General features: G+C 33.6%; 54 protein-coding genes and 1 tRNA gene (2 of these 55 running past the window's edge). 20 read left to right on the top strand and 35 right to left on the bottom strand.

Features of this window, described 5'->3' with window-relative positions; translation table 11 throughout:
* From CQ046_RS02985 to CQ046_RS02925, 13 genes are all read right to left on the bottom strand, one after another.
* Positions 1-188 carry the 5' portion of a DUF2490 domain-containing protein gene (locus tag CQ046_RS02985; protein WP_105700835.1) on the bottom strand. Its footprint begins 490 nt before the window's first position, so the window shows 188 of its 678 coding nt (coding positions 1-188); the start codon lies at positions 186-188; its stop codon lies beyond the left edge, outside the window.
* Between the two features lie 131 nt (positions 189-319).
* A complete protein-coding gene (locus CQ046_RS02980) occupies positions 320-712 on the bottom strand; it encodes a DUF1398 domain-containing protein (RefSeq protein WP_105700834.1) in 393 nt (130 codons plus the stop codon).
* Positions 713-877: 165 nt separating this feature from the next.
* Entirely contained in the window at positions 878-1,327 is a 450-nt protein-coding gene (locus CQ046_RS02975; RefSeq protein WP_105700833.1) for a VOC family protein, read from the bottom strand.
* Positions 1,328-1,363: 36 nt separating this feature from the next.
* Positions 1,364-1,909, bottom strand: coding sequence for an SRPBCC family protein (locus CQ046_RS02970; protein ID WP_105700932.1), 546 nt, complete (start codon positions 1,907-1,909; stop codon positions 1,364-1,366).
* A gap of 18 nt (positions 1,910-1,927) precedes the next feature.
* Positions 1,928-2,299 (bottom strand): VOC family protein, encoded by a 372-nt coding sequence (locus CQ046_RS02965; protein WP_105700832.1) that lies wholly within the window; start codon positions 2,297-2,299, stop codon positions 1,928-1,930.
* On the bottom strand, positions 2,296-2,700 hold the full coding sequence (locus CQ046_RS02960) for a hypothetical protein (protein WP_105700831.1): 405 nt from the start codon (positions 2,698-2,700) through the stop codon (positions 2,296-2,298). The genes CQ046_RS02965 and CQ046_RS02960 overlap by 4 nt, the downstream gene beginning before the upstream one ends.
* Positions 2,701-2,702: 2 nt before the next feature.
* Complete coding sequence (locus tag CQ046_RS02955; protein ID WP_105700830.1) at positions 2,703-3,173, bottom strand: hypothetical protein; 471 nt, start codon at positions 3,171-3,173, stop codon at positions 2,703-2,705.
* A gap of 12 nt (positions 3,174-3,185) precedes the next feature.
* Entirely contained in the window at positions 3,186-3,641 is a 456-nt protein-coding gene (locus tag CQ046_RS02950; protein WP_105680689.1) for a DUF1569 domain-containing protein, read from the bottom strand.
* 445 nt (positions 3,642-4,086) lie between these two features.
* A complete protein-coding gene (locus CQ046_RS02945) occupies positions 4,087-5,292 on the bottom strand; it encodes an ABC transporter permease (RefSeq protein WP_105700829.1) in 1,206 nt (401 codons plus the stop codon).
* A gap of 66 nt (positions 5,293-5,358) precedes the next feature.
* Entirely contained in the window at positions 5,359-6,315 is a 957-nt protein-coding gene (locus CQ046_RS02940) for an HlyD family secretion protein (RefSeq protein ID WP_105700828.1), read from the bottom strand.
* A gap of 11 nt (positions 6,316-6,326) precedes the next feature.
* Entirely contained in the window at positions 6,327-7,745 is a 1,419-nt protein-coding gene (locus tag CQ046_RS02935; RefSeq protein WP_105700827.1) for a TolC family protein, read from the bottom strand.
* A gap of 663 nt (positions 7,746-8,408) precedes the next feature.
* The gene (gene eco / locus CQ046_RS02930; RefSeq protein ID WP_105700826.1) at positions 8,409-8,897 is read right to left on the bottom strand and encodes a serine protease inhibitor ecotin; all 489 of its coding nucleotides are present in this window, start codon (positions 8,895-8,897) and stop codon (positions 8,409-8,411) included.
* Positions 8,898-9,053: 156 nt separating this feature from the next.
* The gene (locus CQ046_RS02925; RefSeq protein ID WP_105700825.1) at positions 9,054-14,966 is read right to left on the bottom strand and encodes an alpha-2-macroglobulin family protein; all 5,913 of its coding nucleotides are present in this window, start codon (positions 14,964-14,966) and stop codon (positions 9,054-9,056) included.
* 18 nt (positions 14,967-14,984) lie between these two features.
* On the opposite strand from CQ046_RS02925, the gene CQ046_RS02920 reads away from it, so the two are divergent.
* From CQ046_RS02920 to CQ046_RS23485, 6 genes are all read left to right on the top strand, one after another.
* Entirely contained in the window at positions 14,985-15,740 is a 756-nt protein-coding gene (locus CQ046_RS02920) for a hypothetical protein (RefSeq protein WP_105700824.1), read from the top strand.
* Between the two features lie 3 nt (positions 15,741-15,743).
* Positions 15,744-16,823, top strand: a complete 1,080-nt coding sequence (recF, locus tag CQ046_RS02915) for a DNA replication/repair protein RecF (protein WP_105700823.1) — start codon at positions 15,744-15,746, stop codon at positions 16,821-16,823.
* Between the two features lie 292 nt (positions 16,824-17,115).
* Entirely contained in the window at positions 17,116-18,597 is a 1,482-nt protein-coding gene (locus CQ046_RS02910; RefSeq protein ID WP_105700822.1) for a carboxylesterase/lipase family protein, read from the top strand.
* 144 nt (positions 18,598-18,741) lie between these two features.
* Positions 18,742-19,035 (top strand): hypothetical protein, encoded by a 294-nt coding sequence (locus tag CQ046_RS02905; RefSeq protein WP_105700931.1) that lies wholly within the window; start codon positions 18,742-18,744, stop codon positions 19,033-19,035.
* Positions 19,036-19,144: 109 nt separating this feature from the next.
* Complete coding sequence (locus CQ046_RS23490; protein ID WP_165790454.1) at positions 19,145-19,309, top strand: hypothetical protein; 165 nt, start codon at positions 19,145-19,147, stop codon at positions 19,307-19,309.
* A gap of 103 nt (positions 19,310-19,412) precedes the next feature.
* Positions 19,413-19,580, top strand: a complete 168-nt coding sequence (locus CQ046_RS23485) for a hypothetical protein (RefSeq protein ID WP_157885754.1) — start codon at positions 19,413-19,415, stop codon at positions 19,578-19,580.
* A gap of 55 nt (positions 19,581-19,635) precedes the next feature.
* Here the strand turns inward: CQ046_RS23485 and CQ046_RS02900 are convergent, their stop codons facing one another.
* Genes CQ046_RS02900 through CQ046_RS02890 form a run of 3 tightly spaced genes read right to left on the bottom strand, consistent with a single transcriptional unit; the run spans position 19,636 to position 23,414 of the window.
* Positions 19,636-21,666, bottom strand: a complete 2,031-nt coding sequence (locus CQ046_RS02900) for a recombinase (RefSeq protein ID WP_105700821.1) — start codon at positions 21,664-21,666, stop codon at positions 19,636-19,638.
* A 13-nt stretch (positions 21,667-21,679) separates the two neighbouring features.
* Complete coding sequence (gene mtgA / locus CQ046_RS02895; protein WP_105700820.1) at positions 21,680-22,324, bottom strand: monofunctional biosynthetic peptidoglycan transglycosylase; 645 nt, start codon at positions 22,322-22,324, stop codon at positions 21,680-21,682.
* Positions 22,325-22,367: 43 nt separating this feature from the next.
* Entirely contained in the window at positions 22,368-23,414 is a 1,047-nt protein-coding gene (locus CQ046_RS02890) for an ABC transporter substrate-binding protein (RefSeq protein WP_165790453.1), read from the bottom strand.
* A 60-nt stretch (positions 23,415-23,474) separates the two neighbouring features.
* Between CQ046_RS02890 and CQ046_RS02885 the strand changes: the two genes are divergently transcribed.
* Positions 23,475-23,548 (top strand) — tRNA-Arg (locus CQ046_RS02885).
* A 171-nt stretch (positions 23,549-23,719) separates the two neighbouring features.
* Here the strand turns inward: CQ046_RS02885 and CQ046_RS02880 are convergent.
* A complete protein-coding gene (locus CQ046_RS02880) occupies positions 23,720-24,250 on the bottom strand; it encodes an antirestriction protein ArdA (RefSeq protein WP_105700819.1) in 531 nt (176 codons plus the stop codon).
* Between the two features lie 796 nt (positions 24,251-25,046).
* Between CQ046_RS02880 and CQ046_RS02875 the strand changes: the two genes are divergently transcribed.
* The 8 genes from CQ046_RS02875 to CQ046_RS02840 all read left to right on the top strand — a co-directional run bounded on the left by CQ046_RS02875 (position 25,047) and on the right by CQ046_RS02840 (position 31,852).
* A complete protein-coding gene (locus tag CQ046_RS02875; RefSeq protein ID WP_105700818.1) occupies positions 25,047-25,448 on the top strand; it encodes a hypothetical protein in 402 nt (133 codons plus the stop codon).
* A 275-nt stretch (positions 25,449-25,723) separates the two neighbouring features.
* The gene (locus CQ046_RS02870; RefSeq protein ID WP_105700817.1) at positions 25,724-26,116 is read left to right on the top strand and encodes a hypothetical protein; all 393 of its coding nucleotides are present in this window, start codon (positions 25,724-25,726) and stop codon (positions 26,114-26,116) included.
* A 134-nt stretch (positions 26,117-26,250) separates the two neighbouring features.
* Positions 26,251-27,114: a hypothetical protein gene (locus CQ046_RS23790; RefSeq protein ID WP_185126136.1), complete on the top strand. Its 864-nt coding sequence runs from the start codon at positions 26,251-26,253 to the stop codon at positions 27,112-27,114.
* 16 nt (positions 27,115-27,130) lie between these two features.
* Entirely contained in the window at positions 27,131-27,583 is a 453-nt protein-coding gene (locus CQ046_RS02860; RefSeq protein ID WP_105700816.1) for a hypothetical protein, read from the top strand.
* Positions 27,584-27,969: 386 nt separating this feature from the next.
* Positions 27,970-28,110 (top strand): class IIb bacteriocin, lactobin A/cerein 7B family, encoded by a 141-nt coding sequence (locus CQ046_RS02855; protein ID WP_105700815.1) that lies wholly within the window; start codon positions 27,970-27,972, stop codon positions 28,108-28,110.
* A 226-nt stretch (positions 28,111-28,336) separates the two neighbouring features.
* Positions 28,337-28,621: a hypothetical protein gene (locus tag CQ046_RS02850; RefSeq protein WP_105700814.1), complete on the top strand. Its 285-nt coding sequence runs from the start codon at positions 28,337-28,339 to the stop codon at positions 28,619-28,621.
* Positions 28,614-29,696, top strand: a complete 1,083-nt coding sequence (locus tag CQ046_RS02845; protein WP_105700813.1) for an HlyD family secretion protein — start codon at positions 28,614-28,616, stop codon at positions 29,694-29,696. The genes CQ046_RS02850 and CQ046_RS02845 overlap by 8 nt, the downstream gene beginning before the upstream one ends.
* Positions 29,696-31,852 (top strand): peptidase domain-containing ABC transporter, encoded by a 2,157-nt coding sequence (locus CQ046_RS02840; protein WP_105700812.1) that lies wholly within the window; start codon positions 29,696-29,698, stop codon positions 31,850-31,852. The genes CQ046_RS02845 and CQ046_RS02840 overlap by 1 nt, the downstream gene beginning before the upstream one ends.
* 329 nt (positions 31,853-32,181) lie before the next feature.
* Here CQ046_RS02840 and CQ046_RS02835 read toward each other — a convergent pair whose 3' ends face one another.
* From CQ046_RS02835 to CQ046_RS02805, 7 genes are all read right to left on the bottom strand, one after another.
* Positions 32,182-33,684 carry a hypothetical protein gene (locus CQ046_RS02835; RefSeq protein ID WP_105700811.1) on the bottom strand — a complete coding sequence of 501 codons (1,503 nt, stop codon included), beginning with the start codon at positions 33,682-33,684 and terminating at the stop codon, positions 32,182-32,184.
* Positions 33,685-33,872: 188 nt separating this feature from the next.
* The gene (locus CQ046_RS02830) at positions 33,873-34,724 is read right to left on the bottom strand and encodes a ParB N-terminal domain-containing protein (RefSeq protein WP_165790452.1); all 852 of its coding nucleotides are present in this window, start codon (positions 34,722-34,724) and stop codon (positions 33,873-33,875) included.
* Positions 34,725-34,848: 124 nt separating this feature from the next.
* The gene (locus CQ046_RS02825) at positions 34,849-35,250 is read right to left on the bottom strand and encodes a helix-turn-helix domain-containing protein (protein ID WP_105700809.1); all 402 of its coding nucleotides are present in this window, start codon (positions 35,248-35,250) and stop codon (positions 34,849-34,851) included.
* Between the two features lie 3 nt (positions 35,251-35,253).
* Positions 35,254-36,744: a hypothetical protein gene (locus CQ046_RS02820; protein WP_105700808.1), complete on the bottom strand. Its 1,491-nt coding sequence runs from the start codon at positions 36,742-36,744 to the stop codon at positions 35,254-35,256.
* 18 nt (positions 36,745-36,762) lie between these two features.
* Positions 36,763-38,031: a phage integrase SAM-like domain-containing protein gene (locus CQ046_RS02815; RefSeq protein WP_105700807.1), complete on the bottom strand. Its 1,269-nt coding sequence runs from the start codon at positions 38,029-38,031 to the stop codon at positions 36,763-36,765.
* Between the two features lie 376 nt (positions 38,032-38,407).
* Entirely contained in the window at positions 38,408-38,572 is a 165-nt protein-coding gene (locus CQ046_RS02810) for a hypothetical protein (RefSeq protein ID WP_047388376.1), read from the bottom strand.
* A complete protein-coding gene (locus tag CQ046_RS02805) occupies positions 38,559-40,049 on the bottom strand; it encodes a recombinase family protein (protein WP_105700806.1) in 1,491 nt (496 codons plus the stop codon). Before CQ046_RS02805 ends, CQ046_RS02810 begins: the two co-directional genes overlap by 14 nt.
* Before the next feature lie 682 nt (positions 40,050-40,731).
* Here CQ046_RS02805 and CQ046_RS02800 point away from each other — a divergent pair.
* From CQ046_RS02800 to CQ046_RS02790, 3 genes are read left to right on the top strand one after another with little or no spacing between them, the layout of a single operon-like run.
* Positions 40,732-41,415 carry a hypothetical protein gene (locus tag CQ046_RS02800; RefSeq protein ID WP_105700805.1) on the top strand — a complete coding sequence of 228 codons (684 nt, stop codon included), beginning with the start codon at positions 40,732-40,734 and terminating at the stop codon, positions 41,413-41,415.
* Positions 41,412-43,730, top strand: a complete 2,319-nt coding sequence (locus CQ046_RS02795; RefSeq protein ID WP_105700804.1) for a DEAD/DEAH box helicase — start codon at positions 41,412-41,414, stop codon at positions 43,728-43,730. The genes CQ046_RS02800 and CQ046_RS02795 overlap by 4 nt, the downstream gene beginning before the upstream one ends.
* Before the next feature lie 15 nt (positions 43,731-43,745).
* Positions 43,746-44,279 (top strand): hypothetical protein, encoded by a 534-nt coding sequence (locus CQ046_RS02790; protein ID WP_105700803.1) that lies wholly within the window; start codon positions 43,746-43,748, stop codon positions 44,277-44,279.
* 789 nt (positions 44,280-45,068) lie between these two features.
* Here the strand turns inward: CQ046_RS02790 and CQ046_RS02780 are convergent.
* The 11 genes from CQ046_RS02780 to CQ046_RS02730 form a co-directional block, all read right to left on the bottom strand.
* Positions 45,069-46,796: a DUF2326 domain-containing protein gene (locus CQ046_RS02780; RefSeq protein WP_105700801.1), complete on the bottom strand. Its 1,728-nt coding sequence runs from the start codon at positions 46,794-46,796 to the stop codon at positions 45,069-45,071.
* On the bottom strand, positions 46,793-47,029 hold the full coding sequence (locus tag CQ046_RS02775) for a hypothetical protein (RefSeq protein WP_105680709.1): 237 nt from the start codon (positions 47,027-47,029) through the stop codon (positions 46,793-46,795). Before CQ046_RS02775 ends, CQ046_RS02780 begins: the two co-directional genes overlap by 4 nt.
* 6 nt (positions 47,030-47,035) lie before the next feature.
* Positions 47,036-47,959 (bottom strand): SMEK domain-containing protein, encoded by a 924-nt coding sequence (locus CQ046_RS02770; protein ID WP_105680710.1) that lies wholly within the window; start codon positions 47,957-47,959, stop codon positions 47,036-47,038.
* A gap of 282 nt (positions 47,960-48,241) precedes the next feature.
* Positions 48,242-49,267 carry a hypothetical protein gene (locus tag CQ046_RS02765; protein WP_123906564.1) on the bottom strand — a complete coding sequence of 342 codons (1,026 nt, stop codon included), beginning with the start codon at positions 49,265-49,267 and terminating at the stop codon, positions 48,242-48,244.
* A 459-nt stretch (positions 49,268-49,726) separates the two neighbouring features.
* Positions 49,727-50,284: a hypothetical protein gene (locus CQ046_RS02760; protein WP_123906563.1), complete on the bottom strand. Its 558-nt coding sequence runs from the start codon at positions 50,282-50,284 to the stop codon at positions 49,727-49,729.
* 145 nt (positions 50,285-50,429) lie between these two features.
* Positions 50,430-50,774: an Hsp20/alpha crystallin family protein gene (locus CQ046_RS02755; protein ID WP_228406866.1), complete on the bottom strand. Its 345-nt coding sequence runs from the start codon at positions 50,772-50,774 to the stop codon at positions 50,430-50,432.
* Positions 50,775-50,935: 161 nt separating this feature from the next.
* A complete protein-coding gene (locus CQ046_RS02750) occupies positions 50,936-51,340 on the bottom strand; it encodes a hypothetical protein (protein ID WP_105700798.1) in 405 nt (134 codons plus the stop codon).
* A gap of 31 nt (positions 51,341-51,371) precedes the next feature.
* The gene (locus CQ046_RS02745) at positions 51,372-52,424 is read right to left on the bottom strand and encodes a response regulator (RefSeq protein ID WP_105700797.1); all 1,053 of its coding nucleotides are present in this window, start codon (positions 52,422-52,424) and stop codon (positions 51,372-51,374) included.
* A gap of 5 nt (positions 52,425-52,429) precedes the next feature.
* Positions 52,430-53,638, bottom strand: a complete 1,209-nt coding sequence (locus tag CQ046_RS02740) for a PAS domain-containing sensor histidine kinase (protein WP_105700796.1) — start codon at positions 53,636-53,638, stop codon at positions 52,430-52,432.
* Positions 53,639-53,767: 129 nt separating this feature from the next.
* Positions 53,768-54,643, bottom strand: a complete 876-nt coding sequence (locus CQ046_RS02735; protein ID WP_105700795.1) for a universal stress protein — start codon at positions 54,641-54,643, stop codon at positions 53,768-53,770.
* Positions 54,644-54,650: 7 nt separating this feature from the next.
* The gene (locus tag CQ046_RS02730) at positions 54,651-56,021 is read right to left on the bottom strand and encodes a L,D-transpeptidase family protein (RefSeq protein WP_105700794.1); all 1,371 of its coding nucleotides are present in this window, start codon (positions 56,019-56,021) and stop codon (positions 54,651-54,653) included.
* Between the two features lie 356 nt (positions 56,022-56,377).
* Here CQ046_RS02730 and CQ046_RS02725 point away from each other — a divergent pair, with 356 nt between their 5' ends.
* Entirely contained in the window at positions 56,378-57,043 is a 666-nt protein-coding gene (locus CQ046_RS02725) for a BON domain-containing protein (protein ID WP_105700793.1), read from the top strand.
* Positions 57,044-57,159: 116 nt separating this feature from the next.
* Positions 57,160-57,671, top strand: the 5' portion of a protein-coding gene (locus CQ046_RS02720; RefSeq protein WP_105700792.1) for an SDR family NAD(P)-dependent oxidoreductase. 250 nt of this gene lie beyond the right edge of the window; 512 of the gene's 762 nt are visible here — the first part of the coding sequence; it begins with the start codon at positions 57,160-57,162; its stop codon lies off the right edge, out of view.

The following is a 57,671-nucleotide window of genomic DNA, read 5'->3' as shown; positions in this document are numbered from 1 at the left end:
AGTTGTTCCAGGTCTCCAACGGCATCGAAATTACGGTACTGAATTTCATTATGCCAGTTCAGTTTCTTGCTGATTTTATTATTTCCGAAATACATATACCATGCTCCCAGATCATTTTTCTGAGCAAATGTGAATATGGATCCCAAACTTAATACGGTGAATGCCAACTTCGTAAAAACCTTTCTCATGTTTATTAATTACTATTATCTATCGTTTTTAACAAAATTAATAATTTTAATCAATAATAGCAAGCAATATTTTATAACATGATTTAAAGAAAACCTGATGAATTATATTTCACCCGGTTTTTTCTAAAGTATTATCCTGGAACCTGTTCTGCAAGTACATCAGTTTCATTTTGATCAAAATAAGTACAGGTCATCACATGAAGATCCATTGTCCAGCCTTTGATTCCGTTTTCTGCACAGTCTTTACAGAAAGTCATATAATCTGTTCCTCCCTGCTGGTGGAGTTTCAATCTTGTTTTAAAATGGTCAAGGTTTAAAGTATCGGAAACGGTAAGGGTATCATATTTTCTTCCTGTTTGAACAGATTCGTTTTGGTTATTAAAATACTCGGTATTTCCGTCTGAAACATAGGCTTTGTAATGAGAAACTCCCAGCGCTTTTATAGCCTGAATATATTGAGGAAAATCGGCTCCGCTTTTTACTTTTTGATGTTCAGCTTTAATGTTCTCGATTGTAAATTTCATTTTTTATGTTTTTTTATGTTTAAAGAATACTATTTTTATTATTGATGAGCAGTTTCTTTTTCATCAAATTTAAAAATTTTCGGGATGCAAATATATACCAAATAAAAAACCGACAAGATCATTGTCGGTAAGTTTTAACTATATTTCGAATACAAAATATAAATCTTATGGGTGTTGCTGCATTTTAGCTGGATCGTCATAGTTTACCATCCAGTTGATTCCGAATTTATCAGAAAACATTCCGAAATAAGCTCCCCAGAAGGTATCTGCCATTGGCATTGTCACCTGTCCTCCTGTAGAAAGGCCTGCAAATAATTTATCAGCTTCTTCTTTAGATTCTGCATTTACAGAAATAGAGAAGTTATTTCCAGCCTTGAAGTTGGAAGACCACTCGCCTCCTGTATCGCTTCCCATCAAAATTGTTTCTTTAGAGATTGGAAGTGAAACGTGCATGATCTTGTTTTTGTCTTCTTCCGAAGTTTCTTTTCCTTCCATTGGAGGCATTTCTCCAAATGTTCCGATGTAAGGATATTCTCCTCCGAAAACAGATTTATAGAAGTCGAATGCTTCTTTGCAATTTCCGTTGAATGTCAGGTAAACGTTTACTGTTGCCATAATTGTTTTGTTTTTTTAAGTTTAGTTTTGTATTTTTTATTGAGGTTTTTCAGATAAAGCTTTTAATTTTGAAAGTCCTTTCTGATAGTCTTTTCCAATAGCATTGTCCATATTCATAAACAGCTTTATCAGTGTAAACGGATAAGGAATCTGTGATGTAAATCCCCATGTTGCCTTGCTTCCGTTTCCTTCGGGTACTATTGTTACATAAGCGTTTGCTTCACTTTCATATGGAGTAAGAAATTTGATTTCCGTTTCTATTCTTTTACCTGCTTCATCTACTTTTTTTACTTCCTGACATCCTTTTCCTGCATTTTCATTTTTACTGTCCCAGCAAACTTTTTCTCCGGGTTGTCCTGCTGTACCAGTCCAGTCCTTTTTCATATTGGGATCAAGCTCATTCCAAGGGCTCCATTGATCCATTGCTTTGAGGGAATTGGTATTTTGCCATACTTTCTCTACCGGAGCGTTGATAGAAATTGTTTTTTCATATTTGCAATCCCCTGAAATAAAAGCAGCCACAACTAACAAAATGATTAGTAATGCGGCTAAAAATAAAATAATTCTTTTAAATGTTTTCATCATGAATGTGTTTTAGTGTTATCTGTGTTGATCTATAAGAATCATATTTCCATCGGGATCTTTCAGATAAATATGTTCTGGTCCTGAAGTGGTTTCATCAGCTTCTTTTCCGATTTCTATTCCGCTTTCTTTTAATTTTCTCTGAATTTCGCGCACATCATCAAAAGATTCAAGATTCTGTGCATTTTCGTCCCATCCAGGATTGAAAGTAAGCATATTTCCGTCAAACATTGCCTGAAAGAGCCCTATCAACGTAGAACCGTTTTTCATGATCAGATAATTGCTTTCTGCAGTTCCTGCCATGGTTGTAAACCCAAGTTTCTCATAAAAGTCTCTGGATTTCTGAAGATCTTTTACACTTAAGCTGATTGAAAAAGCTCCTAATTTCATATTTTTTTTGTTTTTAAAGCGAGTTGATGTCCTACGAAAACCAGTCCCCAAACAAGGATTCCCAAAATCCAGAACCAGATTGGCGTAGGCAAAGACATCATCATGTAAATGGTGATCAGTAAAAAAATGATTCCACAGATTACGGCTGCAGTATATTTTCCGTTATTTGAAATTTTTGAAGCTGTAAACCCGGAAGCAACTGCTGCCAAAGCATACGCCAGAATGATAAAAAACAGAGCCATAAAAGGAGCTTCACTTACGTAGACTTTCAGCGCATTCATATCTCCGGCCCCTGCTTCTGCAGGAGGAGGATACAGATAATGTCCTATATTTTCTACCCCGGTAATACAGAGAGAACCCACAATAATCCCAGCCAATACCGCTAATATTCTTCTCAGCATACTTATTGGTTTTTTAAATGGGTCTTAAAGTTTATCGTTCCATCATAACTTTTCCAGTCACCTATAAGTTCGATGTACTGTCCTTCAATCTTTTCTGTTTTTTTATTCCATTTGAAGTTATAAACAAACTTTCCTTTAAAAAGTCCGGAATGTTTTCCTTTATTTTCTTCTGCCAGTTCATATTCTCCAAACACGGTTCCCTGCTTCTTGGAATCTTTATATTTTGAAATGGTAATCTTCCCTTCAAATTTGGCATAGCTGGTATCCACGAGAGAATATCCTGAAACAAAATATTCCTGATCATTCTTTTTATTTTGTTCAGAAATATTGATCTTCAGTTTCAGTTCCTGACCTTTGTTTCCAATGGTTCCTATGTAAGGTTTGCTATTATTGAGCCAGGTATTGGAGATATCCGGCATCTGCCCCAATGCAAAATTGGCCACAAGAATGAGGAGTAATAAAAGTTTTTTCATAGTGTGTGATTTTTAAACGCCAAATTGTGCCAGATGGTGGTTCAAATGTTTGGCAAACATATTATTCCATTCCTGGGAATTTAGTTTTCCGAAAGAAAAAGATTCTTTACCATCGAACGCATCTGCTCCCAACTGTTGTGTCTTCTGAATAAAACCAATCAACCTTGTTTTTTCTTCATGAAAATTCTTTCTGGTGGTAATCAAAAACTGTGGAGCCGTAGGGGAATCTCTTGGATAAGCTTTTTCTCCTACTACTTTTGGTTTTACGAAAGTTTTTAATATAAATTTTGCAATAGCTCCCGGCTTTTTGTGCTTTTCCGGTTCGTAGATCATTTCATAGGTGATAGAACAGTGTGCCAGCATTTGGTCCACTGTCATTTTCCCCCACAAACCATGGGTATCTTCTACCAGTCTGTTGATTCTATCAATATAGTTTTGAGCATCTTTTGCATCAAATACATTTTCCATATAATTTCTATTTTACTATGGACAAATATATCAGTTTTTTTGTTTGATTTTATCGTTGAGTTAAAAAATTGAGGGGTGTGATGCGAGGTTCGAGTTGTGGGTTATTGTTGCGGGGTTCGAGTTGCGAGTTGCTAGTTTGTGATTAAGTGTAGGGATAAAGGTTGAGGGTTTTATGTCGATAAGCTACGGGATGCGGGTTTCGGGGTTTCGGGGTTTCGGGGTTTTGGGGTTTTGGGATGCGGAACTTTGGGGTGTGAAAATGTAGAGTTTGGTTGATACAGGTTGTTTTGTTTTTTGAATTATTTCTTGATGTTATTATTTTGAATGGCTTCATGTAAATATTAATAACCATTCAACTAATTCAACTATCAACTAGAAACTAGCATCCAATCAACCAGAAACCAGCAACAAATTAACCAGCAACCAGCAACTAGAAACAAAAAAACTACTCAATCTCCTCAGAAATATTCTCAACCTCGATTTCCTGTGACGCAGATTTTTTGAAAATAAACCAGAGTTTGATCTTTAAAGCAATCCAGCCTATAATGGCGTATACCACTAAAAGAATGCTTAAATGTTTCAAATAAGGGAAAGTAAGTTCCACAGAGCCTTTTTGAATCAATAAAATTTTGAAAGCCTGTAAAAAGGGAGTTAAGGGAATAATATTCGCGATAAATTGTACAAAAGCAGGCATTGCACTCAAAGGCCATGTAAAACCACTGATAATGAAGGCCGGGGATGCAATAACCATCAGGATTTGTGTAGCTTTCAAAGCATCCGGAATCAGAATACTGATGAATACCCCTAAAAATGAAACGGATCCTACGAAAACGGCTGTCAGAAGAATAAAATTAAGAATCCCTTCCGGCATCGGAACCCTGAAAATCATATGCATAAAGTAGTAAACACCTACAATAAGAATAGAAAATACCCAGATTGGAATCACTTTTATCAGCATGGTTGGGAAAGCCCATTTTTTCATTTTCAGGTATTCTTTTACGAAAGATCCTCTTTCAAATTCGGCGGCAAAACTTACTGCCATTGCCAACAGAATTACCTGTTGTAATACCACAGCCAGCATCGCAGGCCACATAAAAATCAGATAGTTTCCGGTAGTATTAAAAAGGGTAATATAATTGGCTTTGAAAGGTTCATATTGTGTAGCAGCTTTTGCAGCGGGCATTCCTGCTTTTTGAAGGGCTTTAATGGAAGCTCCGGCAGAAAATGTTCCTATGGTGAGCTGAAGTGCTTTGGAAGCAAAATTGGCCGTTAAAACATTTCCTGTATTGATATAAACATTCAGTTCAGGATATTTTTTCTGAAGCATATCTCCTTCAAATCTTGATGGAATAATCACCACAGCTGCTGCTTCATGTCTGATCACCTCATCTTTGATGCTCAGAGGTTCCTGCAGATATCTGATAATTTTAATGCTTTTATTATCAGACAGCATTTCCGTCAATTGATTGGACAAAGGTGTATTATCTCTATCCACGACCAATACAGGCGTATTTTCAACTTTTCCGCTTTTGTAGACAAACCCCAGCAAAGTCGCATAGAAAACCGGTGCCAAAAAGAACACTGTTCTTAAGGTAGAATTGCCAATAAAAAGTTTGAACTCACGTTTCAAAAGACGGAAAAATTCTTTCATCTGTATATTTTTATGTGTTGAAGAACAAAATGAAGCTCAATACAAGCTCCATCCCTTCTTTTCAATTTATTTCAGGATTACGTTGGCATTGACTAAAATACTTTTAGCCTTATTCATGTCTTTGGGCTTTACTTTGATCTCGTAAATCGCATCCTGCAGCTGATAGTCAGGGTAAGCTGTTGTGATATCTGCATACTTTGTAAGCTGTTTGATGTATACAATATTTCCTGTCAGGTTTTCTTTGTTATACACCACCTGCATGGTCACCTCCTGCCCTTTTTTGTATTTTGAAATGGCACTTTCCGGGATGGTAAATCTGAAATAAGTACTTTCCGGAATATATCCGTTAAACAAAGCAAAACCAGCTGTTGCCAATTCACCCGTATTTAAGCTGATTGTTTCTATTTCCATGTCATTGGTGGCGATGATATATCTTTCAGAATAGGCTACATTGGCTTCCTGTAAAGCTCCTTTGGCTTGTGAAGCCTGCCCTGCAGCCATTTCAATTTTTTCGAAACGGGTTCCTCTGTTTACGTCGTCGAGTTCTGCTACCACAGCATCATACTGAGCTTTTGCACCTTGTAATTTTGCATAAATTTCGTCATGAGCCTGCGGAGACATTAAGCTGTCACGAAACATATTATTGGCTCTTTTGTAAGATTTCTGGGCGAATTCATATTGTTCCTTCAATCCTTTATATTTGGCCTGAAGTTGTCTCAGCTGATCGGCTGTTGCTCCGTTTTTAGCCATCTGCTCCTGAGCTGAAGCAGCGTTTACAGCTCCTTGAGCCTGTGCTATTTTCGCAGAAACCTCCGGAACATCAAGCTGAGCCAGAGTATCTCCTTTTTTCACGGTCTGACCTTCGGAAACATATATTTTTACAATCCTTCCGGTAACTTTAGGAGCGAAAGAGATCACATCCTTTTTAGTTTTTCCTTCAGGTTCTTTAATTTTTTCATTTTTTTTATCACAGCTCCCCAGCAAAAACAGAGCAGCGAAGAGTATAAATATATTTTTATGCATCATTTAAATTTTTAAGGGATTAAATAAAATTTGGTGATATCCAGCTCCTGGGTAGACCTCATCAGTTCTATTCCCGCTCTTCTCTGGTTGAAAATGGCATTCTGATACTCCAGTTCTGAGGCTTCAAGATCATTTTCTGCATCAATAAGCTGTGAAGATTTACTCATTCCGTATCTGAATTCTTTTTCTGCCTGTACCAATGCATTTTTTGCCAATTCTTTTTCTTTAGCTTTCAAGGTGATCTGTGCAGAAGCAATATCATAATTGGTTTGATTATTGGCCAGATTTAAGGTCAGTTTTTTCAAAGCATCTTCTTTCTGGTTTTGTAGTACTTCTTTCCCTACTTTGGCGGTTTCTTCGGCATGTTTTCCTTCTTTACCATCGAAAATCTCCCATTTAAAACCTACTCCAGCCGTGATCAACGGAAATACATTGATATTATTAGGTCTCCAGTCCAGTTTTTTGCCTTCATATCCAAGGATTGGCACTGCGGGAATAACGTTTTCTGAAGATTTTATTCTATTCCCATACAAACCGATATAATATGCGGAAGCCATCAGCTGTACTTTAGGAATCATCCACGTTCTTTCTGCTTTTATTTTATAATCTGCAGCGCTAATCCCATGTTCCAATGCACGGATTTCAGCTCTTTGCTCTATTCCTTTTTCTGCTGCAAGTAATTCTACCGGAGATAGCACCGGATCAATCATTCTAAGCCTATCTCTTTGAATCCCTGTTAAAATATAAAGCTGGGTAAGAAGGAGTTCTTTTTTTCCTTCATATTCTACCATTTTAGCATCTAAAGTTGCCTGAGCCAATTCGATTTTCTTATGATCGTAAGGTGTAATCAAGCCGTAACCAAGAGCTTTGTCAGCTGTTTTTCTGTTGATATCCAGTCTTTTTTTACTTTCGTCAAGTACTTTTTTAGACTGATGAATCAAAGCTAACTGGTCATATGCTTTAGAAATAGTGGCAATGACTTCATCTTTTGTTTTCTCCAGAAGGATATCTTCAGACTTTTTCTTTTCTTCCACCGCTTTTTTCATGTACTTGACCTTTCCTCCTGAATACAGAAGCATTTTGGCATCTGCCTTGGCAATACCTGAAAATCCTGATACGTTGAAATTATTGTTGAAAGCCCCTTCAGGAATATTGATAAAGGGAGCGAGATTGAATTCAGGTGACGTCAGTCTTGCTGTTCCATTGAGATAACCGGCCTTACCACTCAATTCCAAAGTTGGAAGAAAGATGTCTTTCAGTTTATGTTCGTCAAGATCAGTAAGTTTATTTTGGGTAATCTGCATTTTAAGGTTCGGATCCCGAACCATAGCACTATCCAGAAGTTCTTTAAAATCCGGCGCAGACTGTGCCCAGCCAAAAGCAGGGAAAGCAAAAAAACTAAACGTAAAAATCAATAAATTGTTTTTCATGGTTTATGTTTATAACAAATATAATGCAAAAAAAGGTAAAATACTTAAAGATAATTCTACAAAGTAGTGAATTTAAAGTAAGTTTAAAATACGTTTAAGTATAAAGCCTTATAAAATACAGTTTTGCCCGAAGTGTTTAAATGTTAATTAAAACTTAAAAAATTTCGAAAAAATATTTAACTCTACTTTTTTCATACTACTTATAAAGCATTTTTATCAGGAAATAAAAGGATTTAAGAGCATTATTCCAGAAAAATAATCTGTAATATTTTATTCTAAACTTTAAAATTTGGATTCCTGCTCAGTGGATATGATTTTGATAAAACGATTTGTACGATCAGCAAAATTTGTAAAAAATGAAATACTTATTTATTGTTATCAAGTCGCTCATGAGTTTATGTTTTGGGTAAAGCCTAAGGAATTAAATCATTTTATCAAACGGGCTAAAGCCCGTTCCTATTGAATAAAATCGTGCATATTATCTTTATTTCTATTCTGAATTTTGGAGACTGGATTCCTGCGGAATGACAGACTAGATGGATATACTTTGGGAATAATTATCTGCTCAATCAACAAAATCTGTGAGAGATACTATCAATTAAAAACAAAAGCTCCCCACATCACTGTGAGGAACTTTCTATTTTATTACGATAATAAGCTGATCTATCTTTGAACTGCTTTTTTCATATTAGCGTCAGGACGTAAAATTCTGTAACGAACTTCGATATCTTTTGGTACGTAAAATACCAATGGAAGTTTACTGTTGTATCTTACGGTTTCGGGTTTTAGGGTAACAAACTTCTTAGTCTGTTTTTGGCCAGGGCATCCCATCAATGTTCCGGCTGTTTCACCTTTAGATTCTACTTCATAATAGTTGTATCCCCATCCCTGAAGATCCTGAGTTTTCATTTCTCCCATTAAGAAATAATTGTTACAGTCTACCATTTTCTCAGCGCCTACAAAAAGCTCAACTTTTAAATCGTTTTCGTTTTTGGCTACGGGAAGCTGAATATATACTTGCTTATATCCTTCTTTTGCTTTTGGGAACATTTCAATCTGTAGTTTTTCAAACTTTTCTGCTTTCTTTTGTGCGAAAGCATTTACTCCAGCCATTAATACTAATCCTGTGATTAAAGTTTTAGAAAATTTCATCTTTTAATAATTTTTTTAATTGATACTATCTTAATTCCAAAAACCATTCCAAAATTAAACATTTGTTTGGTTTTTTTGATTTGATTCTATTTTTATTTGAAATCTTTCCACAAAAAAACTGCAGTAAAAAAATTACTACAGTTTTTTGTTTATCATTTATTCTGAAATAGCAACATTACTTCCTTTTGTATGGGCATTCATCTGTGGTGCGTAATAATTCTGCATCGTTGTAATTCCGTTGGAGAATTTACCGGATGCATTGGCTACCACATCATATTCAAAAACATATTTTCCTTTCGGAATATATTGAATATAGAAATTGGTAGAGGCATCTTTAGTCGATTGATAATATCCGAGGTTATTTTTCCATTGATATCCTGAAAGTGTATCTACCGGCTCAAATCCTGCTGCACGCATATCTTTAATATGAATAAACTCCATAGCTCTGTCTGTGTTCAGAATCATTCTTACCGTTACTTTGTCTCCTACTTTCAATGGTGTTTCGGTTGAGATTTTCTGAAGTTCTTCTCCGTTCACCGTTTTTACTTTTTTATAAAGTTCTTTTGTTACAGAGATATAATTTTCAGAAGATTTGATTTTATCCAAATCTTCATAATACTGCCAGAATAATCCTCCCTGAACAATTCCCGGACCAGGTTTGGTAACCGTTACAGTTGCTAAGTTTTTATCTACAGCTTCTGGTTTCAATGTTGATTTCACATAGCCTGTAGCTTGTGTCTGAGGAGCTAATTCTTTTCCGCCCCAAACAATGGTGGCTTTATCACTTTCTGTTCCGGTCCATGATTTTCCTGAATTCAAAATGGTAAAGATCACTTCTGCAGTACCTCTTGAGCTTCCCCACGAGTTGACTTCTTTTTGGGTTACCAGCCAGATTTTCACGTCTTCAATAAAGTTTTGATCGTTAGATTGCAACTTATTGAATGCTTCCAGTGCTCCGGCATGGTTTACTACTTTTGAACCGAACCATCCCCAATCATTTAAGTTTTGTTTCCAATAGACACCTTGTGTTTTGGTATCTGTGGAAGTTTCTTTAAGGTAGGTCATTAATTTAGAAGAAACATCTTTCAGACCGTAATCGTTCATTAATAATGCAGCACGGTGAAGTCCAAAGAATGTAAAATCTGTGATCTTCGCGGTTTTTGCTTTCTGTTTCACCAGTGTTTTCAGAGTGGCACCTTTTCCTTTTAAAGGATATTGTTGTTCCCAATAGTTTCTGGTATCCAAATAATCCATAGCCCAATTGTTCCAGACATCCCCTTTCTTCACATCGAAATATTTGTTCACCTCATTGTCTACATACTGAATCAATTTGGTTACCATCGTTTTCTGTTCTGAACTTTGATAGTCTTTCACATTATCTTTTAACCAAGAATTGATTTTTCCAAGGTTTTTAAGGATATACAATGATGTTCCGTAAGAACTTGGATAACCAGGATACCAAGAAAATCCACCGTCAGGGTTCTGCAATTTTTTGAAATCATCCCAATCCTGATTGATAGAGTTTTTCATGGTATTGACATCAAATAGTAATACCAGTTTCTGCATCTGCTCACCCTCATTTTTACTTTCCAATACCCAAGGAGTTTCTTCCAGCAACAATTGCTTCAATTCCTGATTTTTCTCAAGATTTGAATTCAATAATCCTTTGTTCTGATATTCCTCGAAAATAGTTTTCATTTTCGGATTGGCTTTGAATATTTCTGAAGCCAGCACATCTGCAAACCATTTATTAAAGATTACATCCGCAGAGTTATTCTGATCATTTTTCAGACTTGGAAGGGCAAACATGATTTCCCAGATCGGATTGGTTGTCAGTTCTAACGTATTGGAAACATTAGAAGCTGTTGTAGAAGTATTATTTTTAAGGTTATCCAAGACAAATGTTTTGGTTTCGCCCTCTTTTACAAAAACCGGAACGGCATCAGTCACCAGCATTCTGTTGGGTAATACGGCAACAGCCTGTTGTTCTCCATCAGAATAAACTCCTGCTTTGGCAACCACTTTGAAAATAACTGAAGAAACATTATCCGGCACCTTCAATTTCCACGTCAATGCACTGCTTCCATTTTCATTTAAGTTGAAGTTTTGTACTCCTGAAATGATTCCGAATTTTGAAGATATATTTTCATTGGTAAAGGCATCCAGAATCTGTAATTCGGCAGAACCGTTTAGTTTTTTATCGGTAAGGTTTGACAGTTTCGACTGTAGATTCAGTTCGTCTCCTTCTCTCAGGAATCTCGGATAGTTTGGCGTTACCGAGAATTCTTTCTGGGTTACCACTTCTTTTTCCAACGTAGTCGCTCTTGCATCCTGAGTGTGGGCAAGGAACATTAATTTCCATTTTGTCAACGCTTCCGGAGAAGTGAATTCAAAACTTACATTTCCTTCTGTATCGGTTTTCAAATCCGGATAGAAGAATGCAGTTTCGTTCAAATTCTTACGAACAGCTACTTTTTCCAGGTCTTTTTCTACATCATCATGATCTAAAACACCGTCTGCATCTGCTGCCATCTTTGGGGCTTTTAAAGGTTCGGGAACTACATTCTGAATAACCTCCATTCTATTTTCTGCGATAGCTTTTCTCCTAATTCCCATTGCCTTCCCAGCAATTGGTGATGGTGGAGCCATATTACTTTCAACCATCACTCCGGCTGCCTGTCCCTGCAATGTGTAGAAAAGGTTGCCATCAAACCAGTTAAACTGCGGAATCTGTACTTCTCTGCCTTCGAAATATCTTAGTCTCTTCTGATAACTTTCCTGTTGCAGATAATTTTTGATTCCATAAGAAGTAACAATTACAAATGGGGTGTACAATTTTCTCCAACTGTATGTGTTTGCTGCAAACTGATCCAGAGACATATCATACATATTGGCTAATACTTCTGCATTGATCTTTTCTTTGTCATTTCCGGTTACTTTTACCGTCCATTTTTCTTTTGCATTTGGTTCAAGCTTATCTCTGAAGGTTACTGTTTCTATTTTTAAAGGTTTTTCTGGGTCTTTTATTTTTAAGGAAACAGATTCTGTATTCACGTCATTGAATGCTACCAGCTGAAACTGAAGGTTCAGATTTGATACACTTTTATCTTTAGAAATTTCAGCAATATATTCTAATACTCCTTTTTTCATCTGATGAACCTCTGAAACCGTTTTTCCTGATCCGTCCTGTACAAAAACATTTACCAAAGCATCAGGAACTGCTGAGTAAACATAAACTTTCGCTTTTTCTCCTCTTGACAATTCTTCTTTTGGAGCAATGACTGTAAGGAATGTTTTTTGAGTTGATTTTAACGCTGTTTTATCCCAAACGCTGAAATACTGTGAAGTTTTGATCGTATCTTTTCCTTCCATATTGAAAAGCTCCAGCTGGTAATCTCCTGTTTCCAGTTTTCCTAAATCAAGATTGGTTGAAAGCTGAGCATTGTCAGCGGACGGCTGCTGTTGTCTTTCAATCAGTACTTTTTCGGTTTTCCAGTTTTTGATCTCATCATTTTTATCAAAAAGATCATGTGGGAATTTGCTGATAAATTCTTCTTTTGAATATTTCGGCAGATTCTGAACATCAGATTTGAAATTATCTCTGAAAATTCTATCAGGAGCTGTCAGTTTTGACAACTTAACCTGATAGGCTTTCTTAAGATTCTGATCGTTGTAATTTTTGGTTTCTACCTTTACGTTCACATTTTCATCTGCAAAAATATTGCTGATGTTTTCTGCCTGGATGTAGTGAGAAACCGAAGCTACTTTTAATTGTGTATTGGCAGTTTGTGTTTCTCCGTTAATATCTGTAACAGAAGCATTGATCGCATAATTATCAATCTGTATTCCTTCCAGTTTTTCATCTTTTTTAAGCTCCAAATGAATGATAAACTCTCCTTTTTCATTGGTTTTTGCTTCACCCAAAATGGAATTTTCATTCTCATCATTCTGCGGGTACCAGCTGAAATATCTCCATCTGATATTTTGTTTTTTGATTTCGTAGTTCACTGTCGTATTGCTCAACGGAACACCGGAGAACATGACAGCTTTTCCTTTTAGTTCTATAGTCTGACCGTATTTATACTCCTCTTTTACAGGATCAAAGGTTACTTCAAACTTAGGTCTTTTGTATTCTTCTACTCTGAAATTTTTATACCCCTGGCTTTCACCATCTATTCTCAGATAAAAGTTACCGTTCAGTTTTCCTTTCGGAAGGATGAAACTTCCGTGATAAGAACCAAATTCATTGGTGGTGAATTCCTGCGAAGACACCTCTTCGCTATTGGTATTCAACAAAGTTATTTTTTGCTTTAATCCCGAAAGTACTGATTCAATCTCCTTATTCATTCTTGTATTGATCACCTTGAAATAAACAATCTGTCCGGGACGATAGATTCCTCTGTCTATGAAAATCTGAGCTGTTGAGCGTGTTTGTTTATTAGGATTATAATCATCAGCATACCCTCTGTTTCCATAGACCTGCATGATCTGAAAATCATTGGTTTTAGGCTGGTGAATCAGGAAAGTTCTGTAGTAGTCTTTATTTTCAGAAGAAGGAAACTTAAATACTCCGTTGGCATTAGTTGTTCCATCAATTTTAGTTAATGTTTTATTGGAAACAAATTCATAAAACTGAAGACCTTCATTGGCTAAAGGTTTCCCATTTTCACTGTTCACCAATTTCAATTCATCAGAAAGAGGTTTTCTGTCTGTTTTAGATTGATAGATGATTCTGTTTCCTGAAACCAGAAAATAAAAATTTTGTCTGGAATCTGTATCTTTCATATCCGCTCCTGCAACGGTAAATTCTGCAACATACACTCCGGAAGGAAGCGGTTTTACCTCCAATGAAGTTTTATGATTCTGATAATCCTTAGGATCCGGAAGCTGGAATGTTTCTTTCCTTACCAAGTTCTTTTTTAATTTTCCAAAAGTATTGGAGTAAGAATCCTGAACATATTGAAGTAATGAGATAAAATCATCTTTTACTTCATAAATATTCAATGTAAATTCTGATACATTCTGGTATTCTGCCACAAAATGAATCGGCAGATTATTCTGAGTCTGAGATTCGTATTTTAAGTTCAGATATGGGTTGACAATCTGAGCTTCTTTACTTTTGATATTTCCAAGGAAAAGAGATTTTGGATATTCACTTTTTGCCTGTGAAGCTACTGCAAGAGCTTCTTTAGGCTTCTTCTGATTAATAAGTTCATCCATGATATCTCCCATGATCGTTACCTTATAATCTCCATCCACATTAGATTTTATCAGATTCTGAAGCTGTTGAAGCTTATCTTTACAATGATTGAAATTACAGCTTTCTGTAATCTTCTCTTTCATGAAATAGAGTTTCGTATTCCCGCTGTTCTGTGCAATCAGTTCATCATAAATTGCATTAATTGTTGTACGGTTTGCTGTCAGTTCATTTTTAGTGAAGATATTATTTTCAGACAAAAACGCTATTTTTTTTACTGCATACCACTCCGATAGCGTTGGGAAATAAGAGATATCATCTGTTCCGGAAAAAACATTCTTATATTTTTCCAGAGAGATTTTTTTCATTTCAGGTTTCTCCTGATCAAGATCCTGATAATTTTTCGTTAAATAGTTTTTGAAATCAAGCTTGCTCCAGGTTTCAATCTGTGAAACATCCTGAGAATTGATATTGGTTCTTCCGTTTATTTTCCATGAATTCTGATTGTAATAATCCATGAAGAAACCATTCAACAGGACTTTGTAAACCAGCTTTCCTTCACCGTTTATCTTGCCCTCTGCATCTTTAAGTTTTTTGAAGAACTGAGAAGCGGCATCATTCTGATCGTCATCCACAGTTTGGTTTACAATACTGAACTCCGCTTTCAAAGAACGGATCAGCTCGAACGCATTATTTTCTTTCATGGCTTGTTTTTGTATGTCTAAAATAATGGGAAGATTAGATTTATAAGCTCCTTTTGTACTGTTATCAGCCACTTTTTTCCATTGGGTATCATAATATTTCTGTGCGGATACCGTTGAAAAGCTCAGCATTACAAGCAAAAGCAGAAAAATCTTGGAAAATCTTTTCATATATATTAATTTTGATAAATGAACATCTTAAAAATACTGAAAAAAACTGTCATAGACAGCCAGATTTATGTCTCTCTTATGGGAACTCTTTTTGCAGTATTTTTCATGAAAGAGCAAAACACATTCCGTTTCCCTACTTTTGCACTTATTTTCATCACTTATTTCAGTGGTTATCTGTATACTAAATACCAATACACCATGCATTTTTTCAAAATAGTGGTCATCAATGCCATTGCAGGAATCATCTGTGCTTTTTTAATCATTCATAATCATAATGAAATAAGACTTTTGAAATGGTTCATTATTGTAGTTTTGGGATTGCTTTACAACAGTTTTTTTCTTGATGTTTATATCCGGAAAATTCCTTTGCTGAAAGTTTTTTATGTAGGATTGGTATGGGCGTTGGTCAATTGTTGGCTTACTCTTCCAGAATTCAGTATACCTATTTTTCTGATCAGCTTCTTCTTCATTACTGCTCTTGTTCTTCCCTTTGATATTCGGGATATGAACAGTGATACCGTAAAAACTTTTCCTATGCTGATAGGCGTGGACAACACCAAATACATTGCTTACACCCTTGTTTTCATCAGCAATATGATCGGGATCTTCTATCTTGACTTATCTTATGCCATTTCTTTTTTTATGGCCAGCATTGCAACTTATATTCTTATCTATTTCTCTGATAATAAAAGAGATGACGCTTATTATTCATTCGGGGTAGAAACTTGTTCGGCACTTCCTTTTTTATTTTTACTAATAATGGAGTATTTTTGACGAATGATTATCAAAAAGCTTTCCCTCTACAATTTCAAAAATCACTCTGAGAAAAACTTTGAATTTTCCCCGCAGATCAACTGTTTTGTGGGTAATAACGGTGTGGGAAAAACCAATATTCTGGATGCTTTGCATTATTTGTCGGTAGGAAAAAGCTTCTTAGGAAATACAGATTTTAACAATATTAAAAAAGAAGAAGACTTTTTTACCATTGATGCTGAAATTCTGAATGAAGACAGTGAAGATATCATCAGGATTACCCAGCCCAAAGAGGCTAAAAAAGTGATCAAGAAAAACGATAAAAGTTATGATAGACTTGCTGATCATATTGGCTACCTTCCAAGTGTGATGATTTCGCCCTATGATTCTAATCTTATTTCAGATTCCGGGGAAAGCAGACGTAAGTTTCTGGATGCAATGATTTCTCAAACAGATTCGGAATATCTTTTTGATCTTATCCAATATCAGAAAACGATTCAGCAGCGAAATGCTTTATTGAAATATTTTGCCAAAAACAGAACATGGGACAAAGATTCTTTGGAAATTTATGATGACCCGATCACCAGATTTGGGACAAAAATTTTTAAGAAAAGAAAAAAGTTTGTAGAACAACTCAACCCTATTGTTCAGAATTTCTATCAGATTATTTCCGGTGGAAAGGAAACTGTATCAGTAATTTATGAATCTCATTTGCTGGAAGATTTTTTTGAAAATCTTTTAAAAGGCAGCCTTGAAAGAGACCGCATGCTGACTTATACTTCAAAAGGAATTCATAAGGATGATCTTCTTTTTGAAATGGATCATGTTTTAATCAAAAAAATAGGCTCTCAGGGACAGCAAAAATCCTTCCTGATTTCTTTAAAACTGGCTCAGATGAGTCTTGTAAAAGAACTCACCAAAAAGACTCCTATCCTCTTGCTTGATGATATTTTTGATAAGCTTGATGATACCAGAGTTTCACAATTGATAGAACTTGTCAACAAAGAAAGTTTTGGACAGATTTTCATCACGGATACTCATAGAGAGCGCACTGAAAGTGTGGTGAAAAAAATTAATGAGGAAAGTATAATTTTTGAAGTGTAATCCAGAATTTATATGCGGATTTATAGATTATAATATCACCTATAATTGACACTAAATTCTTTAAACTAAGCAATCCCTAATATATATTTGTACAGCTATATTATCTATACCTTCATCAATTCTTTGAATAAATTTTAAACCTAACTATCAATCAATTACAAAACGTGTGATATATCTGTGATATGTTTTTTTTGGAAACCAAATTGTTTTTTATCACCTTGCAATAAAAAAATTTAATTAATTTTTTATCCTCGAATATTGTTAACTTACAAAAACATTTTTTACAATTATTATGCAATCTTTACACACAGTTACTACTCAATATGGAGGTGTTAGCGGTATTAAAACCAGCAATGGTATATTAACATTTAAAGGTATACCGTATGCTGCCCCACCAGTAGCCGCAAATCGTTTTCAACCCCCAAAGCCTCCGATGCCATGGACTGGTGTAAAGGACGCAACAAAATATGGAGCTACTCCACCTCAATTAACGCCTAAAGCCGGACCATTTGCAGAATTGCTGCCCAATGTGGTAATTCCCGGAGATGATTATTTGAATCTTAATATCTGGACTTCGGACACCACCGAAAAAAAACCTGTAATGGTTTTTATTTATGGGGGTGCTTTTGTTCTTGGCTCAGGTGCAGTTCCAGCTTATGATGGTAGTAATTTTGCTCGGGATGGTGTTGTTTTGGTAACAATAAACTATAGAATTGGTATTGAAGGTTTTTTGTGGTTTGGCGATGGAGTGCCCAATCTTGGAATGCTTGATCAAATTGCCGCTCTAAAGTGGATCAGGGACAATATTTCCAACTTTGGTGGTGATCCTGATAATGTCACCATCTTTGGTGAATCTGCAGGCGGAATGAGTGTTTGTACATTACTCGCTATGAAAGAAGCACAGGGTCTGTTTAGACGGGCAATTGCAGAATCAGGGGCAGGACATTCAGTCATCAGCCCTTCCTCAGCAAAGCTTATTGGTACGAGGCTTGCAGAAATACTTGGTGTGGCACCCACACGAGAAGCAATTGGAGAGGTAGATATTGAAAAGGTTTTTGCTGCACAAGATCAATTGTCATCTGAAATTATGGCAAAACCTTTAGTGGAATTATGGGGTGAGGTTGCATTCAACTTAATGCCCTTTGAACCGGTTGTTGATGGCCATTTATTAACTGCAACTCCAATAGAATGCATTGCCAATGGAGCTGGTAAGGATGTGGAGATTCTTATTGGTACCAATAGTGAGGAGTTCAGGTTATTTCTTGTCCCTGATGGTATCCTTTCTAAGGTTACAGATTCTGCTTTGAATATTGCCGCTTCCGCTTATGGACTATCCGAAAAATCTATTCAAACCTACCGAACTAATCGTCCTGATAGTTCTCCTGGTGATGTTCTAAGTGCTATTATTACAGATTGGTTTTACCGTATACCAGCATTACGGGTTGCTGAAAAACATGAGAAAACATACGTATACGAATTTGCATGGGGTTCGCCTGCATGCAATAATTTGCTTGGTGCCTGCCATGGCGTTGAGCTTGGTTTCGTATTTGACAATCTAACAAATACCGGTTTTACCAAAATGTTAGGTAATCATCCTCCACAACAATTGGCCACTACTGTTCATAAAGCATGGGTGGATTTTGCCACTAATGGTAATCCTGGTTGGGATATTTATGATACTCATAACCGTATATCTATGCGTTTTGATGTTGTATCACAAATTACTGTTGATGACAGGTCTGATGAACGTTCTATATGGGATGGAATCAGGTAATGATGTATCAGCACTAAGAATAAATTGAATATTTGTTAATGATAACAATAGTATTAAAACATTATTTATCAAATTGATGGTTGAAGGATTTCATTTATCTGAATGAAAAGCAGACATGAAACCTACATGCCGAAAGCCTACTTTATGAATAAGAAAAAACGTGAATATCAATCCTCTGAACTGGTCAAATCTTTTGCCAGAATTTATGGCTTTGAGCACAAACTTATTGCTTTTGACATTAAAGATTTCCTTGAAGAATATCTTGATGAAAGCCTTTTTAAGGAAATAAGAAGCGTCAATATTGAAAATAAGTGTATCGTAATTAAAATTGATTCTCCTTTACTGAAGCATGATTTTAAGATGCGTAAAAGCTTTTATCTCAAAAAATTTCAGGATAAATTTGGAATTGAGAATTTTAGGGATCTTCAGATTTTATAGGAATAAAGGGATTATATCCATATAAAATAATTCACTAATGTTGAAATTATTTTGAATTCATTGGATTTAATATGTATCTTTAGTACTCATTAATAACTCATTTTTAACTATGAAAAAGATACTTAAATCAAAGAAATTATCAAGAGAAACGTTAAAGATAACTCAAGGTGCGGGACAAATGGTTTGCTGTGCTGTAAGCTGTGGAGATCTTAGTCAATGTGTTTTTTGGGAGCAACTTCCTGCAGAATGCCCGGAACTTCCATACTGTCTTTAAAAGTTAACTATAGAAAAATGCTATCCTCGGGTAGCATTTTTTGATATAATTCAAGTATAATTCAATATTAATTGATATATTTATCATTCAAAAAATTAATACTATGAAAAAATCAATTGCATCTAAAAAACTGACAAGAAAAACTTTAAAAACAATACAAGGAGGAGGTGTTGGACAAATCTGCTGTGCTGTAAGCTGTGCTAATGAGAACGAATGTGCTTATTGGACAACTTTGCCAACTAAATGTCCACTGCTTCCTATTTGCCTTTAAAATGTAATAAAATAAAAAATGCTACCCGAGGAGGTAGCATTTTTTGTTTTTATTATTAATGTTCTCCTGATTTATTGGAAATGGTACTACTCATCAAATCATCTGCTTTTTTATCCAGTCTGGAACTTAATGGCAGAAAGAATTTCAGCGGATGCTTTGTAAAGTATCTGAAAATTTCTTTATAAATCTCACTTACCTGTCCGAAATTCATTTTTCTTGACCTGAATGCCAGGAACATAGACAAACTGAAACTTACTAAAAAGTTGAAGAAACCAATCAGGAATACCGTAATAAAAGACATCCAGAATGTATAGGAATCTACAGAGAAGTCTTTTCCATATAATCCTAAAGCAAAGTTACCCGCTGCGAAAGTGATGTGCCTGATGTCCAGATCCAGTCCGAAAAACATTCCTACCGGAGCCGTTGCTCCAAGGAAAACTCCAAACCAGAAATTGGAAATAATTCCCGGCCAGTTTTTAGCATAATATTTTGAAAGTCCTTTTGCAAATTTTTTCCCAAAAAAGCTTCTGATAGAAAGGTTTTTGGCAATTCTTTCCGGAATCTGATAAAACACGGAGTTGTTACCAATATTCCCAGAAATAATTCCGGAAATAAAAAGATAGAATCCGGCAATACTTGCATGCAGAATTGCTTTTGATTTAAAGGGATCAAGATCTTTTAATAATTTATCAGAACGTTCTACAGCAAGGTTTTGCGAGAAAAACACATCCAGCCCGTAAATGATGGCAAGTGCCACCGGAAAGGCAAGCAGTACATTTCCAACAAAGGCAATGAACTGACTTCTGAATAGTTTAGAAACCAAATGGGCAAATTCTGTATTGTTTCTTTGGGCATTTCCTTCTTCGGATAATACTTTGGTCATCGTAGCAGCAGTCATTGCCGGCTGTTTTGTAGCCAAAGTAAACCCCATCAGATAGATCATCACGAATCCCATTGCATAGTTCATGGAGTACAAGAAAGCATGGGAGAAATCACTCCCTGGAATATATCCGTAGAGCATTTTCAACACACAAAGTGCTCCTACAATGATTCCACCACCACTCGCTTTGTAGAACATGGTCATATATTCTTTTCGGGTAGAAGTAATATAGTGAGTTCCGGTTTCTGCGGTGTGGTTGGTAATAAGATGTGAAATCAATCTCGTACTGTCATTGATCAGGTCTGAGATATTATTTTTATGAGATTTATAGTTCAGAATATTAAATACCAGCTGTTTAGATTTTATCTGAACATCTTCATCGGTATCAATAACCAATAACTGAACGATATCATATATTCTTTCGGTCTGCTGTCGGATTTTTAACAGAGATTGATTAATTTTTCCAGAAATACCATATTTGGCGGAATTTTTAAAAGCAATATTTACAAATTCCTGGCATTGTTCTGCATAAATTTTAATCTGCTTATATCTGCTGTCTTTGGAGTGCAGTTGAAGTTCGGGGTCCTTTACAAGATCTTCTGCTAATGTTTCCAACTCATTCTGAAGGGCAAGAAACGGATTATCCAGATTTCTGTACTGTGGTGCCATTCTTACCACTTCCACTTCCATGGCCATCCCTGTAACCCTCCAGGAAAGAATATTCATGGAGAAAATGAGTTCTTTTTTCACATTAGGCTTCACAATAAAATCTGAAGCTCCCAATATATTTAAAAACTCATCAATCTCATTTTCCGGAAGATTGTGAAGATATTTCAGATCCTTTTGGGGTCTCAGGCTGACATTGTCAATCATATACCACACCGTCTTTTCATTTTCAACGGGTGGTAAAACCTTGTTCAGGATTCTTTTTTTAAGTTCCGGAAAGAAAGCATTTTCCGAGAGAATATTAGCTTCTGTCAGAGAAAGATTGAAAGGTCGTCCTTTAAAAATATTGTGAATATAATATTTAAAGTTTTCAGCAAAATTAGGGTTGCTTCTTAAGAAATTGAGCACATCTGTAAAGTCTGCTTCTTTGATCGCCTCTAAAAACTCTGCAAAGGGTTCTAAAGAAAGCGTTTCATTCTTAAAAGAAAAGTATTTTTTAAGAACTGACTCAAAGTTTGTGCTGGAATTAAAAAATTTCATTAGTACAAAGATACTATTTCAAACTCACATTCCTCATCTGTCTCATGATCCAATTGTGTTTCTTTCTTAAATAAGGGGACGGATTTTTAGGATCATATTTCTTCGGATTAGGCAATACAGCGGCAATCCATGCTGCATCTGAAGTACTTAGCTCTTTGGATGATTTTCCAAAATAATATTGTGCAGCAGCTTCCACTCCAAATACTCCCCGCCCCATTTCAATGGAGTTCAGGTATCTTTCAAGGATAATATCTTTAGTCCATACTTTCTCGATGATAAAGGTATAGACTGCTTCCAACCCTTTTCTTACCCAGCTTCTGCCCTGCCAAAGAAATACATTTTTTGCGGTCTGCTGGGAAATGGTGCTTCCGCCTCTTATTTTTTTGCCTTTCTCATTGTTTTTCATCGCTTTTTCGATGGCTGTATAATCAAAGCCGTCATGATCAAAGAATTTCTGATCTTCAGAGGCTATTACTGCCTTTTTCACATTGCTTCCCATCTCGTCATAGGAAATATAATCCCTGTGCAGTTTTCCATATTCAAAAAGCCCTCCTATCTGGGTAAGTGTGATTGGCGGATTAAAGAATCTGCCCCAGATAATAAAGACTACATTCAAAACAAGAATGATGAAGATAAGCTGTTTAATTTTTTTCCACATAATTTGATAACAAGGAAAGGCAAAAATAAGCAAATACTACGATTTACTGCAATTCTTTCATATAAGTAAGCTGATATTCCGGTAAAAGTTCAGGATGAAAGATCTTGATATAGTCTTTAAGGATCAAATCTGCTCTTACAACGCCACTTTCGAAGAAATCATTTGCTTTTAAATTTTCTTTTCCAGCTATGGTATAGATCTTCCCTTTATTGAATACATCCAGCTTTCCATAGAAAGGATTCATGCCCAGCATTTCTTTTTTTGAAGTGTGACTTCCTGCATTCACCCAGTACTGTACCCCTCCGGCTTTGGCATATACTTCTTCAAAACTCATTGTCAAAGCTTTTTCATCTTTATTATCCTTCATGATATAATTGGCATTGGCATCAGAAATATAGTGGGCAACGGAAGTATTTCCGCCAGGCAGGTACCAGACATCGCCATATATTTCGTTGGCAAGAACAACAGGTTTTTCTTTAGCTGTGGAAGCAAGCTTCTTCAAATCATTATAGTTTTTCTCAACTTCCTTATATTTAGTATCAGCTTCTTTCTCTTTTCCTAATAATTCTCCGAAAAGCTTAATGTAAGCTGTTTTTTCCAAAGGCTTCTGCTCCATATATTCATCCAGAAATATCACTTGAATTCCATTGTTTTTCAACAGTTCATAGGTATTATCAAAACTGGCAATATGATTGGTAAAAATAGCATCCGGCTTCATCGAAATGATCTTTTCCACATCATATTTCTGTTCACTTCCTACGTTTTGAATTTTTCCTTCTTTAATCAGGTTCTGGATTTTTTCGGAATAAATATACTCCGGACTTGAAACCCCTATAATCAAACTTTCTGCTCCAAGCTCTGAAATATATCCGGCCATACTTGCATTAAGCAGGATGATTTTCTTAAATGGAGTTTGATTTTGCTTAAAATTATACGTGAAATTTCCCGATTTTAGATCCAGAACTCCGTCATGTTCCTTAAATTGCGTACGGGCAGAGATATTAGTCCAATCTGAGGACGAAATTTTTGATTCTCTTTTACAAGCTGTTAGCGCGAAAACCGTAAATAAAAGTAAAATTCTTTGTTTCATCTTTCAAAGAACGGAAAAAAGTGCTATATTTGCAAACCTTTAAACAACAAGGTAACACAAGGCCTCGTGGCGCAACTGAATAGCGCATCTGATTACGGCTCAGAAGGTTACAGGTTTGAATCCTGTCGAGGTCACTAAATTTTAAAAGAGAATTTTGTAAAACATTGGAAACCAATTAATTACAAATTCTCTTTTTTATTTTTGTATCCGTTTTTGTATCCGAATTTCCAAAATACGCTTTTTAAAAGCTATTTAAACTTAATTAAATCTATCTGAATTGTAAACCGTTTACTGTAATACAAATACTACGATTTAAAGTAATGTCCGTTCGATTCAAAATAATCATACATAATATTACGTGCCGTGGCTTCCCAATCAATCACAACAAAGCTAGGCAGATTGAACGGTATATCATTTTCATATAAATATTCCACGAACTCAATATCATTTGCATATTCACCGTAATAGAAGTTATTTACATATTCAAGGAGACTTTGAAAATCTATACTCCCTAAGCAATCTAAACAGGCTTCAAAAACTTCTGAATCATACTCAGATTCATTTATTTGCTCTGCAATATCGTAAATTTCGGGAGATAAAAAACTTTCCCCTATCAATCTCAATTTTTCAAATAGAGAACAACCCTCATAATCGGAAAATAAAAATTCAGGGTCAGATTCATCAGAATGCAGTTCATACATTACCTGTCGTAATTCTTCAAAATCAGAATAATCTCCGAGGTTAAGCCATTTGCCATACAGGCTTGAATTATTGTACTTAGCGTACGTTGATACATAGATACTCGTAGTATCAAGACAATTTCGTAAATTTGTCATGTTAATAAGTTTTAGATGAGTTAAAATTTATTGATACGCCTAGTTGTATTCCCGTACTTCTAGGCATTTTTGTTTTTTATATTGAACCTTGTACCCAAAGACACAAGGCTAAAAGTAGCTTGTAAAGATGTATAAATATACAACAAAAAGCCCATAAACACAAGTGTTTCAGGTACTTTTTACTCAAAAAAATCAATACTTCCGAGGTTAGTTAAAAACTTTTTAACCACTCCGAGTGTAGGAGAAACAAAAACAGTTGCCAAAAATCTAAAATCCTTGATAGGGGCGGTTGGAAAAAAACGTATCGACCTATATCCACTCTTTGTATAGTAGGGATTGTCGGGATGCCTATATGAAAATTTTGAGATTTGACATAGGGGGATGTTTTTACATTAAAATTTGACGGGGTTGGTGTAAATAGTAACCCAAGTATTATACATTTTCCCTGTAAGTCTGCTAAAAAAAATATCAATCAACCAAAGTACCACAAACCGTTTACCTTAGTTTTCCGAAATGCTTTGTATGAACCAACAAAAAGTGATAGATTAGTACCTGAAAAATATTTTTTTTTCATCATTTGTGTTTTTAAGTCTTTCGTTTCATCGAGGGACTTTTTTGTTTTGGGGTAAATAGGTAGATACATATTGACAAAAGTACACTTGCTATGATTACAGCTTTTTTACATCCCGACCAAACCGTAAAGATTACTTACCACCCTGCAACCGTTTTTTATTATAAAATTTACAAATGAAAATCTCTACTTTTGTCATATAGCTGCTAATCAAAAAAACATTACATGAATTTACAACTATTACTTCCTTTACTAATAACATCTTTAACTACAATAATAGGTTGGTTTATGTTGCATAGATTTACCCAACGTAGAGATTTAGAAAATAAAAAAAAAGATTTACGAATAAACTATTTGATTGAGGCGTGGAAAAAATTAGAATATGCTTCAAACAGAAATATAAATGAAGAGGAATTTATTGAGTTTATGGAAAAACCAATTGCTTTAATTCAATTATTTGGCACAAATACTCAAATTAAATATGCAGAACAAATCGCTAATGCAATCAAAGTTGAAGGTAACGCAAATCTCAATAAAATATTAGAAGACTTGAGAAGTGATTTAAGAAATGAACTTAATATCGAAAAGACCGATACAAAACTTTTAATGATAAGGTATAAAAAATAAGCAATTCAGTTTTATAGAACTGCAAATTTTATATATTTGTAGCTGAATTTTATCGAAAAAATATAAAGCGTTAGCTATTATTTGAGTGTCTCAAAATCGCCAATTTTAAAGTACACACCTCAAATGAATAATAGGTTAATGCTCACGCTATGGCGTGGGCTAAACTTATTTTGGGGTGGGGCGTTTGGCGATGCCTGAGACCAATAAGGCTTAGTCCCACGCTTTCTGCATTAATAACCTTTCACTTTAGGGACTGAGTGATACAATAAATCACTATGAAAAAAGTCTTTATTTCTCTCGTACTGTTAACAGGTGTAACAGTATTCTCACAAGAAAAATTTGATTGCAACAATCTTTCTAAAACAGATTATCTAAATAAGTATTACCAACTCCGAAACTACGGGTTAAATTACAAGTTCAAAGACGGCACAGAAGTAATTCCCGTGCTGATTTCAAAAATCTATAATGAAAACGCACTAAGACAAAATTGTATTAATTCCGCTTACCTTGACCATAAACTTGGAACTGAGAGCAGTTACAAACTGTATTATGAGAATATCCAAAATATATCCAAAGAAACATTTATGAAAGATTCTGACTATTTTATGATATTCATGACCATGATTGCGGACTTGGAAAACAATTCCAATTATAGAAAAGCTAGATAATCATGGAAAAGAAAACTATTCACGTTGACCGCAATATACCTAAATCAGTGCTGATAGGTTCTGTACTAGCATTTGTAACAGTTTTTGCAGTTCAACATTTCAGTATATTTTCATACATTCCAAATACTAGTAACTTGTCTAATTATACTCCTGATGGGAAAATAATTTTAAGTCAGGAATATGATACCCGAACAACTCCCGTAGGCGCATTGTACCAAACAACGCCATTCGGAACAAAGATAGACTTACCTACAAACGGAATGATGTGTAGTGAGCTACTGTATGATTCTGAGTTCAAGAGCTACTCTAATAAAGGCGTGTTATACGCAAAATCTGTTTTTAGCGATTACAAATATCTCCTGTTGTTTTGGTTAGCATACACACTCATCGCACTGTTTTTTAAAAGATACCGTCTAAAGGTTTTGATTCTGATTCTGCCAATATTAGGTATCAGTTGTGACAAAACTAAACAAGAACCAATCACAACCTCTAAAACAGTTATAGACACAACAAAAACAGCCTTAAACAACCCAAATATACCAATCCCTCAAAACCCACCTGAAACAGCCGTAAAACACTCATTTGTAGTCTTCAAGGTAAAAGACAAATATTTCGGGAAAGAATCTGTAATTGTAACAGGAATATTTAACACACCTTACATCATTAACACGGATGAAGAGTATATGATTTTAGACGATACACAGGCTAAATGCAATGCCTATCTGTTTGACAAAAACATTCTTGAAAGATATATGATGAGATTCGACAGCTACGCACAAGCAAGTCAGGAAAAAGAACGAATCTCTAAAATCCGTAACACCACCGTATCTAATAATCAAACATCTACTCCAAAAACCTTGACCAAAGAAGAAAAGGAGCAGATTATCAGAGAATGGAAAAGCATTACTCCCGAAGAACACGAACAAGCCCGACAGCTACAAATGGAGCATGAAATGTGGGTTGAGGAACAAAAAAGAAACAATCAAAACTATAATTAACATCAAAATTTCAATTATGAAAAAAACAGCAAAAAGAATACTTTTTACAACATTATCACTAACAGCAACATTATTAACTGTAAGTTGCTCAAACAACAATGACGATGATAACCCCCCAACCAATCAACAACCTGCAACAACTCAATATTTTCATCCGCCAACATGGATTCAGGGAACATGGGGCGTTACAAATGGGACAACCTCAAATAAACTGTATAAGTTTACAGCAGATGATTTTATACTACTCGTAACAGGTGTAAGCGAACAGAGCATGACGGGAACAATCAAATCAAGTCCGAACGGTGGAAATGTTGATGAGACTATTAACAGCAGTACGCAGTATAACTTTACTGTTAAATACAACATCACAACCACAACACAAAGTTTTGAGTTCAGGAAAGTTTCTGCAACCCACATACAGTGGAAAGACAACAGTAACGGAACATGGTTTGACTTAGTAAAAATGTAGTAAAAAACAGAGCCTTGACCTTATGGGTTGGGGCTTGTGTTTTAATCTCTGTAAACACCGATGAAAAGAGGGGTTAACAAAGAATCTGCAAGATAGTACCAATACATACTCTTAATTTATCTCATAATTAATCATACTCTAATCATTATCAAACCAATTCAAACACTCTTAATCGGGAAAATTTGAAAAAAAAAATACGTCAAGTTTTTGTCGCCCTGCAGGTATAGATTGTAAAAACCAAATGACAACGTTAAATATCGTTAAAAATAAAAAAAAACACTTGATTAATTATTTTTTTATTTATAGATTAGCAATTCAATAAAAAACACGAGTGCACAAATGTTTTTTTAGAATTAAATAAATATTAATTTTAAAATCGAAAAAAAATGAATTTATCGAAATTAAACGTACAAGAACTAAGTACAAACGAAATGAGAGAAGTTGAAGGAGGTCTATATCCACTTTTACTTTTAGGAATCATCGGAGGAATGATGTATGCTCACTATGCTGCTGGAGGACTAGATTAGTTTTAAAAGTATAGTAATATATTATGGATAATAAAGATAATAATGCAGATTATTTTGCACCATTGACTATTCTTTTCATTTTAGCATTTGCTGCTATTTGGCACTATATTTCCTTATAGAAGCCTCAAAATAAGCATTTTACAACCATAATATTAAATAATATAGCTTCAATAGTTTATTGGAGCTATAGTTTTTCACAATATTAACTAAATAATTACTAATTATAATGTTTGATTTACCCATCGAAAAGGCAAAGATTTTAAAACAAAAAACAGAAGATTTTAAAACAAAATTAAATCAAGAATTTATTACTCATTCATCAAGTGATAAAAGTATAGAAATAAAGATTTCTATTTTAGGAAATATTAAGGAAATTAACACTACTGCAAGTGTAGATATTACTCACATAATTCCCTTATTAAATGAAGCAATTAATGAAGCAAAGAGTATTTATGAAATTAGATTAGCAGAAATGTATCAACAAGAAATGAAAAATTTGTGGAATGGTTAAAAACATTCTGTATATCAGTATTATTTTTTTTGTCTTTATCATAATTTTAGCATTACCAATTGTTAAAATTCCCATTTCTTCTTCCTCAAAAGGTGTAGTTCGTTCTATAACAGAAAATACTAAACTTAATTCTGTAGTAAATGGTAGAATCATAGAAACCAAATTAAAAAAGAATAATCAATTTCTAAAACAAGGAGATATATTGCTTGTTATAACAGCAGAACAATTAGATACTCAGAAACATCTACAAAATAGCCAGAGTGAAGATTATACAGCACAGCTACAGGATTTAAACAGACTTACCAAAGGACAATATAGTAGCTTACAGACAGGGCAATACCAAAGGGAACTTTCTGCCATGCAGGAAAAAATTGCGCAGGTTCAAACTCAATTATCGTTAGCTCAAAAAGATTTAGACAGGGCTGTGCTACTTTATAAGCAAGGGGTTATCCCCAAAGCAGAATATGACAAGTATTATTATGACCATCAGGGCTTTTCTAAACAAATTGCCAATATTAAAGAACAGCAAATTGCACAATGGCAGACACAAAAACGAGAGGTTGAGAGACAGTTACGTTCTTTCAGTTCAGAAATTCAACGTATCAATCAAGAACAAAAAAATTACATTATCACTGCTCCCATTTCGGGAAGATTGGTAAATTTTTCAGGAATACAAAAAGGAAACTTTTTAGTTCAGGGACAAACTATAGGAGAAATTTCTCCCGAACAATCTTTAATTATAGAATGTTTGGTTTCTCCAAAAGATATAGGATTTATCCAAATAGGACAAAATGTAAAATTTCAGGTAGATACTTACAATTATAACCAATGGGGACTTTTAGATGGTAAAGTACAGGAAATAGACCAGAATATAAAAGTAAATGAACAAACAGGAGAAGCTTACTTCAGGGTTCTTTGTAGAATGGATAAAAACTATCTGAAACTAAAAAACGGATACAAAGGACAAATAGGAAAAGGAATGACTCTCACAGCTCGTTTCCACCTTATAGACCGCACTCTATGGCAATTGCTATTTGACAAAGCAGATGATTGGTTTAATCCGAAACTGAAATAATGAAAAAAGATATATTGATTAAGCAACATGATTTAAAAGATTGTGGTGCTGCATGTTTGGCTTCTGTTTCTTCTCACTATGGGCTAAAAATGCCTATTGCAAAAATCAGACAGTTGAGCCATACCGATACCAGAGGAACTAATGTATTAGGGCTTGTACAAGGCTTGGAAGCAATGGGATTCAATGCTAAAGGTGTAAAAGGAGGAGCAGATGTGTTGCCAGACATTCCATTACCTGCTATTGCTCACATTGTAAGTAAAGAACAATATCATCATTATGTTGTTATCTACAAGGTAAATAAAGGCAAAATTTCTGTGATGGACCCAGCTTTTGGTAAAATCGAAGAACACACCATCGAAGAGTTTTCCAAAATATGGACTGGTGTTTTGGTTTTGTTAGAGCCTAATCAATACTTTGAGCAAAAAAACGAAAAAACCAGCTTATATAAAAGATTCTGGAATTTGGTACAACCCCACAAAAGTATCTTGATTCAGGCTTTGTTAGGGGCTTTGGTGTATACTATTTTAGGATTATCCACATCAATTTATATAGAAAAGATTACGGATTATGTTCTGATAGATGGAAACAGAAGACTTTTAAACCTACTATCTGTGGGAATGATTGTTATTTTGCTATTTCAAATTTTTATAGGAGCTATGAAAAGTATTCTTGTTCTGCAAACGGGACAAAAAATGGATAAGCACCTTATACTAGGCTACTATAAGCATTTATTGAAACTCCCACAACGTTTTTTTGATACCATGAAAGTGGGAGAAATCATTTCAAGGGTAAATGATGCAGTAAAGATTAGAACATTTATTAATGATGCTGCTATTCAAATATTTGTAAATATTTTTATTATCATTTTTTCATTTGTTTTAATGTTTACCTATTATTGGAAACTTGCAATTATAACAGCTTTAGTTATTCCGTTGTATTTTTTTGTTTATTGGATTACAAATAAGCTAAACAAAAAGGTAGAAAGAAAACTAATGGAAGAAAATGCAGAATTAGAATCTCATTTAGTAGAATCCCTCAATTCAGTCCGAACTATCAAACAATTTGGAATAGAAACATTTGCTAATAATAAAACTGATAATGCATTCACAACGCTATTAAAAACAATATATAAATCTGTACTGAATGCTTTATTTTCAGGCAATTCATCAGAGTTTTTATCCAGAATATTTACCATTATATTGCTCTGGGTAGGTTCAGGATATGTTATAGATAGAATTATTACTCCAGGAGAACTTTTATCGTTTTATGCTTTGATAGGCTATTTTACAAGCCCTGTCGCTCAACTGATTGATATGAACAAAACCATACAAAATGCTTTAATAGCCTCAGACCGTCTTTTTGAGATTATGGATTTGGAAAGGGAGGAAATCACAGAAAAAATAGAACTTGTAGCTGAAAATATCGGGGATATTCAGTTTAAAGAAGTTAATTTTAGTTACGGAAGCAGGGTTGATGTTTTTACAGATTTTAATTGTGCGATAAAAAAAGGGCAAACAACAGCTATTGTTGGTGAGAGTGGAAGTGGAAAAACGACTTTAGCAGCTTTAATCCAAAATTTATACTCATTAAAATCAGGTAAAATCCTTATTGGAGATTATGACATCAATTATATTTCAAATTATTCACTAAGGAACTTAGTTTCAGTAGTACCACAACAAATAGATTTGTTTTCTGGCAATGTAATTGAGAATATTGCATTGGGAGAAGATTTTCCAGATATGCAAAGGATTTTACAAATCACTAAAAATCTAGGTATACTTAATTTTATTGAGAAGCTGCCAAGTGGTTTCCAGACTTATTTAGGAGAAAACGGAGCTTTATTGTCAGGTGGTCAAAAACAAAGAATTGCTATTGCCAGAGCTTTGTATAAAAATCCTGAAATTTTGATTTTAGATGAAGCAACTTCCTCATTAGACACCGAAGCAGAGATTATTATACAGAAAACACTGCAAGACTTCAAAAATGAGGGTAAAACAATGATTGTTATTGCTCACAGGCTGAGTACGGTTGCTAATGCTGATACTATTCTTGTGATGAAAGAGGGACAAATTATAGAACAAGGCAATCATAAGGAGCTTATTTCCAAAGAGTCTGTTTACAAGTCAATGTGGGAAAAGCAAAGTTTAGCACTTTGATAAAATGATTGGTTCTACCACATACAGGTAAAGCCAATCATTTTGATTTTAAGCCACTTTAAGGCACTCATCACTATTACACCATAATTCCGATTTAAAACTCGGCAAAACACCCTCAGAATAGCTTAAAAACAGTTCTTGTACCATAGATTCCAGAACAGGAAACCAACCTTATATTGCAGTATGAAAAAAGATGTCGTAACTACCATGAACAGACAGTTTAAGCAAAAACCTCGAAGATAATACCATAGTACTATAAATATTTACTACTTATTATTTATATCTCTATTACTCTCATATAATCCATATTAGGTAAGTTTTCAGGGTTCTCAAAGCCAGTTTTCACTTTCAAATTTTGGGTTCAAACCCTGAGAATACTCTAAAAATAATGATTCTGATTCTGTTTTCATAGATGGGAACCATTCCAAAGTAGTACATATTGAATCATGTATCGTCCAAAGTGGCATATCAGAGTATCTTTCCGCAAGTTTAGTAGTAATAAAATCCAAAATGCAATCGGCTTCAATATGTTGCAGTAATTTTGGGAAATTTTTATAAGAATCCTTGCTATCAAATTGTGTCTTAAAAAGCTCCATACATCTGCACAGTGTCGGCAAATGATTTTTAAAAACTTCATATTCTTTGGCAGGTCTTTTTAGCGGGGTGTATAAAAGCTGCAATGTAAGTTTTTTCATTAGATTTCTTTTACCTCTGAACTCTTTGATTTCAATATATTCAGTGTCCCTGTTGTAAAAAGAAGATTTGTATATTTCTATTTTTTCTCCATCCTTATCATCACAAATAATTTTATGTGGTTTAATCTCATTAAACACAACCTCTCCTAAATACTCATAAAATGTTCCTGATAAGATTGATTCTTTTACGTCCTTGAATTCTTCTTGAAATTCCTGAGTACTAACAATCTCTGATAATTCATTTAGTAGACTATCAGTTTTAGAATGATAAATCGACTGAATAATATTTTTTATTTTTTCATCATTATATCTTTCCAACAACAAAACCATAAAATAAGGCTGTGAGTTTTTAATGTCTAAACTCGCCATAGCTCCACCACTGTAGCTCAAAAAAGGTCTAAATGATTTTGGAAGATTAGTAAGGTTTGTATGCAGTCGGTTATCCGTGTTAATGTCTCTAGTTGCTCTAAAAATTTGATTTTTCATCATTAATGCACTATGCCAATAATTATAAACATTTGCTATCATTGGATGAGGTCTGTTATATACTGTATTATATTTATTATAACAAAACTTACTTTCCAAACTTGCAATTAAACTATCAAAATCAATAACAAGTCCCTGATTAAACCATTTTGTTAGATGGGGACAGTTATTTGAAAAGTTTTCATTCAAAATTTTCTCATTTAGTTTTTTATCTGAAATCTCATAAATTTCAAAATCCAGACATTCCGTGCCCTCAGCTTTAATTGCAGAATAATTGAATCTGTAACTATTACTTTTATGGGTAAATGTTGAATAATTTTTCTTTTGAACAATTTCAATATCGAGAAAATAGTCAAAGTATAGATTGTATTCATAATATTTTTGCTCTAATGCTCTTGAACTCATCGGGACATACCCCCATTTATAGACTTTATCTTTTTTACGTGCAGGAATACTGATAATTAGGCTCAAGTAATACATTGCCAGCGCTAATTTGAACGTTTTGAAAGGCGGTTTTTTTTCAACCATATCTACCAGATAGTTATAAACGTTTGTAGGTAATATTACCTTCCATTTAAAATCTTTGTGATAAAAGGCTGTCGCATTGATTTTATGGTCTGAACTTTTTGTTTTATATTGTTGTAGTTTCATTGCTTCTCTTATTTAAAAAAGGCATAGCAAGGTCTGTACATAGCTATTTTTACTATGCCTAGTTGATTATAAAAAGATTTTTAGTTGATTTTTCGGGCGTTTATAAGGCTTTTAAGGTGTGCGTATGCAGGGTGCGGGAGTAGTAAAGATTCTGCCTTCCCGAGAGCCTTGTACCCGTGTGTATAAGGTTAGTCTTCAATTATAAATACAGCATATTTAACATTAGGCTGTTGAGAAACAAAGTCATTTACTTTATTTTCATCTTTTGTCATAATTAAACATTCAACTTCATTGCCCCTTAAAAGATGCATGCCAGCATTTATATCATTCACATATTGTGGCTTATGGATTTCAGTTTCGGTTACTTCAGATTCAATTTGAGTTTCTTCCTGAACCTCAGTTTTCATGGTTGCATTTAATTCGTTTTTTATAGCTTTTTGAACCTGTTTATATGCGGAAGAAATACTCAAATCTTCCGTAATCATTTTTTCAATAATATCTACTAAACCACTGCTTACGACTTTCTTATATCTGGCAACAGTTGTTCTGCCAACATTGGCGATTTTTGCTATTTCTAAAAGAGTATCAACTGCTTTTTCAACGTTATTACCTTTACCTGCATTGACAAGATTATCTTTTGCAGTTTGTTGTATTTTTTCTTCATGTAAACAGGCAAGTTGAATTTTATGTATTTGTGTAAGATTCCTTCTTTGACACTGATTTTTAACCATCCAGAACTGAATATCAGAAAGAGTTTCAAAGTCTTCTTTGATTTCTTTTGTTAGAATATCCGATATTTCCAACTCTATACAGGCTTTTAAGCGTATATGACCGTCAATAACGAGCTTGATTCCGTTTGCAGTTGTATGATATAGGATTGGGTCGTTAATTCCATTTTTTTCAATATCTGCTTTTAACTGGCTATATCTATTTATATCTGCAAGGGTAAGATAGGATTCTAGTTCTGAAATTGTCGTTAAACCTTCATAATGGTGACTTATGTTATAGCTTTGACCTAATAATTGAATTATATTTGACATGATAATTGTTATTTTAAATTTGGCACAAGAGATACCCACACAATACTCAACTGTGCTTTGATTAAACATAAAAGTGTGGTAAATGGTTAAGAAATAACTGGATTGGGAAGAAGTTCCCTGAGTTTTAAGAAGCTTGGTTCAATTTTGAGAATACTTCATCTTTTGAGTAATACACTCTGTTGCCGATTTTGGTATTTTTCAATGTACCGTCATTATTCCAATGAAATAATGTTGTCAAACTTACATCTAAAAGTTTTGCTGTTTCTTCACGAGTATAAAACTCTTTTTCCGCTGATTGAGCAGGAATATGTTTTTCTAATTCCTCTCTAACTAATTTTTGAATGTATTGACCAAAAGATTCTAAATCTATCTGCATCAATTGAATGGCTGAAGTTGTCATAATTTTTATTTTTTTAAGATTATGATGCAAAGGTTCAGATAGGGAAAACAGGGAAAAAACAGGGAAAATATTTTTCAGATAAAACAATTTAACTTGCTGATTATCAGTTGTAAAAATTTTAATCATTTTTTATCCTGGAATCGGTTTTAATTTTTCCCTATTAATTCCTAATGAATATTCAACTTCTGTAAGAAAAGCATTAGTAGTCTTAAAAGTGAAAGGATAGTGTTTACCTTGTGTATTATCAATGTCAATAAAATTTTTAAGATATTGTTGTTTTACCTCTCTTTTATTATCTGTATTGAATTTAGTAATTTTTTCAAAGGAAGCAATAGTATCAAATTTCTTTCCTTCGACCTCAGAGAAATAATCGAAAATATAGAAGAAGTAACAAAACCTAAAAAAATAAATATCATTTTTGAATTCTACTCCTTTAATACCGTTACTACTATATTTATTTTCTGAAAGTGCATTTAAAATAATTTTTACAGCATCGTTATCAAAGGATTTTGATTGTAGATAATCAACAAAAGCGGATTTTTCTTTCATAAAAACATCTAATTCATTCTCAAGGAACTTACTTTCCTGTGAATGCACTTTTTCTCCATATCGCTGTAAATTCAGATATTTCAGCTTCATTCCGTAAAGAGAATGTTCTGCATTTAATTCTAAATACTGATATAAATTGACTCCTGTAAAGTCTGCAAATCGTAATAGTTCTGATGCGCTTAATATGTTAAGGTAGTTTTTAAGAGATTCTTCCAAAGAGATAAAAGATGATTGTAAAGATATAATTGAAGATTCGGTATTAGTAAAAAAAGAACCATCAAGTTGCGGAGTCTGAAATGAATGCTCAAAGAGTAATTTTTCATTTTCATTTATTTGATAATCCAGATATTTTTCACGACTAGAATATTTATTGATAAGTATTGATTCTGATACCCCACTAACTTCCCTTATAAAACGACTTAAAAAGTTTGATGCCCTTTTTTGTAAAGAGAATACAAGCGAAGCATAATAACTTATATAAATATTTGGAGATATAATTTTAAGAAGTAAGTAATTTTGAAAGTGTTCTGATATGACAGCAGAATTAATTTCGTTTTGATTAATTGTTAAACTTTCAGATTTATGTTTTTGAAGTTGCTGTACTATATTAGTTGTAATGATAATTATAGTCTTGATTACACTTACAATACTATTAATTTCTTCATCATTGTAAATTTCATCAATTGACCCAATATTAGGAAAATCTATTGTTCCATCATTAACAATTACTGCATTTATATTTACAAAACGGTTTATATACTCGAAATAATCTGTTATTAATTCATCTGAGCTTTCTACTTTTTGAGGTGATAGTTCCTTCGGATAATAGGACGCTAAATCTTGTATGATTTCCGCAATAATTATATTTTTAACCTCAATGATTAAGTCTCCTTCTATATTGTCCAATCTAGCCTTTATATCTCCTATATCAGGTATATATGTAGGTTTATCTATTTTAAAATTTTGTAAAAAGAACTCATGTATGCCATGATATGAAACAGGGTCTTCCATAGCTATTACATAAACAATGAAATCTAATGCTATTCCTCTTTTGGATTCTATGTTAATCATATTTGATAGCGTAAATTATTAAAACCCAATTTTAGCAAAACTATTTGCTGTTCGTACTGCCATTTCTTTTTCTGTTTTACCAATATACATTAAGAATTGCTTTTCAGTTGAATGACCTGTTACATACATAACATCAGCCGTAGGTAACAGAGTATGAAAATTAGTTGCAAAACTCCTTCTACCTATATGACTTGCAACAAGTTTATATTTTGGATAATCTCCTAAAACTCCTCTTTTGGTTTTATCTTCCAAGACCTGAGATTTACTACCATAAACGAGTTCATTTATTTTAGCATGTTTACATACAATTTTTATATCCTGATTAAGTCTAACATCTGATATTTTCTTCGGAAACTCTCCACCTCTTTTATCCAGTATTTTTTGTACTTCTATAAGTAATGGAATTTGCATTAATTTTCTTGTCTTTTCCTGCCTGAACTCTATATACCTCATATCTTTATCTTCCACAATCATAGATTTTTCAAATCTCAAAAAATCACTCACTCTTTGACCTGTAAAACAGGCAATAATTAACCAATCTCTTGCAATATCTAAATCCTCCTGAGCTAATTTGCATTTTTTAATTTGTTCTAATTCTTCAAAATTCAGATATATATGTTTGGGCTTATCTTTTACAAACTTTGTAACTCCAAGTTTCCATTCTTTCGTATGTGGATGGGTTTCAATATCATAATTTTCAGCAAATTTGGATATAGCTTTAGCATCTTTTAATTTACTGTATATTGTTTCGTGTTTGTAATTTATATTTAAACAATATTTTTCAAAACTATCTTTAAAATAGTTATCCATGTCTTTAAACTGTATGATAGGTGGTTTCTTGTTGAAATTACAGAAATCTATTAACATACTTTTCAATACTTTAATTTTATAATTTGTTCTTTTCGTGATTGAGTTTTGTCTAATTTCTAAATAAGTATCAATAAAATCAATTATATTGGATGAATAGATGCTTTTTTCTTTAGGATTCAAAATATTATTTACACAAGATTTTAACCAAACTTTTAAATCCAAAACAGAGTTTAGGTTGTTATATTCTTGTAAAACATATCCTTCTATTTTTAGTAACTTGGTATTGATGGGCTCTAAATCCGCATCAAACATTTTTTTATTAGCATTTTTACATTTCCCATTTTTCCATTCATCGACACTACATTTTAATTCTTTCATGGATAGACTAATATCAATGTCTTTATCTTTGAACCTAATCCAAATACTGCTAGGTTTATTCTTAATATTACTTCTCAAAAAAAATATTACTGATGCCATAATTAAAATAAGTTTTTCGTTTTCTAAAATAATGAAATGTATCCGATTTTGTATCCAAATTATTTATTCTATCAAAATTTCTCTAAATTCAATTTAATTAAATCCCCCTACTACAAGTGATTTACAGATACATTTATAGTTTAAGAGAATAATATAAATTAACCTAGTGTAGTCCTGTCGAGGTCACTTAAGGAGACAACTATTTGATAGTTGTCTCTCTTTTTTTACACATAAAAATCTCTATATCAAGCTTTTACAGCCTGACATTTTATAATTTGAATTTTTTGATGTGAAATCCCTAGTCCACCTGAAACAGACAGTCTAAAAGTGCTCTATCAGAGATTTCATCGGTATTGAAGCGTAGTTTGAAATCCCATTAAGGTTCTAGTATTTTTTCCTCTTTTGGCTTATTGTAACTTTTTGATACTAAATATAGTAATTCTAATATAATTTTAGCTTCTTTCTCATTTACCTGAACTCCATTCTTGGCAAGAAGAATAATTGCTTGTTCAACTGAAACATTCTTATCAATAAAATTCATTTTTCTTATTAGTTTTTCGGTTACTTTTTTTTGATAATATTTTTAAAAATGCTTGATTCAAGTCCAAAGAAAGATCTCCTGTTTTATAATCAATATCAACTGGTGGAATAAGACTCACAAGACTTTTTTTATCTGAGGTGTCAAACTCGGAAAATTTTCGAAAAACTTCGACTATTTCTTTATCTTCTATTTGATCCTTTTTATCAATAGCTTTTAATTTAAGAAAAATATCACGCGCTTCCTTCTTAAGATGCCTAATGTTAACTTGATTCTCTTTTTTTAATTCATTGTAGTCATCAATTTTTAATACTCCTGCTAAAAACAACTTTCTGCCTCTAGAAAGAACTTGCCCCTCTTCTTTTATTTTTCTCTCAATTAAATTTTGATTGTACAAATAACTTGCTTTCAGTGTCTTTATATTCTGGTCTTGTAAAATACATTTAAATAAGTCAATTGTATTATTTGATAGTATTAATTGCTGAAGCTTATTTTGATAGCAATCATTCAGTAAAATTGCGTTTATCCTTGTTCTACAGCGATCATGACAATGATAATATGGGTATTTTTTTGAGCTTCCTTGTGCAATACTTCCACTGAGTTTTCGATCGCAAACAGGACAAGTCAAAAAACCTCTAAGAAAAAACAGCTCTTTTAAATCATCTTTTTTTGAAGTAGTTTTTCTTTTTGTATTAATAACAGACTGAACTTGATAAAATAACGATTCAGATATTAAAGGTTCATGCAAACCTTTTATCATTTGTTCTTCATTAGATTTAAGTTTGACTGATATAAGCCCACAATAAATTGGATTCCGTAAAATTCTAAAGAAGTGTGACCGTGAACATATCAATCCTTTTTCATTAGCCATTTTCATTATTTCGGAAATCTTATGATCGTTCTGGGCAGCTTGATGAAAAGACCACTTTATAATATCAGCTTCAGGCTCTTTAGGAGCAATAACTTTTTTACCATCCATTAATGTCAAATTAATAAATCCAATAGGTGCTTTATTAGGATATCTACCCATCAGCTTCGCTCGACGAATACCATTTGCTGTATTTTGAGCCCTCCGAGTATTTTCCGCCTCCGGAACGGCTAAATATACAGCTAACATAACAGTACTTTCCGGAACAGAAAAATCTATTGGTTGATCAATAGCCATGGCTATTGTTTTATATTTCCGAAGCTTTCCAATCATTTCATAAGCATATTCAACATTACGACTGAATCTGTCCCATTTTATAAATAGTATGTTTTTATCTTCTCCTGATGATTTCTTTTTAATTTCTGAAAACAATTCTTTCCACTCAGGTCGGTTGAAATTTTTGGCAGAATAGTCTTCCCGATAAATGCCTTTTACTTCTATATTGTTATATTTACAATATTTCAATAATCTATCCTCTTGCTCAGGCAGAGAGTAACCTTTTCTTTTTTGTTCATCTGTACTTACGCGGACATATAAATAGGCTGACTTCATATAATTAATGTATTTATTTGATTTACAAATTAATATTTTTAATCATATGAAATGATAAACAAAAAGCAGTTTACGCTATATCAATTAAAAAGGGAAATTCAGTAGAAACTTTCATAGTAACAGCAGTAATTAATGACATTGTCACATCAATATGACACCTACATATCAGAAGTATTTTTAAGGAACTGCAAAATTTTGATTATAATAAATACACATCTTCCTGTCATTAAGGATACCGCAGCAAAAAGGAAATATTACAGCAATAATGATTTAATAGCATAAAATCTATTTTAATATTTCATCCTTAATCCAAAGTAGATATTATTAGCAGAATCACAACACCTATTTTAACACACTCATAATCAAAGTCTATCAAAAATTTTCACCAAGCAAATACAAGCCTTATCAACTTTTTACTCTCTCTTAGAATAATAATTCCAACCAAATTAAACTCCAATTGACATGCCTTGTAATTCGTGGATGTTATATTGTTTGTTTTTAGTTACAAACAATCATTAAGTTTAAATAATAATATTAATGGTCTTCTAAAGCAAAGTTAAAATACCTTCCCGATTTACACAATATTATTCTCTTTATTACGGAAATCCATAATGCTAATATTTTAATATATCGTAGATTTCTCTTACCAAAATATTTATTATATTTAGTCAAACCAATAACTATGAAGGGATACACAATTGTGGATTGCCAGGCCATTAAACCACATATTAAATTTTTAAGGATTAACCCGACAGATCTTAAGCTTACTCTCAAACATATACTTGATTCATTAATGAACCTAAGCTGGATATCAACATTCGATAGGGAATTCCTAAGATCCAGTTATGAAGAACGATCTAAGCCAACGATAGCTTATATTGCTACAAAAATTATTAAGAAGGACGATGATACTGTTACAACTAGCTCCGGAGAATATGTCGTTTCAGAACTTGCTCGCCAATCCATAATTGAAAGTTATGCATATTTAGATATTCCTCTCGCTGAGTTATTTAAGAAAAAAGTAATTGGAAACCACGGCTTCGACTTTTATTCCTTGAATTTAAACAAAAATATTCTCTTCGGAGAAGCCAAATATATTGCCAGTCAAAATGCTTATGGAAGCGCTTTAACACAAATTTCCCAATTTTATAAAGACAAACAACATATTACCGACATTGCAGACATTCAAAATTTTTTTTGTGATGAATCACTGCAAAATTGCCACAATGATGAGGTAGGCTTTATTGCAGCATTTTCTTCTAAAGATATAACAACAGATTTGTTAATCGAAAATATCAAAAAAAATAAGTCTTATTTATCTCTTTGCTCTTCTAAAGAGATCATTTTAGTTGCAGTTAACATATGAGCCATAATTTTATACGCAGAATTCAGGAAAATGAAAATATTAGTGACATATTCTCCTTTGTTCTCAACAATTTATTTAGAAGTGGTCCTAATCGAACGTCAGATCTTGAAATATTAACTCTACTTCGTATTTATCATCCTCAAGAATTCGCTGAACATCTGGGCAAAGTATTATATTTTATAGGTATATTTTATAAGCATAATCTACAGGCTAATTCACTTGAAGAGGTAATTTTCGGTCAATATCGCAGGCATATTAAACAGGAGTATCATCACTATTATACCCCAGTCCAAGCAAAAATTCTGTACAGTATTCAAAATAAGAAATGCTTTAGTTTTTCAGCCCCAACCAGTACTGGAAAATCATTTGTTTTTCTAAATCAGATCAAAGAATCCAAAAATGATGTCGTAATCATTGTACCTTCAAGAGCACTAATTAACGAATATCTTATCAAATTAGATCATGCACTTCAAGATAAGTCAATAAATATATTGACCTTTATTGATAAGATAAATACAAAAAAAGCTATTCGAAATATCTTTATTGTAACTCCCGAAAGATGTAGGGAATTATTTAGGCTTAAATTACAATTCAAGATTGACTTGTTTCTTTTCGACGAAGCCCAATTGTCCAATGAAGAATCTACACGAGGCCTATTATTTGACGGTATGGTAAGACGTTGTTATAAAAATTTTCCAGATTCTACTTTTGTATTCGCACATCCTTTTGTTAAAAACCCCGAAGCTCAATTTCTAAAAAACAATATCGAATTTAATATCGGAAATTTTAAGCAATTTGTTCAGAAGAATGTTGGTCAAATTTTTTTTCATCATGAAAAATCATCTTCTAGTTTCTATCATTTTGGTATTGACAAGTTCGTTATGGGAAATTTCAAAGTCTTGTCTCCCTTTGATCCCATTGAAACTATTCTGAAGGCTAACGGGTCTGTACTTTTTTATGTCTCAAAGGCATCAATAAAAAATAACAAAGTATTTATAGAATTTCAGGATTACATAAAGTTATGTAATGAATACAGTGACGAAATAGTAAGTGATTACATACAAGATCTTACTGAATACACCGGAGGGAACACGGATAAAAATAAGGATTACTATTCCAAACTTATTAGCTACTTAAAACGAGGTATTGTAATTCACCATGGCTCTCTGCCTTTAAAAATAAGAAGTATCCTTGAAAAATACACAAATGCAGGCTTATGTAAAATTTGCTTTGCAACTTCAACATTGGAGCAAGGTGTAAATATGCCATTTGATCTTGTTTATCTAAATAAATTAGAAGGTTCAAAACCTCTTTCGGTGAAAAACTTAATTGGTAGAGCTGGCCGGTCAACAATGGAATATAAATTCGATTATGGTTTTGTGGTAGTTAAAAATATACGAAATTTTAGAAATATAATGGTACAAGACGAAGAATTGGAAACCACATCATTGCTTGATATTGAAGAGCCTGAAAAAGATGACGATTATAACGATTTCAAGGATGCAATTTTAAATGAAGCTTTTGATGATGAACTAAATCTTACAGAAAATCAGGTTAGGAGACTGAGTTCACAAGATATCTTCACCACGATTGAACAGCTATTAAACTCCATTTTTGAAGGTGATGATATTATATCTTTAGAGACTTTAAATGAGGATATAAATGAAAAGCATTCCTTATATGATAAGTTTGAAGAAATATATTCAAACTATCTAGGGCGTGAACTAAGTCATGGTGAACAAAATGTTTTTAATACTGCAATAAAAATTATTATTTGGAAAGTCCATGGTAAAACATTTAAAAATATCTGCTGGTATAGGTATAGTTACACTAGTTTATCGAACTTAAGGCGGCTCCAAAAAAATAATCGCATATTTTTAGATCGCCTTCAATCTAAGTGGTATACTGAATGTCCCACTGAATTTCCTAATAAAAATCTTCAACCTTATAATGCATTAAATCTTGATGGTAAAAACATATTAGCAAGGGATGTAGATTACGATTTTATCATTAGTGATACTTATGACTACATTGATAAATTGATAGGTTTTAAATTGTCAGATGTATTTTATGCTGCATTTATCAAATATTATGAGCAGTATGAAGATCCAAGAGCTATAAAGCTTTCAAAATATATAAAGTATGGGACTGACAATGAAAGGCATATTCTTTTATTGAGATATGGTCTTACTTTCGAAGATATTCTTACTTTAGATGAACATATTTTAGACGTCTCAGAAGAAGAAATAATAGTAAAAAACACAATTTATGAACTACCAGAAAAACAAGTCGAACCGTTACGCAGATACTTCTAATTTTATATCCTTTATATGACAGATATTTTTAAAATAATTCTAGATCAAATAAATAAATATGGTATAACCGGAATATTAGGTTGTTTACTTTACATTATTTACAAAATTATTACTGCTTCATCGACAAAATGGTCAGTACGGGAACAAAGCTATATTACGTTGCTCCAAAATCTCGGCACTTGGAACAATAGCCTGTCTGATCGATTAAGTTATTACCAAGAGCCTGGGTCTTGGTATAGAGATGATCCTAATGCAGCAAGTTTCAAAGAAAATTGTGTTAAAGGCGAAGCCGCTTATCAAAACATACGAGATCATATTAGTATAAGTAGAATCTTTTTATCAGACAGTGCAAAAAATGCCCTTGAAGAACTGTTAAGTACTCATTGGTATATCGCCGAACATGATGCTGTTTGTACAGCTGATTATTTAAATAAAACCTCGCAGCTTGTACAAACAACTTATGATATTCTTTTAGTGGAGGCTAAGAGCGATTTTTCACGAAGCAGAAAATTAAAATTTGTGCAGAAATTACTTGAAAAAAACACATAATCTCTTTGGGAATAATAGGCTTGATATCGAAGTCCAACGCCCGAAAATTGCTGTAGTTAAACACACATTAAAAGAGCAACAGGATTAATGTCGCATTAAGAAACCATAGGTGCTTTATTAGGATATCTAGCCGACAATTTTGCAAGTCTTATACCATTATTTGAAGTATTTTGGGATTACCGGGTATTTTTTAGCTTCTTGAACTTTCAGGTACAGAAAATTTAGACGAAAATTTTTGAGTACGGTTAGGAAAGTGAATTATTCCCCTATTCTATTGTAATTAGTTAGTTTTCAGATATTTGTATATTTGTTATAGTTATTAATAGTTGGAAAAAAGTTAAACACTATTTGCCCCTTATGGTGAATTAAATTATTGATTATCAATTTAATTCACATTTTGTATCGATTAGTATTTCTCCCTTCAAAAAATAAAATAACTCATATTTTAAACAATAGATCAAGCTGTTATTATTTCATAATAACTAAATATCTAATTTGCATATCGAAACTAAAGTGTATTTTAGTTGAGTTGTTCAGATTTTGTAGCTTAATCCATAAGATATTGGAGTTGTGGCAAATTCGTGGCACTTTTGAAAAGTAAATTTTAAATCATTTGATTTTCAATTACTTAAATCATTAGGTTCGAATCCCTCACTTTCCGCAAATGCGCTTTGAAGACGTTTAAACGAAGGGTTTTTATAAAGTGTGGCAAAATCGTGGCAAACATAGCCTCGACCACTGAAAAACCTGATAAATACACCGAAGAAGCGGAAAATTTCGAATCCCGTATTATTTCGTTTCATTGTATTTAAGTCCCAGAAACCGCTTTTCTTTTGTAAAGGAAGCACGTTTGACAGAATCGATATCAAATACCAATTTTCCTTTCTTGTCAGCAAGTTCTATAAGGTCCCTATTCAAAGTAACGATATACTGAAACTCGTTTGGACTCTTTTCATTATAAGAATAGAGATAATTAAGACTCTTTTCGATGGAATCATCATCTTCAAAGATATTGTCGTGGATCAAAAATCCTGGGTGGTATTTTTTTGTATATTCATTGAACATAAGAGAAACGTCATAAATGAAGATTTTCATACGTTCTGTGGAATGGCTCCCGTCATCATCGGTTCTCATAATGAATTCCACAATACTATTGTTCTTTGTAGTAATGATATCGAAATGTGCTTCCCTATTGCCCATGATCTGTTCGTGGATCTCTAGGATTGTCTCCCTAAAACTTTTGATAATTTCAGTTTTCTGATAGAGCTCTTCATCAAATTTGGCCAACAAGGCGGTCTTTTCAGCTTTTAGAAGTTTTGTTTCCCTTTCTGCGGTGTCATGTCGTTCTATTAAGGACCTAAGACTGCTCAGTTCACTGTTCTTTTCATTAAAAACCTTGATTGAAGTCTTTAGATCTTTCAGAATTTCGCCGTTATCAATCAGACCTACTTTCCTGGAATAATCGTCATCCAATTTCCGTAGGGTTTCGTTCAACAAGCTCAGCTCTTCTTTAAGTGACTGTAGACGGTCATTGACAATAGAAGAACGAAATCCATCAATTTTGTTTTTAAATTCCTTAAGTTCATCCAGTGATTTTTCGACAAGGTCACCCAGGCCCTGTTTGAACTGGTTAAAAATGATGGCCATTTCCTGTTCATTGATATTTTCAGGTGCCGGCAGAGAATCGATCTGCTTAATTTCATATTTTACAGCCTGCTGCCTCACCCTAAGGGTATGCATCCTCTCCTCCAGTTTAACAAGGTCATCCTGCAGGGCTTCAAAAGAAGCATTACCTTTGAGCGCTTCGATCGCTTTGTTGATTTTATGTACCTCACTATCAAGTTCATTGAGATGCGCTTTAGCATCGGGAATTTTGATCTCGTTGTTGCGGGTTACAATTTTTTTTATTTCTGAAAAATATGCCGATTTTTTCTTGAGATTTTCATTTACCACCTTAAGATCGGAATACTTCTCAAGTCCAAGATTAAGATAAAATAAATGGGGACTATAGTCAGGTGGAATCCTCTTGCTCGTGTCATGGGATTGGATCAGATCTTTAAATTCAGACCTTTCATCCCTAATGATGGGTTGAAGCAGATTTCTGAAACTTAGTCTCTTCAAATTGGCAGGAAAAGAATCAAAATATAGTTTACCCAGATAATCAGAGGCATCTTCAAGACGGTCGAAAACAGTCTCCCTTTGATCCAAGTATAGCGTTATGGTTTCCGGATTTCTTATGGACCTTGCAATGGTCATTTTTTTCCCATTAAAGTCTAGATCCAACTTGATATCACTTTCGATAATATCGATGGAACTTTTGGGTATGAGGCTTAACCTACTGTCAGAAAACCGCTTTAATAAACAAAAATTAATAAATTCGATGCAAATAGATTTTCCGACACCAATTTTTTTATCTGTGCTTTCGGCAGATTCCCCCATGATAATATTGATCCCATAATCGAAAGAGATGGGTTCGAATATTTTAGGTTCACTATATAATCTATTTAACTTAATCATTTCTGTTTATTAACATATATAAATGGGGCATTAAAGTCGATGATCCCTGAGGAGTACAAAAATGCAAGACCGAAGAAAAGATGCCTGTAACGGGTAATATTGTATTTCTTAAGATCTTTCGCAACATCGAAAATAGATATCTTGTCGGCTCTTCGACGCTGAATGGATTTCAGTATCAGCGAGGCGACATATACCGATGATGTTTTTATATTTTCGTCTTTACTTACCAACATGTTCTATTAATTTGGAAATACGTTACAATTAATGAGCTCATCGAGCAAATAAAACCTGATGGCCTGCTTATCGAATGTAAGTCCGTTTACTGACAATTTATTATTAAAGATATCAGCGAGTTGATCAAGAGCTGCTCTGGGATCATTATTTTCCCTAGTTAGCACCATATCACTTTCATATTTAAGATAAGTGGAAATTTTAATCGCTTTCACAGCGTCTACTTCCTTTCTTGCCTCAGCCAAGGGCTGCTGATACAACATACATAATTCCGAATACAAACTTATTAAAAATTTGCTATGATCAGCAAATCTGTTGAAAATTTTAAAGTCCGGATCAACGTTTCCAGGCCTCTCAGAGACTGCCAAATTATCTTCATTACTTAAATACCCTATCAGTGCCATTATGGTTTCAACTTCATTGGATTCCGTCTTATTTCTTTCCGGGACAATGTGCTTGTCTAAGAATTCTGCAATCTTCTTAACCTGATCCAGATCAGAGATATCATTGATCAAGGCAAGAAGTCTTGTGATATCCAAAACATCGTCCTTGTGTTTGAAATCATGTCCGAATTTCGTTCTATAGTCCTTAGCATCTTTGGATATCAGCATCAGCTTTAATTTATAATCTTTATTTTCCGGCTTACTATAAAATCCATCGATAGCTTCCTTAATCTTGACGTTATCATTTTGGGAGGTCACTTGGATTGCTATCTTATCCACATGATCTATCAGGTCAATAAAAGCGTAGTTATTGGATTCAAAATTCGTATTGGTGAAACTATAGCCAATCAGGTTGAAAAGATCCCTATAAAAATTTTCTGCAAAGATGTTAATGTCGGTCAGGTTTAGGGCATTTAAAATCATTACCTCTGTTTTTAGATAGGTAAGTCTCCTGGTGATCAACTTAACATATTTCTCTTTGTTATCCATATAATTTTTAAAAGGCTATAATTTATGCAAAGATATAAATATACCCTTATGAATTTCCGTATTTACATAAAAATAGGAACATAATTAACTGTCTAATTATTCTTTTCTACGGGGCTATATTTAAACATTGGCTTTAATATTGCTATTCCAGCCATTAAGGCTACGACATGTTTCGGATTGTCTTTTTTATGGAGACCGCACTTTTTTCTGCTGTTGGCGCAGTAAAGAAATGTGATTTGGAAAAGAATTAGACCATGCATTCCCGAAACTAGTGGATAAACATCAGAATGGAATGTTATTTTCGGCCTCAAGCTCTGAAATCATCCTGTCGACCTTTTCTTCATTAAAGAGATGCTGATGATTACTTCTGTTCACAAATAAGTAAAAAAGTTTTTTATTATTTTTTTCAATAAAAGTATCATCAAGATGGGGATATGAGAAATCAGAAGTCATTACGAAAGAAGTGACGAAATTTTCTCCTCCGTCTTTCACGATCTCTATACTAAAATTTTGAAATATTTTAAACAGATTGGCATCACTGGTTAAAAAAAACGGATAAATAGCTTTCTGGAGTATTTCTGATATACGAAAGCTGTTTGCTGTAAATTTGGAATGAAACATATCCCACGCAGTTCCTTTAAGCTTTTTTTTGACATCCTTAGGCTTATTCAACCCTATCATTTTCCTAAACTCCGTATTTCCGCCAAAAATATTCATTCCCAACTTATACTCGGCACCGCGAAAGATGTTAAGTTCATTGGTCATCCAGTCTGCCAGTGCATCTATATTATATTCGGCATTACTTTTTGTCAGACCTTTTGTTGCCAGGCTTCTTATTTTAAGTAACGTACAATAAGAATTTTTCAGAATCTGGTTCACAGGCTCCATTGGATCTCCCTTCATGGGAGGTATTCTTCGGAACACAAAAAAGTCACGGTAAAAATCGTAATTAAAGCTTTTAAAAATTTTAATGGGGACTTGAGTAAAGAAATCAATCCGGTGTCTAAAATCCTCGAATTTTTCAAAATCGAAACTTTCTTTTTGTGAGCAGAGCTCTAAAAATGCAAAAAAAGGATCGATCCTGGTTTCGGGATATTTGGTTATATACTCTTTCAATGCTAATATTCTCTGGATATTGACCCCTTGTGCTTTTCTCTTATGTTCTACCACTTTAATGATATGCAAACAGACACAGCTGTCAAGAAAAACAATGGGCTGGAAGCCATCTTCCAAACAGGAGGCCGTAAATACCTTATCGGGTAAACTAACTTCTCCTTTTTCGCTAAAACAATTATAACTAAAATTCACATGTTTCATAAACATTAACTGCAACTTCCACATTACATTTGATAAGCTGAAGCATTGTGCAGCAAAAGAGGCTATTTTTCAGATATTGCCATAATATGCGTAACAGTTTATCGGTAAGGGCTAAAAACAAAGATATTAAATCTCTGGGGTATAAAATTACGATAAACCTTTAAAAACTTCTGCTGATAAAAACTAGCGGTAGCATCTTCCTCCTCCTATCCTTAAGGCTAGACCATCCTAGCCTGTTAGAGATACGTTTTAAGCTTTTGCAATAAGTACTGTTTTTTATATTATTTGCGGAAATACTAAGACATAACAGGCCAGCTATAAATATTATCAATTAAATTTATACAATATATGTAAATATAATGTGTAATTTAGATATGTCACTAAATATAGTAATAGTGGAATACCTAACAGAATTCAAACAAAATCAAAATATTTTTAAATGAATGATTATCAATGAGTTAAAACTAAAATATTTTCTATATCTGTAAAAAAAGAGTTTGGATAGCGTCCTGTTAAGTTCACAAGACCGACATTTGAAGATTTCACTCTTTGATGTCGGTTTTTTTTATTTCCTAATCCGTTGTTATACTGGTAGATACACTGAGCAACAATATTCATTTTAGGTGTTTGAAAACTTTTTCCGTCAAATTCGACTTTTTGGGGGAATATCAAACACCCTATCGTTCTTTTCGTTTGAAGATCGCCCTGCTGGTAAAGGTTTACAAGGTTTTCCATTGAATCTAGTGCATTTTCTATTTTTGTCTTTATGTCAAGTTCTTTACTTTCTGAGACCATCTGTTGAATCTCCTGTTCAAGTTGTTCTATTTTGCATTTGGTAATTTTTTTGATCTCTTTATAATCTTCTTCATCAAGTTTATCTTCAAGGTATTTATCTCTTGCACTAGCAACTTTTTCTTCAAGCAAATTAATCTCTTTTGAAATTGACTTCCTCTTAGCCTCTATATCGCAAGTGAATTGTTTATAGTTATCTAAAAGTATTTCTTTCATAAGCTCTTTAATGATTGGATTATATTCCAACTTAGAAATTTCCAGTTCAAAAAGTTCGTTTAATTTGTCCGAATCAAATCTGAATCCATATTTGTAATGACAGTGATAATAGTAATAGGTTTTTATGAATTAATACTGAAAAATTTTAGCGTATTTTGATCTCTTTTACTTCTTTTTTATCCAGATTAGATTTATTAATGGTAATATTTAATAATCCCCCTTTATAATTGGCTTTTATATGGCCTAAACTAATACTATCCGGTAAGCGGAAACTGCGGACAAACGAGGAAGCTGAAAACTCTTTTCTGACATAATTTTCTTTTTCTTCTTTTTTCTCTGCACTGGTTGCAGCACTGATGATCAATGTTCCGTCCTCAACTGCAACTTTGAAATCCTTTTTCTTAAATCCCGGAGCTGATACTTTAAGCTTATAAACACCATTTTTATCAATAATGTTAACTGTTGGCTCCGTTTTAGCCAAATTCATCATTCTTCCAAAAATCTTCTACCAGAGATTCTAATGATTGAGATCCATTTGATGGATTGGTTTTTTCCAAAGTTTTCATAACACAATTATTTTAAGGTTTATACTTCAAAGGTATAAGAGAAATAATTTTTAAATTATGACGATCGTTGCGTTTTGAAATGATACTAATCACTTTTTTCCCAGGCATCGAGAATTTTAATTATTGAGGAAATCTTCAATGTTGAATCTGTTATGGTAATGTATTTCAATCCGGCATCCTGAATTATTGATACATCCACAGGAGCCTGTTCCTGGAATCTGAAGATAAAATATCTAATCCCAAAGGATATAAGTTTAAAAATAAGCCTGTTTGAAACTAGGTTTTCCTGATCAATGATTATGGCAGTATCTTTTGCTTCTGCAAAATGAACGGTAGCTTCACTTAAAGGATTTATTATGATCGTAATTTTATGTTTTTTACGATTAGCCAAAGCCAGAAGCTTTTTATCTTCCTGGCTGATATGATAAACGATGACTTTCATACTGTCTTTTGAATCATCAAATGTATAGATCCCATTATCACTATTCAATGTATAAAATCATTATAAAAAGTGACAGAGATTAGTTTTTTAATTTTTGAAGACGGGGAACATCCAATATCGTAATCCTGCCTGCATTTCTATCTATTAAATTTTCTTCTTTAAAATCACTCAGAATTCTGCTTACCGTCTCAATAGCCATTCCAGCCATAGAAGCAAGGTTTTCTCTTGAAATTTCAAAATTTTCAGTGTGAGGATGTTTTGTATGCAGCTTAAGTAAAACTTCCGCCATTCTTTTTCTCACAGAAAAATAAGCAAGCTGCAATAGCTGCTCTTCGTGGGTAATAACATTCTGGGCAAGAATTTTGATGAATTTTTCCGCTATGTCCGGATATTTATACAGTAGTTGATCAATAACTTCTCTGGGAACTGAGCATAAGTTAGTATCCTCCAATACTTCAGCTGTCTCTTTATATTCTTTTCCTGCAAATAATGAAGTGATTCCAAAATATTCTTCCGGACTGTAGACTGCTGTCATGAATTCTTTTCCGTCTTCTGTCATTTTTGTTGTTTTCACCGAGCCTGATATAATAAGATAAACAGCATTTGCAGTATCACCCTCATAATAGATAATCTGTTTCTTTTTAAAAGATTTGACTTTTCGTTCATCAAAAGCTTTCTTTAATTCATCAAGTCCGTGCGAACCATGAAATAAATTGGTCATTTGACTAAGAATATTGCTATAAAGGCTTTTCTGACGTTCTTTCTTTTTCAATCGGCTTTCAATAGCACTGAGGAGTTCTATATCATCAAATGGCTTAGTAAGGTAGTCATCCGCCCCCATTTCTATTCCTTTTCGGATTTCTATCCGATCCGTTTTTGCCGTTATAAAAATAAAAGGGATAAGCGCAGTATCCTCTCTTTTGCTTAAAAGATGTAAAACCCCATATCCGTCAAGCTCCGGCATCATAATATCACATAATATCACATCCGGTATATGCTTAATGGCCAGATCTACTCCCTGTTTACCATTAGAAGCCTGAAATACTTCATAACTGGCAAGCTGAAGAATCTCCGAAGTGCTTTCGCGGATATCGTCATTATCTTCGATTATCAGTAGGCGTGTCTTTTCCATTGGTACTAAATTGGAGTGTTGTTAGCTGAATTTTTATGAAATGATAAGGTAAACTCAGTACCTTTATCTGATTTACTTTCAAAATGAACCCGACCATCCATGAGATTTACATACCGCTGAACAATATTGAGACCTAAACCTGTTCCGGGAATATTTCCTATATTATGTGCCCTGAAAAATGGCTGAAAAAGACCGGATTGGTCTCCTTCGGGTATTCCTATTCCATTATCCTTTACTGAAAACACATACCTATCTTCATTTATTTCTGTAGAGAATTCAATCAACGTATGTTCTCCTGAATATTTTATAGCATTGCTCATTAAGTTCATTAAACAATTTCTTAATAAGTTTTGATCCAGATTTATTTCACTCTCTGATCCTGTGTGCTGGTAAATTATAATTTGGTCTTCTTTGGTGATAAGCTGCATTTCTTCTGTAAGTTCTTCTGAAAACTTAACAATATCAAATGAATCATAATGGGGTTTTACAATTCCGGTATCCAATTTTTCTAAGGAAAGAAAATCATTGAGGATGGAGTTCAAACTGGCAATTGCATTTTTTATCTTATGGAGATGTTTTAATATTTGGATATTGTCTGAAGTTTGAAGATATTTTTCAATAAGTACGGCAGAAAGCTGCATAGAACTTAAAGGGGTTCGAAACTCGTGTGATGCCATTGATACGAACCGGCTTTTCATTTTGTTAAGATCCTTTTCTTTTTCCAGCGATATATTAGCTTCTTCCTTGGCCACCTCCAATTCATAAAGCATTTCTTTTAGTGATTTTGTACGGTTTTCGACTAATTCTTCCAGCTCACCAGCATACCTTTTAAGAGATTCTTCCGCTTCTTTTTCTTTGGAAAGATCGTGGATAAAACCTGTATAAATCATCCTATCCTGATATTGTACTTCGCTTACAGCAAGCCTAAAAGGAAATTGTGTCCCATCCTTTCTTAATCCTCTGACTTCCCTTCCTTTTCCAATGATTTTCTTTTCTCCGGTAGTCTGATAATGAATAAGGTAACCATCATGTCTGCTTTTATCGGGTTCCGGCATTAATACTGAAATATTTTTTCCGATTAATTCTTCCTCTTTGTAGCCAAATATTTTTAGTGCAGAGGGATTCAGGCTTTCTATTTTCCCCCTGTCATCAATGGTTATAATACCGTCAATAGCCGTTTCAATAATGGCTTGCAACAGTTTGGCACTTTCCATAGTTATCGTATTATGCAGATATATAAAGTTATACATTTTAGCATAATGAACATATATGATCTATGAAAATGTTTTCGTATTCAATATTATTTTTATTATAAACAATTATAATTATATATAATAATTAATTCAAAAATGAATATGACCATTTTCAGGAATCGTTAATAGTGGAATTTCCAATTCTACAGCCTGTCTTGCGGCATGACTTCCCAAAAATAGTCTTTTGAAAAAACTTTTGTCATGATGGCCCATCACTAACATATCGATGTCTTTGTATTTTAATATTTCCAAGCCATAATCTATATTTTCACTGTATATACAGTTGTAGCAAATTTTACCATTAAGGTTCTTTAGAAATGCCTCTTTCTTATGTTCATAAGTGGCATCCTGGATCACATCATTATCACTCTGAATAATATGGGTAATTAAAAGCTCAGCATCAAAGTATTTGGCAAATTCAATTAATAATTGGGCTGTTTTTATGTCTTTTTTATTCAGATCTGTAGCGAAAGAAATCTTCTTAAGCCCATTATATTTATGGTTTAAGGGAACTAAAAGAAGCGGATACTTTGTGTTTTCAATCATCTGTATGCTGTTGCTTCCGAAAATAAAACGGGTAAGCATCCCTGCTCCTTGCATACCCATGACGATAAGAAGCGGTTTTTTCTCGGCTGCCATATTGTTAATCACATGAACTGCATCGCCTCCCTCACTTCCATAATGTATTGAAGGATGAAATGGGAAAGCTTCATCTCCCCATACAACTTTTTCTCTGTCTTCCAGTGCCTTTACCAACTTTTTAAGCTCTTTTGTATTTTCTTCATATAAATCTGGATATTCGTATACAGACCACGCGATCTGCCCAAGCATTGGACTTTCAATCGGTAACCCAAAGGCATGGCATAAATCGATGTTGGCTTTCAGGGCATGAGCCAAGTGAAGTGCATAAAAAGCAGCATTTCGCGCTGACTTTGAGTAGTCTGTAGCGACTAAAATCGTTCTCATAATCTGATTATTTATTTTGGTTAAACATATTTTCTAATGAATCATCTAAATGGTAAATATCCTTATATAATACAGGCTTTCCATCCGTTATAAGACAGGTCAGATAGGTTATAATAATCGGAACAGGTTGCTTTAGAACAAAATCTTTTCTTTTATACTCTGACATTGCATTTTCCAAAACAGGAATCTTGTTTCCTAAACCATCGTTTTTTAATAGGAGAGCTGCCAGCTCTTTAGCATTCTCAACACGAATACACCCGTGACTCAAAGCTCTTTCATCTTTACTAAACAATTGTTTTTGAGAAGTATCATGAAGATATATCCCATAAGAGTTGTCAAATCTAAAAACCACCGCCCCCAATGCATTATCACATCCGGATGATTGTCTTATACTATATCGGTAAGGGTTTTGACGGATCTCTTTTAGTTTTGATGAACTTATTTCAACCTGATTTCCATTTTTATCATAAACTGAATAATGATGGTTCTCTAAATACTGAGGACTTTTTAAGATTTTAGGCAGCATTTCTTTTATGAAAATACTTTGGGGAACCTTCCAGTCAGGCGCTGTTGTAAAATAACGAATACTGCTGCTCAAAACTGGCGTTTTGGTGGTTGGCTTTCCTATAATCACTTTAAAATCAGATACATCATCCTGGTGATAAAGTTTCAATGTATAGGAAGGAATATTGACCAGGATATAGGAAGTATCATGGGTATCAATCCACCGTAAGCGCTCCATATTGATGATGATTTTTTCAGATTCCCTTTGTGGAGCTATACAATCATCTTCCTCATAGAGAGTATTTAAATAGTTCTGGAAATTCGTGTATTCTTTTATTTTAGGCTGAACCTCAAGGATTGTCTTAAGAAAATCTGTCTGCTGTCTTGCATTCAGCAGTATATGGTCGGATCGAAATCCATTTATATCATTGGAATCAATATATGATGATTTATACAAAGGGTTGTATTTCCCTAAATGCATGTTATTGATGAATGTGAGAAGGGCGTCCGTCATCAGAATATCGAACTCAGCTTTTTCCTTTTGATTTTCTTCAACAGGAGTATCTCGCAATTTTCTTAATTTCTGAAGAGAAATGGCATCCCAATGATAATCAGATAAAGAAAGACCAAATCGATAGGAATATTCCAACAGTAACATTGCAGTTTCAGGCTGATCTGATTTCTCTGGAGTTATCCACGCATATTCAGAATTATTTCCGGTATAAAACCTAATAACCGATTGCGGATAATGCAGCTTTGAGAGCTTACCATTGTCTTTAAGTAAAGAAGTAATCTCGTTTGTTGTTTTCAAATCCTGAGCTTGTGTAATTATTGTAAAGCAAAGAATAATGGTGAATGTTAAAAAAGCTTTCATAATCTGAAGTTTATGCTACAAATTTCCAAATTACCATACTGTCAAATAATGACTGCCATCACTAAAAATAATGATATCGCTATACTTTAATCTGTTTTTTTCAACGCTTTCCAAATACTTACTAAAAGCAAATCGATTTAAAATTTTATGCGTTTAAAAGATTGAAGTGTTGAACTGATCAGTATCATTTTTTGCAGTGATACCTGTCATATTATTTCTCATGCAGGTTCGTGACCTTTGGGATGAATTAACATACAGCATTGACTTAAGCAAAAAGTACTCTAAGAATTAGATGCAACTATAAAATTCTTGCAATGAGCAAACTTTAAACATTTATTAATCCAAAAAAAATTGAAATGAAAACAAATGCAAAATTACAAAGAGATGTTCAAAATGCCATTAAATGGGAGCCATTACTGCATGCTGCAGAAATTGGCGTTATTGCAAAAGACGGTGTGATCTCTCTTACCGGCATAGTTGACAATTATGCGAAAAAAGCAGAAGCAGAAAATGCTGCGAAAAAAGTTGCAGGTGTTAAGGCTTTAGTTGAAAACATTGAAGTAAAATTTCCAAGCTCATTGAAAAAGGCTGATGCCGAAGTAGCCAAGGAAGCACTGGATGCCTTACAATCTAATTACTCTGTTCCCGATGATAAAATAATGGTAAAAGTTGAAGATGGATGGGTAACCTTAGAAGGTGAATTACCGTGGCATTACCAAAAAGAGGAAGCAGCAAGTGTAGTAAAATATCTTACCGGTGTAAAAGGTTTGATCAATAAAATTACAATTAAATCAGAATTAGACGATGCGATACAAAAAAAAGACATTCAGGACGCATTGAAAAGAAGCTCAATTTATGATAATGATATTAAAGTATCCGTTTTGGGAACAACAGTAACTTTAACGGGAACTGCAAATTCACTGTATCAGAAAGAAGAAGCCGGTCGTATTGCCTGGAAAACTCCGGGTATATGGAATGTAAAGAATGAACTGGAAGTTAATTATGAGTATGATTTTTATTAATCCCGGATTTAATCTTTGACCTGTGGAAGATAACTTTTTCTGCAGGTCAATTTCAGTTCAATATAGATTACTATTAAAAAATTACCAAAATCTATTCATTAAATAAATCTGAACTCATGAGCAAATTAGAAAATAAAATAGCCATTATAACAGGCGGCTCCGGAAGCATTGGCAAAATTACAGCTAAACTATTTTTAGAAGAGGGAGCAAAAGTAATGCTCGTCGACCTCTCTGAAAAAGAATTACAAGAAGCTGCCTACGAATTAAATAGCGAGCATATAAGATATGCAGTTGCTGATGTTTCAAAAGCTGCTGATGTTAAACACTATGTTGCGGAGACCATAAAACTATTTGGAAAAATAGATGTGTTTTTCAACAATGCCGGTATTGAAGGAGTTGTGAAGCCAATTGAGCACTATCCTGAAGATATTTTTGATACAATTATATCCGTCAATGTCAAAGGGGTATGGCTGGGCAATAAATATGTTTTACCTCAAATGAATGATGGTGGAAGCATCATTATAACTTCATCTGTGGCTGGAATATTGGGGTTTGCAGGGTTAAGTGCTTATGTCACCAGTAAACATGCCGTAGTTGGCATTATGAGAACTACAGCCCTTGAAGCATC

It is taken from the genome of Chryseobacterium sp. MYb7, assembly GCF_002979455.1.
In the GTDB taxonomy this organism is placed as follows: Bacteria; Bacteroidota; Bacteroidia; order Flavobacteriales; family Weeksellaceae; genus Chryseobacterium.
This window is presented reverse-complemented; position numbering and strand designations above follow the sequence as displayed.

Coding starts and splice junctions, on each gene's coding strand:
- CQ046_RS02835 (WP_105700811.1), bottom strand. CDS start 33,684: ATGAAACTACAACAATATAAAACAAAAAGTTCAGACCATAAAATCAAT.
- CQ046_RS02815 (WP_105700807.1), bottom strand. CDS start 38,031: ATGGCATCAGTAATATTTTTTTTGAGAAGTAATATTAAGAATAAACCT.
- CQ046_RS02830 (WP_165790452.1), bottom strand. CDS start 34,724: ATGTCAAATATAATTCAATTATTAGGTCAAAGCTATAACATAAGTCAC.
- CQ046_RS23485 (WP_157885754.1), top strand. CDS start 19,413: ATGAAAAAATCAATTGCATCTAAAAAACTGACAAGAAAAACTTTAAAA.
- CQ046_RS02950 (WP_105680689.1), bottom strand. CDS start 3,641: ATGGAAAATGTATTTGATGCAAAAGATGCTCAAAACTATATTGATAGA.
- CQ046_RS02945 (WP_105700829.1), bottom strand. CDS start 5,292: ATGAAAGAATTTTTCCGTCTTTTGAAACGTGAGTTCAAACTTTTTATT.
- CQ046_RS02920 (WP_105700824.1), top strand. CDS start 14,985: ATGAACATCTTAAAAATACTGAAAAAAACTGTCATAGACAGCCAGATT.
- CQ046_RS02970 (WP_105700932.1), bottom strand. CDS start 1,909: ATGAAAACATTTAAAAGAATTATTTTATTTTTAGCCGCATTACTAATC.
- CQ046_RS02855 (WP_105700815.1), top strand. CDS start 27,970: ATGAATTTATCGAAATTAAACGTACAAGAACTAAGTACAAACGAAATG.
- CQ046_RS02810 (WP_047388376.1), bottom strand. CDS start 38,572: ATGAATTTTATTGATAAGAATGTTTCAGTTGAACAAGCAATTATTCTT.
- CQ046_RS02860 (WP_105700816.1), top strand. CDS start 27,131: ATGAAAAAAACAGCAAAAAGAATACTTTTTACAACATTATCACTAACA.
- CQ046_RS02850 (WP_105700814.1), top strand. CDS start 28,337: ATGTTTGATTTACCCATCGAAAAGGCAAAGATTTTAAAACAAAAAACA.
- CQ046_RS02940 (WP_105700828.1), bottom strand. CDS start 6,315: ATGCATAAAAATATATTTATACTCTTCGCTGCTCTGTTTTTGCTGGGG.
- CQ046_RS02730 (WP_105700794.1), bottom strand. CDS start 56,021: ATGAAAGCTTTTTTAACATTCACCATTATTCTTTGCTTTACAATAATT.
- CQ046_RS02745 (WP_105700797.1), bottom strand. CDS start 52,424: ATGGAAAAGACACGCCTACTGATAATCGAAGATAATGACGATATCCGC.
- mtgA (WP_105700820.1), bottom strand. CDS start 22,324: ATGTGGAAAAAAATTAAACAGCTTATCTTCATCATTCTTGTTTTGAAT.
- CQ046_RS02905 (WP_105700931.1), top strand. CDS start 18,742: ATGAATAAGAAAAAACGTGAATATCAATCCTCTGAACTGGTCAAATCT.
- CQ046_RS02725 (WP_105700793.1), top strand. CDS start 56,378: ATGAAAACAAATGCAAAATTACAAAGAGATGTTCAAAATGCCATTAAA.
- CQ046_RS02820 (WP_105700808.1), bottom strand. CDS start 36,744: ATGATTAACATAGAATCCAAAAGAGGAATAGCATTAGATTTCATTGTT.
- CQ046_RS02775 (WP_105680709.1), bottom strand. CDS start 47,029: ATGTTGGTAAGTAAAGACGAAAATATAAAAACATCATCGGTATATGTC.
- CQ046_RS02955 (WP_105700830.1), bottom strand. CDS start 3,173: ATGAAAAAACTTTTATTACTCCTCATTCTTGTGGCCAATTTTGCATTG.
- CQ046_RS02740 (WP_105700796.1), bottom strand. CDS start 53,638: ATGGAAAGTGCCAAACTGTTGCAAGCCATTATTGAAACGGCTATTGAC.
- CQ046_RS02795 (WP_105700804.1), top strand. CDS start 41,412: ATGAGCCATAATTTTATACGCAGAATTCAGGAAAATGAAAATATTAGT.
- eco (WP_105700826.1), bottom strand. CDS start 8,897: ATGAAATTTTCTAAAACTTTAATCACAGGATTAGTATTAATGGCTGGA.
- CQ046_RS02890 (WP_165790453.1), bottom strand. CDS start 23,414: ATGAAACAAAGAATTTTACTTTTATTTACGGTTTTCGCGCTAACAGCT.
- recF (WP_105700823.1), top strand. CDS start 15,744: ATGATTATCAAAAAGCTTTCCCTCTACAATTTCAAAAATCACTCTGAG.
- CQ046_RS02980 (WP_105700834.1), bottom strand. CDS start 712: ATGAAATTTACAATCGAGAACATTAAAGCTGAACATCAAAAAGTAAAA.
- CQ046_RS02910 (WP_105700822.1), top strand. CDS start 17,116: ATGCAATCTTTACACACAGTTACTACTCAATATGGAGGTGTTAGCGGT.
- CQ046_RS02840 (WP_105700812.1), top strand. CDS start 29,696: ATGAAAAAAGATATATTGATTAAGCAACATGATTTAAAAGATTGTGGT.
- CQ046_RS02770 (WP_105680710.1), bottom strand. CDS start 47,959: ATGGATAACAAAGAGAAATATGTTAAGTTGATCACCAGGAGACTTACC.
- CQ046_RS02805 (WP_105700806.1), bottom strand. CDS start 40,049: ATGAAGTCAGCCTATTTATATGTCCGCGTAAGTACAGATGAACAAAAA.
- CQ046_RS02780 (WP_105700801.1), bottom strand. CDS start 46,796: ATGATTAAGTTAAATAGATTATATAGTGAACCTAAAATATTCGAACCC.
- CQ046_RS02935 (WP_105700827.1), bottom strand. CDS start 7,745: ATGAAAAACAATTTATTGATTTTTACGTTTAGTTTTTTTGCTTTCCCT.
- CQ046_RS02800 (WP_105700805.1), top strand. CDS start 40,732: ATGAAGGGATACACAATTGTGGATTGCCAGGCCATTAAACCACATATT.
- CQ046_RS02975 (WP_105700833.1), bottom strand. CDS start 1,327: ATGGCAACAGTAAACGTTTACCTGACATTCAACGGAAATTGCAAAGAA.
- CQ046_RS02960 (WP_105700831.1), bottom strand. CDS start 2,700: ATGCTGAGAAGAATATTAGCGGTATTGGCTGGGATTATTGTGGGTTCT.
- CQ046_RS02875 (WP_105700818.1), top strand. CDS start 25,047: ATGAATTTACAACTATTACTTCCTTTACTAATAACATCTTTAACTACA.
- CQ046_RS02870 (WP_105700817.1), top strand. CDS start 25,724: ATGAAAAAAGTCTTTATTTCTCTCGTACTGTTAACAGGTGTAACAGTA.
- CQ046_RS02825 (WP_105700809.1), bottom strand. CDS start 35,250: ATGATTAAAATTTTTACAACTGATAATCAGCAAGTTAAATTGTTTTAT.
- CQ046_RS02880 (WP_105700819.1), bottom strand. CDS start 24,250: ATGACAAATTTACGAAATTGTCTTGATACTACGAGTATCTATGTATCA.
- CQ046_RS02965 (WP_105700832.1), bottom strand. CDS start 2,299: ATGAAATTAGGAGCTTTTTCAATCAGCTTAAGTGTAAAAGATCTTCAG.
- CQ046_RS02790 (WP_105700803.1), top strand. CDS start 43,746: ATGACAGATATTTTTAAAATAATTCTAGATCAAATAAATAAATATGGT.
- CQ046_RS23490 (WP_165790454.1), top strand. CDS start 19,145: ATGAAAAAGATACTTAAATCAAAGAAATTATCAAGAGAAACGTTAAAG.
- CQ046_RS02760 (WP_123906563.1), bottom strand. CDS start 50,284: ATGAAAGAAATACTTTTAGATAACTATAAACAATTCACTTGCGATATA.
- CQ046_RS02925 (WP_105700825.1), bottom strand. CDS start 14,966: ATGAAAAGATTTTCCAAGATTTTTCTGCTTTTGCTTGTAATGCTGAGC.
- CQ046_RS02900 (WP_105700821.1), bottom strand. CDS start 21,666: ATGAAATTTTTTAATTCCAGCACAAACTTTGAGTCAGTTCTTAAAAAA.
- CQ046_RS02755 (WP_228406866.1), bottom strand. CDS start 50,774: ATGATGAATTTGGCTAAAACGGAGCCAACAGTTAACATTATTGATAAA.
- CQ046_RS02845 (WP_105700813.1), top strand. CDS start 28,614: ATGGTTAAAAACATTCTGTATATCAGTATTATTTTTTTTGTCTTTATC.
- CQ046_RS02735 (WP_105700795.1), bottom strand. CDS start 54,643: ATGAGAACGATTTTAGTCGCTACAGACTACTCAAAGTCAGCGCGAAAT.